Source organism: Veillonella sp. 3891, from assembly GCF_003992315.1.
Lineage (GTDB): Bacteria > Bacillota > Negativicutes > Veillonellales > Veillonellaceae > F0422.
Genome location: NZ_RQVE01000002.1, coordinates 1 through 57,671 on the forward strand (window position 1 = coordinate 1; position 57,671 = coordinate 57,671).

The window sequence follows — 57,671 nt, forward strand, 5'->3', positions numbered from 1 at the left end:
ATGAAAGTAGTCTCCCCACAAAAAAGAAACATAAGTGGGGCTACTTTGTGGTACCTAAAATTAGCTACATCCATTGTTCATCTTGCCTCTTATATTTTATATATTTATAGTTCCTAGATTTTGTCTACTTATCATTATACACCAGTATAGCCGTGTACCACATTCGGTTTCACGACAAATGTCGGCAATACAGCTTCTACTAACTGCCTCAATTTCTGTGAAAGCTCCGCTTTTGTATATTTCACACTATGCGGCACTTGTACGTCAAAGGCTATCTTTCTATTCTCCACATCGATGCGGATATCATACAAAGAAAAACTGTCATCATAGGCTTGGATAACTGACACTAACCGTTGTTGTAAGGCAACAGTTTGCTCATTCACAACGATTGGGTCCATGTGGATTGTGAGCTTTAACTGCAATTCTTTTAAAGCTTGTCGTTCTACACGGTCAACCATAGTATGGATGGTCATAGCATCTTGCTTGGCATCTACTTCTACGTGAATAGAGGCATACTCATGCCCTGGACCATAGTCATGAATCATTAAGTCATGAGTGCCTAAGATACCGGGCTTAGATTCTACAAAACTAATAATCTCTTGCACACGCTCTGCTGTAGGTTCAAATCCCAATAAACGGTCTGTCGCTTCTTTCAGCACCTCAAAACCAGCTTTTGCAATGATCAATGCTACAATTAATCCCAAATACCCGTCAACACTCAATTGAAATATGCCACCTAACAATAAGCCAATAGCAATTGCTGCGGTAGCCCATACATCAGATAAAGCTTCTTTCCCATTGGCACGCAAGATAGGGGAATCAATGCGATTACCAATGGAACGCAAGAAGAACGATAACCAAATCTTTAAAGCCATAGCGCCTAACATAACAGCTAGTGCAGACATGGAAAACTCCACTACCTCTGGGTTCATAATGTGTTCTACCGCTTCAATGCCTAATTGAGCAGCTACGACAAAGAGTAATATAGAAAAACCAATGGATAACAAATACTCCATTCGACCATGTCCATATGGATGTTCTGCATCTGCTTTACGTCCAGATAATTTAAAACTCAAAAAGGATACTAATGATCCTCCTGCATCTGCTACATTATGGATGGCATCACTAATCATGGCAATGGAGCCGATAAGAAAACCGATGACTAATTCGCCTAAACAAACTAACACATTTACCATAATACCTGTTATGCTTGCCATAATACCATATTGTTGGCGTACACTAGTATCTTTTACTTCATCTTTGTTCTTAACAAATAAACGGATTAAAACTTCTGTCATACATACTTCCTTCCTTTCTTTCTTTATTCTGTACTACTTATGATAAAGGTATATAACACAAGTATTGTATTACTCTGTGTAGCAAACCTTTTATTCTCAATTACTTTCTCATTATATACTTTTATTTTTCTTTTATCAACTATATTTTTAATTGAGAGCAATAGTTTTCAAAATTATCATATCCTATGTGTTACAGGAATAGCTCATTCCATTTTCATAGGATATAGGGTCATATTGTAAACTAATCATCCACATTAGCATTGCCACGAAGTAGTTTTACAAGTATCCTTAGTAGCCTCCCCCTTTATACTACTAGGGTACAATTATATACTTTACTATCTGTCATAGAACTAAAAAACTGTAGTGATAGCCTCCCCATCACTACAGTTTTTAAATTTATATATTATTAATAGATTACCATTTATGTTCGTAGAACACTTGTGTCCACATAGAAACCTCTGACAATGTTGGATGTGGAGCCATCGCCTCACCAATTGAGATAACCGATTGTGGATCCAAATACCGTGTCAATCCTTGTGCACGTAGTTCTTTTGTTGTGCTAGAACCGATGTCTTCATGAACCGGCACTAATTTCACTTCACCACTGTTCATCAAATGTACATATGGTTGGAACAAAATCGATGCTTGTGGTCCTACAATATGAGCCCCTAATAAACGATTCGTAGCTTTATCAACTACCACTTTGATGAATCCATCGTGTACATCACCTTTATCAATACCTAGGGCCATGCCTTTGGCAGAGTTAGAATAATGGTTGATACCAACTCCTACATCATAACCAGCTTCTTTTGCTTCCGTTTCTGTCATGCCAATACGACCGACTTCTGGATAGGTGAAAGTCACCATAGGAATCAAATCATAACGTGCCCAACGATAGTCTGTCGGAGACGTAGCACGATATAAGTTATGAGAGATAATATCCCCTTCATAGTTAGCGCGATGACGGAAGGCTGCATTACCATTTACATCACCTAAAGCATACACACCTTCTACCGATGTTTCTAAGAATTCATTGGTTTTAATCCAACCGCCTGGTAATTGTTCAATGTGCGTATTTTCTAAGTGCAAATCTTCTACAGACGGAGCAATACCAGTAGCCACCAAAATTTCATCTACACGGATTTCAGATACTTCACCAGTAGTACGATGTTTCACAGTGATTACTTTATCACCATTGTCCACTCGCACATTATCACATACAGTATCTGTTAATACATTTACACCGATAGCTTTCATTTCTTCTAAAATATGAGCAGAAATCGCTTCATCTTCTTTTGGCAACAAACGCACATTACGTTGAATCAATGTCACTTCTGTACCCGCTGCAGCAAACACACCAGCAAATTCTGTACCAATAGGACCACCACCAAATACAGCTAGGCGTTTATATGGTACCTTTGGATATTCATTGCCAAATAATTTCTCACTCGTAATATATCCCGCTTCTTCTAAGCCATCTACATGGTTCACTTTAGAATGACCACCTGTACCAATGATAATCGTAGGTGCTGTAATTTCTTCCGTTTTTGTACCATCTTGTAATGTGACATATAGTACTTTATCCCTTACAAAAGTGGCAGCTCCATGGTATACATCAGCATTATCAAAGCTTTCATAAAACTCTTTGACCCCTTTGCTTTTATTAATGGCTTTCCATACGCGTTCACTTACAACATCCCAATTTAATGTAGGAGTTGGCGCTTCTACACCGATTTTCTTCCAACCATGACTTTCATGTACCACATCAGCTGCAGTCACCATTACTTTTGTGGGAATACAACCACGTGTTAAGCAAGTGCCACCAAAGCCTGTTTTTTCAATAACAGCTACATGTTTGCCTGCATTCAATGCTGCGTCAGCCACTAAACTAGCACCACCAGTACCAATTACGATTACATCATATTGTTTCATTTACGTCATCCTTTCTAAACCAATGGATAATCTTTATTCTTTGTATATAGTATATCATACATCGACTATTTTAGATATGAGAATTTTTACTATTTTCCACTAGCAATAGAATCTAATAATTCAATATACGTTTCTTTGGTTAAAGGAGCTTCAAAGTTTTCTAGAATCTCCTCAGCTACCTGCGCCTCATCATATAATAAATCAACGATAGTCATAGCTAAGGCTTGAGCCGTTTTAATATAGGCTACATCTGGTACAGTAATATTATATTCCGCACTATGGAGCACTCCTTCAATACATCCCACCCAAGGATGGATGACAGGCATTAAATGGGATACATCTCCCATATCTGTGCTCGCTGTCATATGCACTCGCTGACGTACATTCTCTGTGCCGAATAGGGGTTCAGAATTGGAACGTAACAGCTGGTTCATATCTGGATTATCCCGCATCGGTAAATACCCTGGTAGATCATGAATGACACAAGTAGCACCCACTGCATCACCACCAGCTTTTAACGCACGATTCACTCGTTGATTCCCATCCACAATCGCTTGTACATTAGAGGCACGCACATAGCTTTCTACTTGCACATAATCAGGCACACAATTCACCAATGTCCCTCCTTGATTAATAATAGGATGGAATCGGAAATAATCGCTTTCTTTGAAAGTCTCCCGAATAGCATGCACTCCCATTACACCCATTAAAGCTGCATTTAATGCATTAATCCCTTCGTGAGGGGCTGCCGCCGCATGGGCAATTTTACCATGGTATTCAATCAGTTTCGCCACAAATCCATTGGAGGTACTGCCTAAGTTCATTTCTCCAGTCGGTGTGTCCGCTGTTTCCACATGCATTTGCATCGCCATATGGATATCATCAAAAGCTCCTTCATAAATCAGCTGTTGCTTACCGCCTAAATATTTAATTGTTCCTTTTTCACGCAATGTATTGCGATAATCCACTTCGATCATCTCTTCTGCTGGGACCGCAAATAAAACTACATCCCCACCGAGAGCTTCCATAACACCTTCTGCTTGCAAGCCCATAGCTACTGCAAATAGATTCGCAATTTGCACATTATGACCACAACAATGGGCTGCCCCTGTTAAAGGATCTGCCTTTGGATGTCGATGACATACAATGGCATCCAGTTCACCAATCATGGCTACTGTTTTTTTAGATTTGCCGCCTTGCAGACGTCCTTTCACACCTGTAATGGCATGCCCCGTTGTAAAAGGAATCCCTAATTCCGTAAACATATCTTGTACTTTTTGAGATGTCTTATGTTCTTTATATCCCAATTCTGGTTCATCCATAATGGCACTCGCCAACATACGCAAGCGATCTTGCCCTGCTACAATGGCATCGCATACACGTTGTTTCACTTCTTCTTTCGTTAACATAGTCTGTCTCCTTTTACATTGTATGAAAATACCTTCACTAAAAGGTATCTATATATGACTCTTACATCTTATTGTACCATGAAAACAAAGAGAGAGTTGATAAGAATTCATCAACTCTCTTTCATTAGGTTCAGCTATAACCTATATCATTGTATTTAAATTACACCTTGCATATGCAATACAAAATGTGCTACTGCTGAAGCACATACAAATGTACCAGCTGTTACCGCTAACGCTACTGGAATGATTCTCCAAGATAGACGACGGAATGCTCCCAAGTCTTTTCCTAGGGAAAGACCTGCGTAAGCCAATACAGGTGTAGTAGTGGCTAAGAATGTTACTTCTTTTGTTTGTGCAATAATCCATGCTTGCCCTGGCATGACTGGCAAGGAGGCAATGACACCTACTAAAGATACCCAGAATACCATAGGGAAACGGTTTGCTAATGGCAAATAAGAAATAATAGCACCAATAATAGCTAAGCCTGCAATAACAAACACACCTACAAGGCTTGGGCCCAATAGATGCTTACCATCAATGATGTTCCCCACGGCAGTCATAATCGCTGCAATGCATATGACAATGACAAATTGCGTAATTTTTTCACTCATAGTCATCTTATTGTCCCTCCTCTGCTAAATCTTGTTCACGTGTGCGGCCTGTAAAGAAATTATATGTTTTTTCCATCACAGGTAAGGATACGAAAATACCAAAATACACACCTAATACGGTAGTCAACAAATTAGCTGCCCCTGCTAAGGCTGCAATTTGAGCTTCATACTCTGGATACACCGCAATGATAGGAGCTGTAGAAGCAGCCATCATACTAGCGCTACCTACACCTGCACCCATAGCCAATGCCAATGGATGGAACCACCCCATTTGAGCAAAGAATCCTGCTAGTACAGAGGCCCACATAGCACCAATCAATACGCCACAGATATACATCCCCATCACGCCACGACCTTCCGGAGAGCTGAATCCAAATTTATCGATGATAATCGCCACATTAGGTTCCCGGTCTACAGAGTAACAAGCACCTACTGCTTCACGGCGCATTCCTACTAGCAATGCCACTGGTAAGCCGAATAAAATAGTACCAAAGAAATGACCTAACTCTTGTAACATAAGAGCTAATCCAGCCGTAGATAAGATTTCTAAGTTAGGACCAATTCCTAAGCCTACTTTCACCATTAATAGCATTACTGCAATCCCAAGGTAATCTGCTGATTTTTCCATGGTTTCCACTGTTAAAATTTTGAATGATGGAATGGATACAAACAAGCCCATAATCAACGCGTAAAGAAGCGGTAAGAATACGACTGCCCCAAAGCGTTGAATACCAATCATCTCTGCAATGATGGTAATCACAAGAGCCAATGCATGTAATTTCCAGTTTTGTAATACTTGCATACAATACCTCCTATACTAATAGCAATATGATTTCTTTATTATAGTAAAGTTTAACATACACGGTCAATGTGTGATTGATTCCGAATTAGCAAGAAGGTTGCAAAAATAAAATAAGAGGTGAATAGATATATCTATCCACCCCTTATGATTAAGAGCTAGTATATTTGTGTATCATATGCCGTATATTGGCTTATGCATTTACTAAAGCTTTTCCTAATGCTTCACATTGTTCTTTACCAGAATCATCAGGTTCACCCATTACTGGTAATTTGTCAACTACAACGCCATTAGCGCCTTCTACGCGGCCAGCCCAGTCATCTAACCAAGAGCCACCCCAACCATAGGAGCCGAACAATACTACTTTTTTGCCTGCCAATTTAGGTTCTAATGCTTCATAGAATGGTGCAAATTCGCCGTCTTCTAATTCTTCAGCACCCATATCAGCGCAACCTAATGCTAATTTTTCATAGCCAGCTGCTTCATCAGCAGTGATTTCAGAAACGGATTTTACTACCACTTCTTGACCAGCATCAGCGATGCCTTTACCTACAGCTTCTGCCATTGCAGCTGTGTTACCTGTTCCAGACCAATAAATTACAGCGATCATAATGTTACCTCCTAGCATGCCGTTACGGCAACCAAAGACTCTAAAGATTTTCCTTTATTCAACTGTGCGTGACAGTAGTCACGACACATTCGAAAACAATGAAATGCGTGCATAGCTGACGCTTGATTTCCATATACCTTCCAGTCGCCACAGACTTTATAGCCTGCCCCACGGAATTGGATAAACGCTTTTACATCTTCTAATGGATATCCTAAAAATACACCGATTTCATGAGGAAACACATCGCTCATTTCAATGCGTCCACGCAAATGCAATAGCCAATCAGCCAATGTTTCATAGGATTCATATCCATAATGATGTAAAAATGCTAGCACCTCAGGTTGTCTCAAATAGTCCTCAAGCATACGTTCACGAAATACGAGTAATAATTTTCGTTTTTCACAATGGCATAGTTCATAAAAGAACAGTCCTTTTTGATTGAATTTATCATTATACTCATGTGTTTTTTCTACCATTACAGCCCCTAAATGCTGAGGTAAGGCAACAAGATTTGCTACTTTAATACCTCGAATCGCGGGCGCACAATGATAACCGATAATCTGCTCGATGGATTCCATTTGTTGTACCTGCCTTTTTACGTAGTTTGGGGAGAACACTTGCTCTCACAGCAAATAGATAATCCGGATATATATCATCTCGAAAGATGAATTAAAATAATGAAAATTATTTCTATTATTATAATACAAATAATCCTATCATCTGTCAATAAGTATGAGAAGTTTTTTCATTTAAAAGCAAAAAGTTGCATTCTTTAAGATGTCACTATTTCAATGCCTTCTAGACCTATAGTCACTCTCAAAGTTTGCAACTTTTATTTTATAATAAATAATTCAGTTGTTTTCTCAGCATTTCATCTTTCACATGGGTCATGACATATCGTAACCGTGGTCCCCCTGTTCCATCTGTTAAGAATGCAATCTGCAGATACATAGGGTATTCCACTTGTTTGAACCATGTATTCACAATGATTTCACCTAAGTACACATTCTTTTTTACTTCTCGAAATGGTACAACCAACTTAAATAGTTCTGGATGATCCTTTACATAGGCTTCGTAGTCTTGAACCATAGATATTGCGTATTTTGTTCCAACCGATGTTCCTGTAGGGGACCAGGATTCTCTTTGTGGACCAAATCCATAGAGTAAAGTTCCTTCACCATAACGAGCATAATAATAATTATTCCCTCGCTTATCCAGTATCTGATAAGACGTACTCATATCAATACCGATTTCACGTAGCCCCTCTTCTAATGGCTTTCCTACCCCAGAAGAAATAATACTATTGCTTGAACCTTCTTGTACCAACATGGTGGACGGCCATTTGATAGAGACACTATCCGCCGCTTCTGCGGTAGTCATCATACTGGTCATGAACCACGCAAGAACTACAGCCCACGAAAGATATATTATATTTCTATTCATGGTATCCGCCTAACCTTGTTTCTTTTGTAGTTTAGCCCAAGTATCCCGCATACCTACGGTACGGTTCATTACAATATGGTCCGCTGTGCTATCTTTATCAGTTACAAAATAGCCGGTACGCAAGAAATGATAATGGTCTCCTGCTTGTGTAGTACGGAATGCAGCTTCCCCTTTAGCAGCTTTCACTTCTAAAGAGTTTGGATTTAACTGTTGTAAGAAATCCTTATCTGCTGTTTCCTCATCTTCAGTTTTTAATAGATAGTCATAAAGACGTACTTCCATATCCACTGCTGTAGATGCTTCTACCCAATGTAATATACCTTTTACTTTCTTTTGGCATCCTGTACCAGATTTTGTATCTGGATCGTAGGTACAATGGATTTCAGTAATATTGCCATTGTCATCTTTAACCACAGATTGACATTCAATGATATAGGCACCTTTTAAGCGTACTTCTTTACCTGGTGCTAGGCGGAAGAATTTTTTCACCGGCTCTTCCATGAAATCACCACGTTCGATGTATACTTCACGACCAAATGTCACTTCACGAGTGCCCATGGCTTCATTTTCTGTATTGTTTTCGATCACTAATGTTTCCGTTTGACCTTCTGGATAGTTAGTAATGACAACTTTTACAGGATCTAATACTGCCATATAGCGCGGTGCTTTCAATTTCAAATCTTCGCGGATACAGAACTCTAATAAACCCACTTCTACTAGGCTATCTGCTTTGGCTACACCAATGCGCTCACAGAAATCACGAATGGACTCTGGTGTATATCCACGACGGCGCAAACCAGAAATCGTCGGCATACGAGGATCATCCCAACCGCTCACAAGATTCAATTCAACCAATTGGCGTAATTTACGTTTACTCATGACCATATTTGTCACATTCAAGCGAGCAAATTCGATCTGTTTTGGTTTTTCCGTATCTTCCCAATCTTCTAATACCCAATTGTATAGTGGACGATGCACTTCAAACTCTAAGGTACATACAGAATGGGTAATGCGTTCTATCGCATCAGATACGGGATGTGCATAGTCATACATAGGATAAATATTCCATTCAGAACCTGTACGATGATGGTCAGCGTGCAAAATACGATACAATACAGGGTCACGCATCACGATATTAGGGTCCGCCATATCAATTTTGGCACGCAATACTTTTTCCCCATCTTTGTATTTACCTTCTTTCATTTCTTGAAAGAGTCGTAAATTTTCTTCTACACTGCGATCACGGTACGGGCTATTCGTACCAGGTGTTGTAAAATCACCACGATTAGCACGGATTTCTTCTGGTGTTTGATCATCTACATAAGCCTTACCTTTTTTAATCAACACTTGGGCATATTCATATAGTTTACCAAAATAGTCAGATGCATAGTGTACATCTCCATACCACTCAAAACCCAACCATTTTACATCTTCTTCAATAGACTCTACATATTCCACATCTTCTTTCACTGGGTTTGTATCATCAAAACGCAAGTTAGTTAGCCCTTGATACGATTTTCCAAGGCCAAAATTTAGGCAAATGGATTTTGCATGTCCAATATGTAAATACCCATTTGGCTCTGGTGGGAATCGTGTATGCACACGTTTTCCATAGGTATTTTCTTCATTATCTGTATTAATAATCGCTTCAATAAAGTTAATAGTTTGAGGCGTTGTTTCTTCCGTACTCATCATCGTCTCTTTCGATTCCATGTGATTCTTCCTCTCTTACATTGATTATACACAAGTGCACGTTCTGCACATTCTCTTTATTATACCACAGGACTAGCTATGTTTCATTGGTTTCTTATGAATCTCATCATTTCCTAGCGCCCCTATTAGAGCATCATAAACTATTCCTCACTGGACTTATAATTGACACTTTCATTAACACAAGTCAACAGTGGTTTACCATGCACACCAGCAATCAGATTATTTGCCGTTAACATCGCCATATCTTTTCGTGTACGATCTGTGAAAGACCCAATATGTGGCACCACTAAACATTTGCCTGTTTTAAGTAAAGGATGGTCTGCCCCAATTGGTTCTGGATCCACCACATCTAGAGCGGCATAGTCAATTTGTCCCGTTTCTAATGCCTTTACTAATGCATCGGTGTCCACAATTTTGCCACGACCTACATTCACAAGTAATGCCGTTTCCTTCATCATTTCAAAGGCCTCTGCATCGATTAAATGATAGGTTTCTTCTGTCAATGGAGCCATTACTAATATCACATCACTAGTAGTTAATAGCTTTCCTAAGGATACATAGGTGGTCATCAACAAGCTATCATCATTACGGCGATTACGATTGTGATATTGCACGGTCATTCCAAAAGCACGTGCTCGACGAGATACGGACACACCAATTTTACCCATGCCAATAATACCCAATGTCATACGACTTAAATCCTTCCCTTTTATATTAGAAGGACGTTCAGCCCATTTACCATCCTTAACAAATTGAGCATTCTCATAAATTCTACGGCTCGCAGCTGCCATTAATGTGAAAGCTAGCTCCGCCGTAGTTTCTGTCAATACGTCAGGCGTATTGCCATAAGGAATGTGACGCGCTGTTAAAGCATCCACATCAATATTATCATATCCTACAGAGGCTTGTGCAATTACTTTCAAATTAGGCGCATCTTTTACTAGATCCTCATCCACTGTAAAATGATTAATACTCCACAGACCATCTGCATCACGAAGCCATTCCTTTAACACTTCTTTAGGCATCTTTTCTTTTTCTGTCCACTGACGTACTGTCACATGCTCGCTCAAATAAGCCACTGCATCTTTGCGCACCAACCCTGGCACTACTACAACTGGTTTATCCATAGTTCAACCTCGCTTTCACTCGTCTTATCTATCTATATACTGTATGAATATATTCTATAAGATTCAATCCTACGCTACTGCAAATAGGTACGAACCTTCTTCAGTAAATTATATCATATATACTTGGACAATAAAAAAGACAGTCCTATTTTCATAGAACTGTGCTTTTCATTTTGTAGATACAGTAACTTGCACTCTCAAACGTACCCGAGAGCTTCTACGCTTTCTATACGATGATATGCTATTCCACAAACGTTCCTAGAATAACATGTTTATCCTACCAATTGGATTTTCCTTCATTGAACATTTCAAATGCATGTGCAATTTGGCGTCTCAATTTTAGTCGTTGTGAATCACTTAATACATATTCTACACCATTATGTGCAATTCGCCCATTTTTTACAATGCTACTCAAATCGTAAAGAATTTCCCTGGCCATGCTTGCATTGCCAGCTAATTCATCAATCGTTACATCATAATAATTAGCTAATCGCTTTAAGGTTTCCAAATCAGGCTCTCGATATCCTGTTTCGTAATTTGACAGGGCAGCATTACTAATACCAATATCACGAGCCACGTCTAGTTGACTCCGCCCAATCCGTTTACGGGCATGTCTTAAATTTTCACCTAATGCCATTGTATCACCCCTTATACTACGTGAATCTATAGTATAAATAACCTATCCCTATTATAGCATGAGATACAATAGATATGCTATAGAAAACCTCTATTTCACATCTCACGAATTGTGTATCTCTCTATGTTTTTTAGCATTTTTGAATTGTATTACACGAATTGAATTGTTTATCCCAACTGCGCATGCATATTTTTGATTGATTTTAATCAAAATCGATAGTTTTTATTCCATTTTAATCATTTTCACTCATAAACTATTTATATTATTCATGTGCATGTTCTGGTGGCGGTAATTGCTCAACCCGGAATACCTCCCCAATAGTTTGAATTTTTCCAGGAATATATTCAACAATTTGAGTCATCAGCACATATAACAATCTCGGATCAAAATTAGAATTGGCACTTTGATTAATACAATCCAAATATACACTATCATCGTCTTCTTCGATATAGTATTTAAAGCTTTTATACGTACTATTTTCACGATTGATAAATGCCAAAATATCTTGACGATTTTCTTTGGTCACAACACCTGCACCAATTAATAAACGAATTGTAGCATAAATGGTGTCATCTAATAATAAAAATACAGGAATATCTCCTAGTTCTGTTTGTACATAGGAGCGAAATACAACTGTATGATCTTCATCTCCCACTTCACGTTTCTCAAAGCATGTCAATTTCTCATCCACAAGAAATTGCTCAAATACTCTAGCCTTTTCATTCATAATTATCACCTCGTTAAAAAAAGGGCATTGTTTGTCACAATGCCCATATGAATCAATTCTTACTAGATCTTAACCTTTTTTGGATTTTGTGGTTTTACGTGGTTTACTTGCTTTTTTAGAAGCTTCTCCAGTCGTTTTTTCTGTTGCTACATCCTCAGAAGGAGATTCTACTTTCACGCTTTCCACAGCTGCAATAATACGTGTTAAATCTTTTTGTGTATGTGGATACAATACTTCAAAAATGGTATATGCTACCAATGCAGGATCGAATGTCTCTCCACTCAATACGCTTACATCTAGAAGAATTGCTTCATATCCATCTTCTTCCATCAAATAATGTTTGAAACATTTGAATTCGCTATTTAATTGATTCAACACATCTAATGTTGCTTTTCGTTGTTCTGGAGTAAAGCGACCACCTGCAATTTCTAAACGAACAAAACCAAATGGTGTGTCATCCAATACAACAAATAATGGAAACACAATATCATTATATTCCACAGTCGCATCGAATACTACTGTATTATATTGGTCATTTTCAATCTCACGAAGAGTAAAAAGATTTGTTAATTCATTTTCTTCAATAAACTGTTGAAATAATTCCGCTTTTTTATTCACTGTCTTATCTCCATATTCTTTACATTTAAATTAAAACTCATTACCATAATAATACCACAAAATTGTATTCCATTTCAATCATTATTACTTTTCATCTTCCACATAAATGCAACGGTCATTTTCAAAGCGCGCAATACGCACTAAGGAATGTACATCATAACCTGCTTTTTCTAAGCGTTCGCGGCCAGGTTGGAAAGATTTTTCAATGACAATAGCAATGCCTTCCACTGTATCCCCTGCACCTTCTACCAACTTTGCTAATCCCATAGCTGCTTCACCGCTGGCTAAGAAATCATCAATAATCAACACTTTTTCACCAGAAGGCAAGAATTTTTTAGAAATAGTTACATCATAATTTTCTTCTTTTGTGTAGGAGTAGACAACAGAATGATACACATCTTCTGTCATCAAGATAGATTTTTTCTTACGAGCAAATACCAAAGGAACATCCAACTCAATCGCTACTTGTAACGCAATAGCAATCCCAGAAGCTTCAATAGTAACAATACGTTCAATACCTCGTCCTTCAAATTGCTTAGCAATTTCTTTGCCAATTTGAACAAACAATTTAGGATCAATTTGATGATTTAAAAATCCATCTACTTTCAACACTCGATTGTTCAATACAATACCTTCTGCATCAATACGTTGTTTTAATAATTCCACGATGATCCTCCTTATTGTTTTCTGTTTTTCAATATATTTATAAATTGCGAAACGCCTTCTGTTAATGCATCCATTCTTGACCGCACCAATACAATACGTCGTTCAGGAATCTGCAGATTCGTTTTCAGCTCCACTAACGAACCTTGTTTCAATTTTTCTCTCGCTACCAATTCTGGCACCAAGGAAATGCCTAAATTAATCTCCACCAAATCCATGAGTACATCTAAACTGCCTAATTCAAAAGCTGGACTGGTGCAACGATTGTAAGTAACTGCATCAAAAAACGTTCGACTACTAGCCCCCATAGTGAGTAATAACAATGGCTCAGCCATAATCTCATCGATAGTCCATACCTTAGTATCATCTTTATATGTAGCGCCTCCCACAAATATATCTTGCATCGACTCCAATTCTATCACTTCAAGATGATTATTATCATACAAACCATCATAGGCATGCACCACGGCAATTTGCGCCTCTCCCGCTTCAATCATCCCTACGCATTCTCGGGATGGTCGATTGGTGACACGCAAACTAATGTCTAGCTTTTTTTCTTGCCAACTTTTGAAAGTAGGTAATAAAAAGTGTTTACTCAATGTATCTGTAGCCGCTAAGTGTAAACTTTTATACTCCCTCGATAAGCGTTCTTGCAATTTCACAATTCCATTGTCCAAGATAGAGAACGCTTCTACAGCAGTTTCAAATAGCTCACGACCAGCTTTGGTAAATGCTACTGATTTTGTTGTCCTTTCAAAGAGGGGAATCCCCAAATCTTTCTCTAATTGCTTAATACTTTGACTAATGGCTGATTGAGAAACGCCATTCGCTTTCGCCGCTTTCGAGAACGATAAATGTAATCCTACCCCTACAAAGGCACGCAGTAACTCTGCTGATACAGACATAATAACCCCAATCTACTACGAACATAACATACTTTCAATTTAATTTTTACTATTATATATGCTTATAAGTTTACCTATATTTATTACTATTGTCAAATTGCAAATAGAGTTTTATCTATGTATTTCTTATAAACCTATACAAAATAGTTGCGTTCTAGCTTATAAACTAGTAATATATATTTGATAAGAAAATCTGGGGCATAACAATCCCCCCGTATGTATGAAAGGAATTTAACTATGCATTGCGCACAAAAATTGACTGATCATATTTATTGGATTGGTAGCAACGATTGGAGTACAGAACGTTTTGAAAACCTATTTCCAATTCCAAATGGGGTAAGCTACAATTCCTATTTTATTGATGACGAAAAAACATGTATCGTAGACTCTGTCGATGACAGCATTCGCCAAGAATTCTTTGACAATGTAGAACATTTATTGAATGGTCGTGAGTTAGATTATTTAATCGTAAACCACATGGAACCAGACCATTGTGCAACATTAGTCGAATTACTAGACCGTTATCCAAATGTAAAAATGGTAGGTAACAAAACTACATTCCGTTTCTTTGAACAATTCTATGGGCGTCCAGCGCCTGAGAACTACTATGAAGTAAAAGAAGGCGACACCATCGATCTTGGTCACCATAAACTTCACAGCTATACTATGCCAATGGTTCACTGGCCAGAAGTAACTTGTACCTTTGAATCAACAACTGGTACATTGTTCTCTGCAGATGCATTTGGTACCTTCGGTACTATTAACGGCAACATCTTCGCTGATCAATTAGATTTCGATCATGTATATGAAGATGAAGCTCGTCGTTACTACACGAATATCGTAGGTAAATACGGTGCACAAGTACAAAATGCATTGAAAAAAGCATCTGCTTTAGATGTCAAAATCATTGCTCCACTTCATGGACCAATCTGGAGAACTCCTGAAACCATCTCTTACATTCTTAATAAATATATGCACTGGAGCACTTACAATGCTGAGAAAAAAGGCGTTGTCATCGCTTTCGGTTCTATGTACGGCAACACTGCTGAAATGGCACAACAATTGGCAAAATTATTGTCTTTACGCGGTGTAACAGATATCCGTATTTACGATGTATCTAAAACAAATCCATCCTACATCATCTCTGATGCATGGAAATATAGCCATTTAGTATGTATGGCGCCAACCTATAACTTAGGCTTGTACTTGACTATGGAAAACTTATTACATGAATTACATGCCTTAAACTTCCATAACCATAAAGTATCTATCGTCGGCAACCACTCTTGGGCATCCGGTGCTATGAAACGCATGGTTGAGTACTTCACAAACGAATTCAAAAACATGGAAATCGTTGGTACACCACTTGATATTAAAGGTGCATTACACGACGAACAATTACCATTGTTTGAAGAATTAGCTGATGCTATCGTTGCTTCCTTAGAAGAAACAGATATTAAAACTTTATAATCAACATAAGCGACTCTACTAAGTAGGGTCGCTTTTAGATTATGTATAAACCAAGTATATGTGGGGCTATAGGACAAAATAAGTTGGTTTTAATAGCGATGAGCCCAGTTAAATACTAGGCTCATTGAATTTTAAAGTTATTTTTAAAAGTTGATGTAAAACAAAATGAGCTGTTATGAAGGGGATTCCTCATCATGACAGCTCATCTTTATATATACCATATAGCTTATTATCTAGTCCGGAATGTAAGTCTCAATCAATTGTGCATATATATCACTACAGTAAAGATAGCTATATCTCAGAGATACTACTGTACTGCTATCGATTATGGCGGCGTAACATACGTACTCCTTTAGGTTTTTCTAAAATCATAGACCACACCATGCCATGCCTAGCAGCCAAACGCAAAGATTCCTGCCTAGAGGTACTAGGATAACTAGATTCTTCTTTCCGCACCGCTTCAACAGAGGATCTTGCAAAAGTTTTTCTTGTATCCTCTGTTCGTTCATGAACTTCAGTACATATTTCCTCTGTAGTATATCTTACTGAATCTACTGGTTTCTCATAGGTATCCACACCCATTGAATTGCTTGTATTCTCAGCCCTTTCAGAGGTAGTGCCCTTCATCACATCAGGATCCACTTTCACAGATTCATCTGAATCCCGTGACAGTGTAATCCCGTAGTATTCTTCCATTTCCTCCCAAGTCATATCCTTATTTGGAACTGGTTTTTGTGAAGGCTCTTCATTGGGCTTTCCTTTTTTTAATATAAAGGAACCTAAGATAATCAGAATGAGTATCCCTATTTCCATAATCGGATACCTCCTCTATTTTATTCATGTGTGCCTTTACCATCGATAGTAGACGCATAATCACCTTCAGAAATACTTTCACGCATTTTGGTGTCCGCCATAATATTATTCATAGAATAGTAATCCATAACCCCTAAATTTCCCTCACGTAACGCTTGAGATAAGGCTTTTGGCACTTCTGCTTGGGCTTCTACTACCTTTGCTTGCATTTCTTGTGTATGGGCACGCATTTCTTGTTCTTGGGCCACCGCCATAGCACGGCGTTTTTCCGCTTGGGCTTGAGCGATTTTTTTGTCAGCTTCTGCTTGATCTGTCATCAATTGGGCTCCAATATTACGTCCCACATCCACATCTGCAATATCAATGGATAAGATTTCAAAGGCTGTACCTGCATCTAATCCTTTATTCAATACAGTACGAGAAATATGGTCTGGATTTTCCAATACATCTGTATGCTCTTCAGAGGAACCTACGGTAGTAACGATCCCTTCTCCAACACGAGCAATGATTGTGGCTTCCCCTGCACCACCGACTAAACGATCAATATTAGCACGTACAGTAACACGAGCACGAACTTTTAGTTCAATACCATTTTTAGCCACTGCTGAAATAATTGGTGTTTCAATAACTTTTGGATTGACCGACATTTGCACCGCTTCTAATACATCACGACCTGCCAAATCGATAGCTGCTGAACGTTCAAAGGTCAATTCCATAGTAGCCCGTTCTGCTGCAATCAACGCATCTACTACACGGTCTACGTCGCCACCTGCTAAATAATGGGCCTCTAATTGGTCTACCGTTACATCTAAGCCCGCTTTATTAGCTTTCACCAAAGGAAGCACGATTTGAGACGGAGATACACGACGAAGGCGCATACCAATGAGGGTCATAATACTAACGTTCACACCTGCTGCCAAGGCAGACACCCAAAGTCCTAATGGGACAAAATGTAAAAATAGAGAAATACCGATGATGAGAATGATCGGAAAAATAATGAATCCCACAGTTCCAATAATTGTTTCCATAATGCCTCCTATCTGTCTGTAGCTCTCACTACAATACGACCACCTGTAACAGATACAATAGTCACCTCTGTATCAGGCTCATAAAATTCGCCATCAGTAACAGCATCAAGAAAGCTTCCTTCTACCACGATAGTTCCTGATGGTCGCAATACTGTTTTTGTATATCCATTTTTGCCCAACCAACGATTAGGGTCTGGATGCGTGGCATATCCTTTTTCCTTTGTCGATTGCAAACGCAATGTCAATCGTTCCCCTAACCATGTCTTAGGAAAGACGGAAATAATCCACCATAAGAATAGTACACCTAGCACTGAAAGTACTGTGACAGTGAATATTGCCATAGGGCCACCGCCCATCCAATCATAGACACCCCAGAGAAATAGCAATAAGCCTGCTAGACCAAAAATGCCAAACCCAGGTATCATCATTTCGATTAGGAGCAAAATAATACCACTCACTATAAGTCCTATCATAATCTCTCCTTTCTAGTTATATACTAACCTACCTGTATTATATCACAATCTTTTTATATAAAAGATGAAAAAGCTAGAATAGAATACATTCTATACTAGCTTTTACTTTTTTATCTGAAAAATGCGTATGTTTCGCAACCCAATGTGTAGTTGTATTAAATCCTCAATGTAATACAAAAAGAGGCCTTCTAAAGAAAGCCTCTTAGTGATTAATTAAACGTCTTCGCGGTAAGGAGCTTGACCGATTTCGTAGAAATCGTTTCCTTCGCTATCGATAACAACGATTGCAGGGAAATCTTCTACAGTCAATTCTGCCAATGCTTCTGGACCTAAGTCAGCATATGCAATAACATCATATTTTTTAATAGATTTAGCAATTAACGCTGCTGCACCACCAACGGCTGCAAAGTAAGTTACGCCGTTTTTCTTCATAGATTCGATAACTTCTGGTTTACGAGAACCTTTACCGATCATGCCTTTGATACCTTGATCAAGCATTGTAGGTGTGTAAGCATCCATACGACCAGATGTTGTAGGGCCAGCGGAACCGATTGGATCTCCTGGTTTAGCAGGGCTTGGTCCTAAATAGTAAACGATTTTATCATGCCAATCGATTGGCAATTCTTCGCCACGTGCTAATGCTTCAGTCATTACTTTATGAGCTGCGTCACGAGCACTATAGATTTTACCAGAGATAAGAACCATATCACCAGCTCTTAATTTACGGGATTGTTCTTCTGTTAAAGGTGTTTGAATACGAATTTGTTCTGCCATGGTTATTCCCCCTTTTAAACTTCACCGTGAGCATGACGGCTAGCATGACAGCAGATAGTAACTGCTACAGGAAGACCAGCGATATGTGTTGCTGCCCACTCGATATTAACGGAAACTGCTGTTGTTGTACCGCCTAATTGAGGTCCGATACCAGTTTTGTTAACCATTGCATTGATTTCTTCTTCTAATTTTGCATATTCAGGATGTGCATTGCGTACTTCTACAGAACGAAGAAGAGCTTTTTTGGAAAGGAATGCTGCATAGTCCATTGTACCACCGATACCAATACCTAGTACCATTGGAGGGCATGGGTTAGGGCCAGCTTTTTTAACGATTTCAAGAACTGCTTTTTTAACGCCTTCAACGCCATCAGCAGGAACCAACATTTTTACGCCAGATTTGTTTTCAGAACCAAAGCCTTTTAACTCTACATTAATGTCAACTTTGTCGCCTGGAACAATTTTAGTGTAAATAACTGCTGGAGTATTATTTTTAGTGTTTACACGGTTGAACAAAGGTTCAGCTACTACGGATTTACGAAGATATCCATCAACATATCCTTTTGCTACACCAGCTTGTACCGCTTCTTCAAGATCTCCACCTTCAAAATGAACATCTTGACCAACTTCTAAGAATACGATAGTAAGACCAGTATCTTGGCAGATTGGACGATCTTCAGCATCAGCGATTTCCGCATTTTTAATGATTTGATCTAGTACCCCTTTACCTACTGGAGATTTCTCACACTCATAGCCTTTTTTCAATGCATTATACATATCTTTTGGAAGATGATATGCTGCATTCATACATAATTCTGCTACCTTTTCTGTTACTTTCTCAACGTGAATGTTACGCAAAGTAATCCCTCCTCAACTTAAAACAGAGACCTTTCTCTTGTGTATTATTGTAACACCATGCCCTATCTTTTTCAATTCTTTAAGAATAGGTGCTATAACTGTTTATTATGATAGAATCTATTATCATTTATTAAAAAATGCATATAGTTCTCTATTTGTAAGGGTCTTACAAATCCTATGCAACATCCATCAGATGGACAAACATCCACCCTTTATAAACCATTTAAAATACACATATATTTAATCTTATCAATGCGTTATTTCCTACTAAACTCTATTATGTTTAAGCATAAAATATTGCACCTACAAATGAAAAACTCTCTCACTAAATTATAATGAAAGAGTTTTATCTATACTTTTTTATATGTTTTCTTTTAAAAATAATGTCAACTATGATTTATTGATATAGTAAACATCAGCAAACACTTAATAGGTGTAACATTTTTTATAGACAATCATGCTAATTATAGGTCCGCTGCTTCAATCCACTCTTGTAAATCTGCTTCTCCACCAATGATGTCTTCATCATAAGCGCCCGCTAATTCTGGGTAACGACATACTTCAATGGTATATAGTATAGCTTCATCTCGACCATTGCGGAATGTACCAATCCACACACCACGGATAGTTGACTCATACCACTCTACCGGTTGATCTGTATCTTTTAGATGTATCGTTACATCACCACGACCTAATGTTTCCAGCACTTCTACTTGTTCTTCCATCGTCAAACCTGTGTTTTCCACATAAATTGTATAGGTTTCACCAGTTTTACGTAAATGGTGCATCGCATTTTTTAATTCTTGAAATACCGCTTTTACACGGCCAAATTCATTTTGCATAGAAACTCCTTATCTAATCATTACAGTCTCATATTATGTAGCATCCTATGCCTTTTTTTCATTCACTGGGGTAGCTGTTACATGCCAATTAGATAAAACCCTCAGCACCCGTTCTTTCACTTCAGCTACCGCAGCTTGCGCATCATCACTCAAGGTAAGACCTAATTCTAAGCTTGAAGGTTCTACACCGATGACAACGGCATCCTCTAGAGGATCTTCTTGTAACGCACGGATACGTAAGATATCTTGCATCCCCACTTCATGCACAGAAATAGCTTCCGTGAAATAACTATTCATTTCCTCATGAGGAAACTCGTATACTGTGCCCGGTGCATCACCACCATTAATGGCATCAATGAGTAATAGTTTTGTCATTCCTCGCATATACGTCAGAAGCTCCATGCCCATGGTTCCCCCATCAATAATGGTAATAGGAGGATTAAATACATAATCCTCCCGTAATTGGTTCACCACATGGACACCGAATCCTTCATCAGTGAGTAAGATATTTCCTACCCCTAATACTACGATAGGATTACTTTTTAGTTGGTCCATATAAGTCCTCTATATCCTCTGGATCAGTAGGGTAAAATTTCATACCTGAAACCATACTGGATACTTCTCCAGATTCTTCCATAACATCCTCGCGGAATGCCAAATATACGTGCATAATTGTAAATAACAAGAATCCCCATGCAATATAATGGTGAATCATATGCACTTGATATTCTGTAAACAATAAATTCACTGGGTTAAAGATGTGTGCTATCCACGTATTAGGATATACTTGTGCAAACATAGCTAGGCCTGTGCAAATTTCTAAAAATAACATTACATAGACGCCTACGTAACTTGTACGAGCCAAAGAGTTACGCAAGAAACGATGCTCCCGTTGTTGTGGCAACATCATGTAATGTTTCATTGTATCCCAAATACCCACCCAATACACTTTTTTATGAAACCGCGGGAATAAACGATCTCCGCGATAACGGATGCCTCCATAAATACGGAATACCAAAGAGGCTATCAAGATAAAGGCTGCAATAAAATGAATCTTACGAATCATTTCCATGGAAAACCAACCACCTACTGCAAGAGTAGGTTCCACAGTACCTGGTGTAGCCTGAAATCCTGGATTACCAATGTATAGTCCAGTCCAAAATAAAGCAGTTACACATAGTACCATGGTCCAATGGAAAATACGGAGCCACAAGCTAAATACACGATACGGCTTTTTATTTAACGGTAACATAGATTAGCCTCCTCCCTATTTACATAGGGCATCTGTATTAACAGATACAATTTTTTCACCTTTTTTATTGTACAAATGTGTTGCGCATGCTAGGCAAGGGTCAAAGGAATGGATACCTTTTAAGATTTCCAAAGGTTTATCTGGCACTTTTACCTTTGTATCAATCATGTTAGATTCATAGGCACCATGTTCGCCAGCAATTGTTTTTGGACATGCATTCCATGTGGTAGGTACGATACATTGATAGTTATCAATGCGACCATCCTTGATGACACACCAATGACCTAGTCCACCACGAGGCGCATCTAACAAACCTACACCTTTCGCTTCTTTTGGCCAAGAGTTTGGATCAAATTTACGTGTATCTGCTACTACAGTATCACCAGTTTTGATATTTTCCACTAAACGATTGTAAAAATGTTGGCTTAAGTTTGCTGCTACTTGTGCATCTAGTCCACGAGCTGCTGTACGTCCCACTGTAGAACATAACCATACATGAGCCGGCACGCCCAATACTTTGGACACCGCATCAATTTGATCCACCATCATTTTTTCAGCCCATGTAGGGTCTTTAATGATACCTTGTTTTACTTTTACATACACAACGATGTATTTCGCTAATGGACCCACTTCACAAGCTTTACCTTTGAATGTAGGAGACTTAATCCAAGAATATTTTTTCTCTTCATCCAAGAACTCCCATTGTTTATTCGTTCCTGTTTTAGGTCCTGTGAAAGCTGGTTTTGTTACACCGTCTAATGGATGCAATGTAGTAGTTCCATTTGGATATTCGAACCAGGAGTGATTGATTTCTTCTGACAAGAAGTCTGGATTCATCAAGTCTTCTCCTTCTAATGCTGTAAATGTTGCTTTTTCCCAGCCAAGCTCAAAATTTTCTACTACACCATTGGCGCGAACTAAAGATTTTTTGAAGAAATCTCCATCTTTAATACCTGTGTATGCATCATCTGGATAACCACCGTATGCTAATACACGTTTTTTCGCTAAACCGCCACCATCAACCATGCCGGCTTTCACATAGATATGACCGATAGCCAATAAATCTGGCAAGTAGAAATAATTTACTAAGTCTTTGGCAAGGGCAATCGATTCATCTACTGCTGCCAAACGAGCTGCATTGACAGGGGCATTCATATCATCCATAGAAATGGAACAAGGCATACCGCCTACGATATAGTGAGGATGTGGGTTTTTACCACCAAAAATAACATGTGGTGTCACAATATCACGTTGACGATCCAAAATATTTAAATAGTGAGAAACCGCCATCAAATGCACTTCTGGAGGTAGTAATTGATAATCTGGATGATCCCACCATTGAGCGGAGAAAATACCTAATTGACCACTTTCTACAATTTTTTTCACTTTTGCTTGGACAGCTGCATAATACGTAGCGTTCCCTTTTGGAAATTCTTTAGGATATGCAGAGGTAGACGATGCTAACTCACTAGGTTGCAAGCCACTCACATTGTACGTTTCCAATACTTGTTGCTGTAATTCTGCCGTTTTTTTAGGATCAGCTTTCAACGCTTCTACCGGGCTTACCCAATCAAGAGCATGCAAATGATAGAAATGCACAAGATGGTCATGCGTATCTAAACAACTATGCATAATATTACGAATATAGTTTGCATTTTTAGGAATTTGGATTCCCAATGCATCTTCTACGGCACGAAGTGATGCCAAAGCATGCGTAGAAGTACATACGCCGCAAATACGTTGCACGAAAGCCCACACATCACGAGGATCACGATTTTTTGCTACTAATTCAATACCACGCCAAGCAGTACCACTGGAAAGGGCATCTTGGACTTGACCTGTAGATTCATCTACACTTACTTCTACACGCAAGTGACCTTCAATACGGGTCACTGGATCGACTACAACTCGTTTCATTATTGGTCACTACCTTTCTGTTCTCCACTTTGTTTTGCTTCTTGTTCTGCCAAATATTTTTTCTCTTCTTGAATAGAATCATATTTATGTTTAGCTAGTGTAATACCACCGTGAGCAATGACAGCCCCAAACGCACCGAATCCAGCAACCGTTCCTAATGTATCCACATCGGTGATAGTATTTGGCGTATGAATATGAGGTAACCGTTCATAGAAGTTGTCGTTATCCCAGAATCCTTTTTCAGAGCAGCCAATACAACCATGTCCAGATTGAATTGGATAGGACAAACCATTCCACCAGCGCAAATTGCCACAAGAGTTATATGTTTCTGGTCCACGGCAACCTACTTTATATAAGCACCAGCCAGCTTTAGATGCATCATCATCGAAGTGTTCCACGAACAATCCAGAATCAAAGAAAGGACGGCGGTAGCAAGTATCATGGATACGGTTACCATAGAATTGTTTTGGTCTACCTTCTGCATCCAATGGAGGTATTTGTCCAAATAAAGCATAATGCATGATGACACCCGTCATAACTTCCGGAATTGGAGGACATCCTGGTACTTTAATGATTTTTTTGCCTTTTACGATAGAAGACACAGATACTGTATTCGTTGGATTTGGTTTTGCTGCTTGAATACCGCCCCAGGCTGCACAAGAGCCATACTCAATGATGAAAGCAGCACCCTCAGCACACTCTTTCAACACATCTACAAATGGACGACCACTCACTTGGCAGTAGGACCCATTTTCATCCAATGGCACGCCACCCTCAACAGCCAATACATATTTACCTTTTTTCGTTTCTAGCAATTCATGTAAATGATGTTCAAATGGTGCACCAGACGCAGCAGCTAACGTGTCATCATATTCCAAAGCAATCATGTTTAAAATCACGTCAGATGCGAAAGGTGATGTGGACCGAATGAAAGATTCGTCACATCCTGTACATTCATGACCATGCAACCAAATCACCGTAGGTAATTCTTTTGTTTCTGCCGCTGCTACGACTTTATTTGTCAATGCTGGTGGCAACCCTAAGATAGCAGTTAAGGCTACACAGGATTTCATAAACGTACGTCGGCTTAATTTACGTTCTTGGAATAAATTCCATAAACTGTTCAATGTTTCTTTCACAGAAAAAGCCCCTTTCTTGCAATAACTTTATAGCAATTGTATACATTAGTGTATTTCATATAGTATAACACAAACATATAATATTTCTATGGAATATAAATCACTATTATATAAAAATATTTTTATATCCTCTATTTATAGCTTTAATAACTTACGCACGGAGGCTGCTTTTTTATAGCCACCGATACGATCTTTTTGTTTTCCTTTTTTATAACAAATAATCGTCGGTACCCCTTGTACATCTTCTTTTAAGACAATCTCTTTCGATTCGTCAATATCGATGGCAATCATGCGTGCTACACCTTGCAATTCATCATGCAATACATCTAACTCTTCTTTCATCAGCTTGCATGGCTCACACCATTCTGCGGTGAAACAAGCTAGTACGATTTCGTCATCGCCTTTGACAATGGATTTAAACTCTTCATAGGTTTTAATGGATTCTAATTTCATAACGATACCTCCTACAATAACAAAACCGCTCCGAAGAGCGGTTTTGCGCAAGCAATCAATAAGCCGAGTTCTGTCCTGCTTTCGCAGTGGCGATTATCTTTCTAGGCGCATAGTTGCCTATACGCTCAAGCGGCACAACCCGAAAGGTAGGCGGGCAACCCTTAACCCTTTCCTATTCGGCCTTGCTCCGGATGGGGTTTACCGAGCATACATGTTACCATGTACCTGGTGCGCTCTTACCGCGACCGTTCCACCCTTACCACCCGAAGGTGGCGGTTTACTTTTCTGTGGCACTATTCCCTATGGTCACCCACGCCGGCCGTTAGCCGGCATCCTGCCCTATGGAGCTCGGACTTTCCTCAAGTCATAAGACTTGCAATCGCCTTTCATACTTACTGTTTTAGTCTAGCATAGACCGCACCTACGGTCAATAGCTCTTCCTTTTATTATACCTCAAATGGCCTAGACTTCAAAGAAAAAATCTCTTTGTATCTTACTTTCTATGACTTCTACTTCTCCATTGGTATAAGTATTTTCTATTATTCGTTTCAACAAGGTTTGACTCATGTATTCTGTACCATAATGGCCCGCATCCACAACTGTGATGCCTAATTCTTTCGCCATTTGCATATCATGATATTTTACATCCCCTGTAATATAGACATCCGCTTTTTGTTTAGCAGCTACCTTGATGAACTCTGCTCCACTACCTGTGCACAAACCAATGCGCTGAACTTCTGCTTTCCTAGCCCCACCCCAACGCAATGCACTGTGGGGTAATACAGATTGTAATAATTCTTTGAACTTCTCTATCGATAGTGTTTGTGGTAGATTGCCAATACGACCAATATAGTGTGCATCATAGGCATTCTCTAAAGCTACTACATCATAAGCAATCTCTTCGTAGGGATGAACTTTTTCCATAGAAGATAGAACCTGACCTAATAGCTTTGCAGGCACTACCGTCTCCACTCGTTCTTCCTGTACAGTTTCCATTGTACCTGTATGACCGATAAAAGGATTCGTCCCTTCCAAGGGTAGAAATCTTCCTTCTCCAGAAATAGAAAAACTGCAATGACTATAGGCACCGATATGACCTGCCCCTGCATCACCCATAGCTTGGCGAAGTTGTTCACTATGTGTAACCGGCACATAGACAGCCACTTTATAAGCTACGTCTCGTCCTGTTTCTTCTAGCCCTTGTATATCTTGTAACCCCAGTCGTGTAGCGACTTCATCATTGAGACCACCCTCTGTGACATCTAAATTCGTATGCGCACTATACACATTAATACCATGGCATAGTAGATCTTTAATCATCTTTCCTTGCATCGTATCTGTGTTGATAGATTTGATCCCTTTGAAAATCATCGGATGATGTGTCACGATAGCATCTACTTGTCTCTCTATCGCTTCTGATACTACTTCTGGTGTTACATCGAGAGCTGTTAAAACTCGTTGCACTGCAGAACTCATAGTTCCCACTTGTAATCCACAATTATCCCAAGATTCTTGCAACTGCAATGACGCCTGGCACTCAATCGCTTGAGCAATATCTTTCATAGTTACCATATATACCTCCTATCCGCCATCTCAACGTATGATGCAAAATTTCATACTTATCAATAGCTAAACTTTTAATGCTGAAAGTTTCACCCGTATCTATCGTAAAATGTCTTGCAATCCTTGCAATTCCTGTTCCATCACCTGAGCCGCATCACTAGACTTCGCGGCGTCACGCATGTGTTGTAATATGGATTGCAACGTGGTAATTCTACGTTGTATGTGCTGCGTCCAAATTTCAGATTGCGCTTGTTGTAACAAGGCTCCATATTCCCATAACATCGATTCTTTAGACAACTCATCATACACGGAAGCAACGCCTTTCTGTACTAGCCACATATCATAATATTGATGGCCCTCTAGTAAGCATTCTTCTTGAACAATGCCATACCCTTGTTCTACTAAGAATTGTTTCAGCTCTCGCCGATGGCTTTGGGGTTGCAATACGTAGGTGTCCAATAGTTCTGGTCCTATGGAGATGATGTGTTGCATCAACTCTCCACCCATACCACAAATGACTGCACAATCTACTTCTCCTTGTTTTGTGGCTGCCAATCCATCTCCCAATCGACATTCAATAAATTGTTCTAGCTTTCGTTCCTTCACAAATCCTTTGGCAGACTCTAAGGGTCCTTGATTGACATCAATGGCAATGACCTTTTCAGCTACTCCTGCTTCTATACAAGCCACAGCTAAATACCCATGATCTGTACCCACATCTGCCACCGTTTGACACTGTGGAATCATATGTAATACTTGTTCTAATCGTTTTGAAAGTGCCATATTTACTCTCACATTTCTAATGTATCTTCACCGGCATATATTGATATGTATTCCTTACATATACGTTTCTTACACCATCAAAGATTGACAACTACTCTTATATACTTACTATTGATCGTTATCCCTTGTAAACTTCTCTTTCATTATACAATGAACCCCTATAGATAACAAAAAAACCATCTCACAATGTGAGATGGTTTCCTTATGGTGGGCCCACCTGGATTTGAACCAGGGACCGACCGGTTATGAGCCGGTTGCTCTACCCCTGAGCTATAGGCCCTCGTTTGGTGCGGATGATGGGACTTGAACCCATACGAGCGTACGCTCACCACCCCCTCAAGATGGCGTGTCTGCCATTCCACCACATCCGCATGAGGATATGTATATGGTGCCTCAGGGCAGAATCGAACTGCCGACACACGGATTTTCAGTCCGTTGCTCTACCGACTGAGCTACCGAGGCGAATATATAAATATATGAATGTACCTAAAAATAGGTAAAAAAAATGGCGACCCCGATCGGATTTGAACCGACGATCTTCGCCGTGACAGGGCGACATGTTAACCGCTACACCACGGGGCCGTGTACTGAGTACTCATATACTATACCATAGGTATTACATCTTGGCAATACCTATGGACAATTTTATATATTCCTAAAACGCATAGATATTCTTTTAATAGCAATTGGGTTTCCGATCCCGGAACACATTGATTTTAGACCGAATATCTTTCACTATATCTACATCGATAGTAATGGTTTGTATTTGCGGCATTTCATCACATTCTAGTAGCACTTCTCCCCACGGGTCTACTACCATCGAGTGACCTGCCATGGGTAACTTACCAATAGTGCCACAACCATTAACACTACAGAAATACATTTGATTTTCTATGGCTCTCGCTTGATTCAATATGCGCCAATGATGTAAGCGTAACATCGGCCATTGAGCTGGTAAAAAGAATAGCTCTATCCCTTGTAAGGCAGATTTACGAATTAACTCAGGAAAACGAATATCATAACAAGTGGCACTAGAGCAAAGCACACCCTCTAATTCAAATTGATGAATCCCATTGCCACCAGTAAAGAATTGATCTTCTTTGGCAGGGCTAAAGCCATGCATCTTATCATAGGTAGAGAGCAATTCGCCTTTTCGGTTGTACACATAGGTTCTATTGTAGATAGAGCCACCTTCTTTGACAGCCACCGATCCACCAAAGATATTCACATGTTCTGATTGTGCCAATTCCTGCAGCAAAGATTGTGACCGTTGACCACCTTCATCTGCTAATGCATGTAATTCTGGACCTGTCATGAATCCTGTATTCCAGGTTTCTGGCAATACGACTACATCCACACTTTGCTTTGCCAAGGCTCGTACCTTTTCTGCTAGGATATCAAAATTTCTATCCACTTGCCCAATCTCTGTAGCTAATTGAACAATGCCTAATCGCAACTCTTTCATAGTTCCTCCTAGATATGCCACGCCATATGATCTGTAAACTCGTTTGGTTCCAATGGCAATGCATGGCGCCGTGGTACATAGGACCCTTTGTCAAATCGATCTACCTTAGGACGCCGATAAATGATGTGATCTGGTTCCGTTTCAAAGATGATTACATTGCTAGGAACATCTCGTTTGATGACTAAGTTACAACCTATCTTTGAACCTGTTCCTACCGTTATATCCCCTAATACTTTGGTACCAGCACCAATGAGCACATCATCTTCTACCGTAGGATGGCGTTTTATCTTGCGTGAATCCATCCCCCCTAGGGTCACACCGTGAAAGAGGGTCACATTATCTCCAACGATAGCTGTTTCACCGATGACAACGCCCATCCCATGGTCAATGAACAAACCTTTCCCAATTTGCGCTCCTGGATGAATTTCTATCCCTGTTACCCGACGTGAGTGTAACGCCACTCTTCGTGCCAAGGTAAACCAACCTTTTCGGTACAGGCGATGCGCAAAAAAGTGCCAAAATAAGGCTGTTATATGAGGATATGTCCAAACTACCATGAACCAAGAGGTAGCCGCTGGATCAGATTGTAATACGCGCTGTATGTTATATCGAATGGAATTCCATACCTCTCTCATTAATACCTCCCTATACAGAGATAGCATGGCCTAGACCATGCTATCTTTCGTATCACAATCGATTAAGAATGAATCCAATCTACACTTTCAAATTGAATCATAGATAGATATTTTTCTACTCCATCTGGAGCTACCACGACAACGTCCACATCTGGGAATTTGCGACCGTATTGACGAGCCACCAAGATAGCCGCCGCAGAGGAAATACCGATACCAATACCAGTTTCTCGCATGAAGTTGCCTACTTCTTCGATAGCATCTTCATCAGTTACTGTTTGTACTTCGTCCATCAAAGAAGAGTCGAAGTTTTCTGGAATAAATCCAGCCCCAAGACCTTGGATTTTATGAACTCCGCCAGTACCGCGAGAAATTACTGGAGATCCTTCTGGCTCTACAGCCACCGCTTTAATGTACGGATGTTGCTCCTTCAAAGCTTTTGTAACACCAGTGAAAGTACCCCCTGTACCAATACCAGCTACGAAAATGCCTACATTCGGTACATCCCGTAAAATTTCTTTTGCCGTAGTTTCATAATGAGCTGTTGGATTGGCTGGGTTCACAAATTGACCTAGTGTCACCGCATTTGGATAATTATCAAGAATTTCTTGCGCTTTTCCAAGAGCACCTTTCATACCCAATTCTTTTGGAGTCAAAATTAATTGTGCACCGTACGCTTTGATTAATTCGCGACGTTCTTTACTCATACTTTCAGGCATAATGATGATTGTTTTAATGGATAACATAGCACCTAGCATAGCCAACGCAATCCCAGTGTTACCACTAGTAGCTTCTACGATAATCGTATCGTTTTTAATTAAGCCTTTTTCTTTCGCATCTTGTAACATACCAAGGACAGCACGGTCTTTTACACTGCCGCCTGCATTATACTTTTCTAATTTTACATATACATTAGTATCTGGAATTCGATACACTGGTGTGTTTCCAATTAAGTCAATTGCATTTTTTACAACAGCCATAATAATTCTCCTCTACTTAGACTTCATATATAAAACACTTAAATTTATTCCTATTGTATAGGTGGGATTTGATTTTGTCAACCAATTTTTTCTCAAAATTTCAATTATTTTGATTGAAAGCCACCATGACCCATACGAATACAATCTTCTTTTGTAATCCGCACATCTGCTAATAACCGTGGCGTAATCACATCAAAGGCACTGGGGTTATTATATAAAACACCACCCGGAACGCCTAGCACAGGGGTGTTGTCATCTAAATAAGCAATGCACACCATAGACCCCGGCAACACTGGCAATCCATAGGTCACCACTTCTTTTGCACGACGTGCAATGGCACCTGGCGTTAAGTCATCAGGATCTACACTCATGCCGCCAGTGCAGAATACAATCTCCGCCCCTTGAGCTTTTACTTTGTCCATAGCCTCTACAATTTGATCTGTATCATCTGGCACAATTTCATGGGCTACCAGTTCCACGCCATAGTCCGATACACGTTCTTGGATAACCGCGGTGAAAGCATCCTCAATACGACCAGCAAAGACTTCACTACCCGTAGTAACAATGCCCATTTTCTTACGCACAAATGGATGCACTTGTAAGATAGGTTCCTTGCCTTCACGTAGCCGCTTCGCTTCCTCTAACTGCCATGCTTCTAATAATAATGGAATACATCGCATGCCCGCTACCGCTTGACCTGCTTTCACAGGTGTACCGTGTAAGCGTGTAACGATCGTTAATTCTCCAATACTATTAATACCGTGTAATCCTTCCACATCCACAGTCAATACACCATCATGGTTCGCCAGCGCCTCAATCTTACCTTGTTGTACTGGCGTAGGGCTGATAGATGGATGTTCACAAAAACGATATAATTCTTCCGCCACTTGCTCCTCGTGAACTAAGTTATAATCGTTTTCTTCCATCACATAAATATGCTCTTTTCCTAATTGCAATAGTAAAGCCACATCTTCTTCTCGAATCACGTGCCCTCGCTTAAACGGCGTATCTTTTACCTCTCCAATAACGATGCGCACAATATCGTGGCAAAGTGCTTGCCCCACTGCATCTTTTACATGTATTTCTTTCATCGTATTATCCCCACATTCGTTTACCAATGGTGAAAGCCAGCCCACATAGGCCATATCCAACTAATACCTGTCCACCCATGTAAGATAGCATATACCACAAACCTTTTTCTTGTAGCATATACCCTTCAAAGATAAACGTAGAAAACGTTGTAAGCCCACCTAAAAAACCTGTAATAGATAACAGCTTAACCCAAGGTGATAGATTGGGTTGCCCTTCAATATATGCCATACCTAAGCCAATTAGCATGGACCCTATCATATTCACTAGTACTGTGCCCCAAGGATACAGCGCTCCTTTCGTGACCATGTACTGCCCGATGCCATATCTCGATAAGGCGCCAATCGCTCCACCAATAGCCACTGCTATATATACATTCATAATCAAACTCCTTTATGCCTTTATTATACACCACATTAAGTATGATTATATACTAAAGTGTGAGATTTTCTCTCTCGATTTATATATAAGATGTTATAGTTATACGCTATATTACAAGCACTCGATATATTTTTCACTATATGTTATGTCAATCTTATATATATTGCTTTTTTTACAGTTAGTAAGGTATGTATTGAAGAGTCCAATTTATACTATTCCAACCTTATATACGTTGCCTCTATCACAGAGTATAAGTTAATCCACATAGCAAACTCAAGCATACTTATGCTAGTATACCTTTTTACTTATTACAAAAAACTTTTTTATACAAGCCATACGCAAGTGCAACTACACAAACAACCTAGTTCATCCACTCTTATACAGGTTCTATCATACAGAAACTGGACAGATTAATGCTGTCCCCAAAATTTGACAAAGAGCTCTTATACATCAAAAAAAGAACTGCCTATGTCTAAGCAGTTCTTCTTGTTCATATTTAGTTACCAGGATGTTTTACTAAATCTTGACCCGCAATACCAGGGCGTGTCATTTCTTTTGGAGACAGGATATAATCCATCTCTTCTTTCGTTAACAATCCTTGTTCTAGAATAATTTCTTTTACACTACGATCAGTTTCTAAGGCTTCTTTCGCTAAGGCAGAGGCATTTTCATAACCGATATGTGGTAACAATGCTGTTACAATGCCAACAGAACGTTCTAACCAGTATTCGCATTGTTCTTTATCCACTTCAAGATCAATCAACAATTTATCTACAAATGTGTTCACCGCATTTTTTAAGTAGCACATGGAGTTGAACAAGTTATACGCAATGACTGGCTCCATTACGTTCAATTCAAACTGTCCATTTTCCACGCCAAGGGAAATTGTTAAATCATTACCGATGACTTGATAACAAGTTTGGTTCAATACTTCTGCGATAACTGGGTTTACTTTACCTGGCATGATAGAAGAGCCTGGTTGACGTGGAGGCAATTTTAACTCACCAATACCGCAACGAGGGCCCGATGCCATTAAACGGAAATCGTTAGCCATTTTAATCAATACTAGAGCTGTTACTTTCAATCCAGAGGAAATATCTGCAAACACGTCTGTATTATTGGTCGCATCAATTAAGTTATCCGCTGTAATGAACGGTTCACCTACAACACGAGATAACTCATCTACGACAGCTTTGATATACGTAGGTTCTGCATTTAAGCCAGTACCAACAGCAGTAGCACCCATATTAACTGTATGTGCTTCTAACATGGCGGATTTAATACGACGAATGCCACGACGCACGCCAGATGCATAAGCCCCCATTTCTTGACCTAATGTAATTGGCACCGCATCTTGCAAGTGAGTACGACCCATTTTTAAAATTTCTTTATATTCTTCTGCTTTTTTATCTAATTCATCTGCTAAGCGACGAAGGGCTGCCAATAGAGGTTTACTTTTCATGATGGCACATACTTTAATAGCCGTAGGGAACGTATCATTCGTAGATTGCGCCATATTCACATGGTTATTAGGGGATACGATATCGTATTGACCTTTTTCATAGCCTAAAATTTCCAAGGCACGGTTTGCTAATACTTCGTTCATATTCATATTGAAAGAAGTGCCTGCTCCACCTTGAATAGGATCCACTGGGAATTGATCATTGAAGTTACCACGTACTACCTCATCTGCAGCACGACTGATAGCTTGCCCAATTTTTTCATCTAAACGACCTGTACTCATATTTGCTAAGGCACACGCTTTTTTAACCATAGCCATAGCTTTTACAAAGTCTAAATCAATTTGCTTACCTGTAATAAAAAAGTTTTCAATACCACGTAATGTTTGCACACCATAGTACAACTCATCAGCTAATTCCAATTCACCTAGAAAATCATGTTCTTTTCTCATAGTATACCTCTTTTCATACAACATCAGATGCATAGGCACCTACTGTATAAGTTTTGTTTATATGATATACCTGTATTATATCATGTATCTTGTATACATAATAGAGATATACTTTCTAGTTACGAATAATGCTACCTTGTATATCCAACTAAATAACTAAAACTCATAGAGCTCATTATTTTTTATCATTTTATTATATTTCTATAGACTATATAGGAATATTACCTATTCAGCATATACTTGTATTAAAAATAACTACACAACTATGATAGCTGAATTTCATCTCCTCATATGAAAAAGTGGTTGCAACCGGGTAGCAACGATTTCAATTTATACCCTTTTAACTCCCTTTTAGAAAACAAGAAACCCAGTAACTAGGCTAGTTACTGGGTTTTCATTTTGTATTGAATTATTCTGCTGTGAATGGCAACAACGCGATTGCACGAGCACGTTTAATTGCAAGTGTTAATTTACGTTGATGTTTAGCACAAACACCAGAAATACGACGTGGAAGAATTTTGCCACGTTCAGTCGTAAAACGACGAAGTTTAGCAATATCTTTATAGTCGATTTGATCAGCATGGTCAACACAGAAGTTGCATACTTTTCTTCTTGGTTTTCTGCCTCTATCTCTTCTCATTGAGAAACCTCCTTTGATATAGTTGTGGAGTTCTTAGCTTAGAACGGAATTTCTTCACCTGCGCCTGCACCGGAACCTGCACCAAAATCATCAAAATTGGATGCACCACCGTCAAAGGCATCAAATGTTTGCGTATCCAAGGCTTGGCCCACGAAATTAGCAACCACTTCTGTTACATATCGTTTTGTGCCATCTTGTGCTTCGTAAGAGCGAGTCGCAATACGACCTTCTACAAAACAACGACTACCTTTGCGCAAATTTCCCGCAGCCTCTCCTAATTTTCCCCAAGCTACACAGTTTACAAACGCAGTTTGTTCCTTAGTTTCACCGTTTTGATCCACATAAGTATTGGATGCAGCCACTGTAAAAGTAGCAACAGCTCGACCAGTTTTTGTGTAACGCACCTCAGGGTCACGAGCTAAATTTCCTAAAAGTTGTACAGAATTCATATTCTTAACCTCCTTAGGCTATTATTGTTCGTGTTTTACAATCAGGTGTCTAAGAACGTTATCGTCGATTTTAAGTACGCGGTCGATTTCTTTGATTTCGCCAGGAGCTGCTTCAAAGTTAATCAATACGTATACGCCATCAGTATGTTTATTTACTGCATACGCTAAACGGCGTTTACCCCAAACGTCAACTTTCTCAACTGTACCGCCAACACGAGCAATTAAAGCTTCAATTTTATCAAAAGTAGCTTTGTTTGTCTCTTCATCAGCCGGTTTCACAATCACCATGACTTCGTATTTGTTCATACAAAATCACCTCCTCTTTCGGACTAACGCCCCTATCTCACATAGGGGTAGGAAGATGCTTACCATCAATAAGCTTTATTATTATACACCATTCCACCTAGAGTTGCAAGGAAAACATGAAAATAGACATAGCCCAAAGGAGCCATGTCTATCTCATTATAATAGGAATCGTATGTCTTAGATTACGCTTCTGCTTGTTTTGTTAGTTTAGCATAACTTTCCGCTTCTACTTCTTTTTGCGTTCTATAGTCTTGTGGTAACGTGGATAAACGAATCCAGCTACGAATAGCCTCTACTAATACAACAAGAATCATAATGAACATTGCCACAGAGAAGGCTACTAAAATCCATTTACCAGCTGGCACATAGTTATAGAATACGTTTTCATAGTCCGCCGCAACAGCCACTATCGCCATGAGTATGGTCGGCACTCCGGTTACCCATGCATATCGTTTTTTACCTAAACGCATGATAATTGTCGTACTTACAGCCAATGTCATGGTGCCTAATAGTTGGTTAGATACACCGAATAATGGCCAAATTGTTCCGATGTTACCTTGTAATACGAGGTAGCCCCACATGATACAAATCAATGCAGCACAACCATATACGCCAGGAGCCCAATGTTGATCATTGAATTTAGGCCAGTATAAGCCAAGCAATTCTTGTAATAAATAACGACCTACACGAGTACCTGCATCAATCAATGTCATGATGAATAAAGCTTCAAACATAATACAGAAGTGATACCAATATCCTAATAAGTGGTCCATATTAGGAAGACGAGAGAAGATATGTGCCATACCTACCGCTAAGGATACGGCGCCACCAGGACGATGCATCAAGTCTTCCCCTACTAACGCCGATAAGGCTGGTAATTCATGTACTTGAAGACCTAGTGCTCTGAAAGATTCCGCTGTAGAGTTAATCGCAAAATAATCATCTGGATGTAATGCGGTAGCCGCAATCATAGCCATCATGGAAATGAAAGATTCTGTTAACATACCACCATAACCAATCGGTAATACTTCTCTTTCATTCGTTAACATTTTAGGTGTAGTACCTGTAGCGATAACCGTATGGAAACCAGACAAAGCACCACACGCAATAGTAATGAAGATATATGGGAATACAGACCCTTTTAATACAGGACCGCCACCCCAAATATAATCTGTTACCGCTGGCATTTGAATTTCTGGCATTACAATGATAATACCCAATGCTAATGCGCCAATAGTACCGATTTTAAGGTATGTGGATAGATAATCACGAGGCGCTAATAACAACCAAACTGGTAACGCTGCTGCAAAGAAACCATACACAGCTAACATAATTTCGATAGTTTTCAAATCATAAATGAACCAAGATGCATATTCACTAGCTGCAATATTAGGTCCATAAATGATAGCCGCAAAGATAAGTGCCACCCCAATAATTGTAGCTTCTTGAATTTTTCCAGGACGCAACCATTGTAGATAAATACCGATAAAAATAGCAATAGGAATCGTTGCAAATACTGAGAAAAATGCCCAAGCTGAATTATGAAGTGCATTGGCTACTACGACCGCCATACCTGCTAAGGTAATAACAAGTAAGAACAATGTGGCTAACATAGCTCCTAAACCAGCAATTTTGCTAATCTCTTCACGTGTAATATCCGCAATCGATTTACCATCGTAACGGATAGACGCAAATAAAATTACCATATCATGGACTGCACCGGCAAATACGGAGCCGATTAAAATCCACAGAGTACCTGGTAAGTACCCGAACTGTGCTGCAATGACTGGGCCTACCAAAGGACCTGCCCCTGCAATCGCTGCAAAGTGATGACCGAATGTAACCCATTTGTTCGTAGGCACATAATCGTGTCCATCATTGTGTACCATAGCTGGCGTCATTCGATATTGATCAAGTGTCAACACTTTAGCCGCTATGAATGCCCCGTAAAAGCGATACCCTAACATCAAGATACAGGCTGAGGCAATAACTAAATAAATACCATTCATGACCATACATACACCCCCTAAATGTTAGATGAGTCACGCAAAAACATACCTATATATCACATGACATCATCCTATGATCTATGCAAAAAAGTAAATTGGTATTTCTAATTTAATTATAGTACACTTTTCATCATTGTCAATTTACTATTTCTCATAACAAGTGACATACTTACCTTGTACAACCTTGAATTTCCAAGGGTTTTCAAGGATATGAACGTTCTTTATTCTCAATATTACAACAATTCATGGCCACATATAATAGATAGAACCTATTATATTGTTCTTCTAGTATAGTCATCCAAGAATTGTTTGTACTCTTCTACTACAGAAATAAACGATTCTCGTCCCATTGCTACATTCAAAGCATTCCTCCAACGTGCCGCTTCTGGTAAACCTTTAATATAGAAACTAGCATGAGTCCGAATTTCTCGTGTAGCTAAATCCACACCTTTATAGTGGCATAGCGAATCATAATGACGTAAGAGCATAGCAATGCGTTCCACACCCGTTGGATATGGACGATAGTGTCCCGTTTCTAGATATTCTTTAATCTGTTGAAATAACCAAGGATTTCCTTGTGCTGCACGACCTATGAGCATTGCATCACAACCAGTATATTCTAGCAAGGCTTTTGCACTTTCAGGGGAATTGACGTCACCATTGCCAATGACAGGAATGGTTAACGCTGATTTTACCTCTTTAATGTAATCCCAATTGGCTTTACCGCTATACATCTGTTCACGGGTACGACCATGCACGGCTACAGCAGCGACCCCTACGGATTCCATGCGTTGTGCCATATCTACTACATTGATAGATGTGTCATCCCAGCCTAGGCGCAATTTGACCGTCACCGGAATTTGCACCGCCTTCACAGCTGATTCTGCCACCTTCATGGCTAACTCTGGAGTCTTCATCAATGCCGAGCCATCTCCAGAGGATACTACTTTCTTCACTGGGCAGCCCATATTAATATCTACTATCGGTGCCCCCGCTGCCTCTACCACTTTTGCACCAATGGCAATGGCTTCTGGGTCTGACCCAAAAATTTGCATAGACACAGGCTGTTCTACTGCTTCCATATAGAGTAATTCTTTTGTATGTTCATTATTATATTTAATCCCCATGGCACTGACCATTTCCGTACATACGAAAGAGGCCCCCATTTCTTTTGCTAATAAGCGATAGGACACATCGCTAAATCCAGCCATGGGCGCTAACCCAATACGGCCAGGAATTGTGACATGTCCTATGTGCCAGGATTCATTATTGATTTCTTTCATAAATAAGTCGTAATCCTTCTAATGTCATCATTGGATCAATGTGATCAATCACATCAGTTTCTGCACTAATGAGAGACGCTAAACCTCCAGTAGCCACTACTTTTGTGTCCTCTGGCATTTCTCGTTTCATACGGGCCACAATGCCTTCCACCTGTCCAACATACCCAAATAATACACCTGCCTGCATGGCACCAACTGTGTTGCGACCAATGACAGGACCAGGATTTTTAATTTCAATTCTTGGTAACTTAGCTGTGCGACCAAATAAGGCTTCTGCAGAGATGCCAATCCCCGGAGAAATGGCTCCGCCCAAGTACACACCACCATCTAATACAGCAGAATATGTCGTAGCTGTACCAAAATCAATGATAATTAAGTTGCCGCCATATTTTTCATAAGCAGCCACTGCGTCTACAATTAAATCCGCTCCTAGTTCACGTGGGTTTTCATATTTAATAGAAATACCAGTTTTAATGCCAGGCCCTACGAATAATGGCTTCTTATGAAAATAGCGCAAGCATACGCGCTCTAACGTAGGGTTCAAAGGAGGTACTACAGAGGAAATAATAACTGCTTCTACATCCTCTTTATTCACCTTTGGGTCATGAAGAAATAAATTGCTCAACAACATACCATATTCATCGGTAGTTCTTCCACGATCAGTAGAAATGCGCCAATGAGCCATAATTTCTTTTCCCTCATATACGCCTAATACGATATTCGTATTCCCTACGTCTACAACTAATAACATCTTAATATCCTCCTCCAGTGGAGCGTATAGACACATCCCCTGCTATGATACGTTCCTCACGTCCATCCTCTAATTGAACGATCAGATTTCCATCTCTATCTAAATCTTTAGCGTACCCTATGTAATCTTTGTCTGGCGCTTTTACCAACACCTCTTTATATAAAGTTACACTATACTGTTTCCATTCTTCTAAAGTAGAATCAAAACCTTCATTACATACCTTTTCATACTGTTCTTCTAAAGCTTTTAAAATCACAGCAAAGGCTTCTTTACGATTTACCTCTATACCTGCTATGGCAAAGGACATAACCTTATCCTTCAAATCCTCACTGACTTCTTCAATAGTCGTATGTGTGTTGATCCCAATCCCTAACACAATGTAGTTAATCTCTTCCATGGTACCATTCATTTCTGTTAAAATGCCCACCATTTTACGAGACCCTACCAATATATCGTTAGGCCATTTAATGCCCGCCTCTGAAAGACCCAACTCACGGAATGCTTTTACCAAGGCAACACCTGCCATCAATGTACACTTTGAAGCTTCCATAGGCAAAAATTTAGGCCTTAGAATTAAGCTAAACCAAAGCCCTTTTCCATATGGTGAATACCAACCTCTAGATAAGCGACCACGACCGGAAGATTGTTCTTCTGCACACACCACAGTTCCCTCTGGAACTCCATCCATGGCTAACGCCTTGGCAATGCTATTCGTAGATTCTAATCGTTCTTCGTACACATAATAGCGTCCAAAGGATTTTGTTTGCAGTACCCCTTCCATCTCTTCAGGGCTAATCAAATTTGGCTCCTCTAGTAATCGATATCCCTTCTTTGTAAAGGATTCGATGACATAGCCACGTTTGCGCAACACTTCTATATGCTTCCAAATCGCTGTGCGCGACACATGGCAAGCCTCTGACATAGCTTGTCCTGATACAAATTGATCTCTGTTTTCTTTTAAAAAGTCTAGTATTTCATCTCTCACGGCTTGTCGCCTCCTTACCTGTAGCGAGGTTTACAATACGATTGTACAGAGGTCCTACATAAAATGCAAGTCTTTTCTAAGTATTTCACCGCTCCTAGCTATGCGAATTTGGTACACCTAAATAAGATTCACTATACGCACAGCATTAAATTCTTCCTAACACGCACAAAAGGTATCTTCCCCGATGGGAAGATACCTTGGCTATAGCATCTCAGATTATTCTTTTGATGTATCAATTTTTTCTGGCATCACGATACCAGCTGCTTCTAGAGGAGTTTTCTTACTATTTTCTTCCTCCTCTACTTTTGCTTGTGCCTCTTCTGGACTTAATAAAGTGCCATAGCGATACAAGTTTTCCACTTGTTTAGCATCAATTGTTTCTTCTTCCAATAAAGCTTTCGCCATATTGTGTAAGAAATCAATATTTTCTGTTAACAAGTTCATCACATCTCCGTATGCTTCTGCTACGATACGATGCATTTCGTTATCAATTTTTTCAGCCACTGCTTCGCCATAATTGCGTTCAGAACCTAAGCTTTTACCTAAGAAGACTTGTTCTTGATGTTCACCAAATACCAATGGTCCTAACTCATCGCTCATACCTAAACGAGTAATCATTTCACGAGCAATGTTCGTCACCATTTGCAAGTCCCCAGAGGCACCACTACTGATTTCTTTCAGCACTATAGCCTCTGCACAACGGCCACCCAAAGCCACGCGAATTTGCGCCAACAATTGGGAACGAGTCATATAATTTTTCTCTTCTTGTGGAAGCATCATAGTGTAACCACCTGCGCTACCACGAGGAATGATTGTTACCTTATGCACTGGATCTGCATTTGGCCATAAATGAGCCACAATAGCATGACCAGATTCATGGTAGGCTGTCAATTCACGTTCTTTTTCACTTACCACATGACTTCTGCGCTCAGGGCCGTAGCTTACTTTTTCACTAGCCTCTTCTAAGTCATGCATGGAAATCGTTTTACGATCTTGACGAGCTGCCAATAAGGCTGCTTCATTTAATAAATTACTCAAATCAGCACCAGTAAAGCCAGGCACTTTTTTCGCAATAGTTTTTAAATCTACATCTGGATCCAACGGTTTATTACGAGCATGAACTTGTAAAATCGCTTCACGACCACGAAGATCTGGACGACCTACTGTCACTTGACGGTCAAAACGACCTGGGCGCAATAATGCTGGGTCTAAGATATCTGGGCGGTTCGTAGCAGCAATGGTAATAATGCCTTCGTTAGCACCGAAACCATCCATTTCTACCAATAATTGGTTCAAGGTTTGTTCACGTTCATCATGACCGCCACCTAGACCGGCGCCACGTTGACGACCTACCGCATCAATTTCATCGATGAAGATAATGCATGGTGCATTTTTCTTAGCTTGACTAAATAAGTCACGCACACGAGAGGCACCGACGCCGACGAACATTTCTACAAAGTCAGAACCACTGATCGTAAAGAATGGAACCCCTGCTTCTCCTGCTACGGCGCGAGCTAGTAAAGTTTTACCTGTACCTGGAGGGCCAAATAATAAGACCCCTTTCGGAATTTTAGCGCCAATCGCATTGAATTTGCCAGGATTACGCAAAAATTCAACGACTTCTTCTAATTCTTGTTTCGCCTCATCTGCGCCAGCCACATCTTTAAAGGTCACATTTACTTTACCTTCCCCTTGCATTTTAGCACGAGATTTACCAAAGTTCATAACACGACCAGATCCACCTTGCGTAGATTGCATCATAAAGAACCAGAATCCAATAATCAATACAATTGGTAAGGCAGATGTTAATAAACTAACCCACCAAGCTGGTTGCTCAGGAGGTTGCGCCGTCACATCTACACCACCTTCGGACAATTTTGCAAAAATACCTGCATCACTCGGTGCATAGGTTGCAAATTCTGTGCCGGATTTTAATTTACCTGTAATCGAATGATCCCCTGTAATTGTGACACTCTCTACATTTTTTCGTTGTACCTCTTGCAGGAACGATGTATATGTAATTTCTGATTTATTTTTAGTACCTTCAGAAAAAGAGTTAATTGCTGCCACTGCGGCCACAATTATCAACAAATAGAGGAGTACATTTTTTAAGCCTCGCTTCAAATTTTTCTCCTTTCTCATCTATAATCTAAATTGATACTTATTTATCATATCAAATTTCGTCGAATATATCAACGATTATTGATAGACTTCTTCTTTCAAAATGCCAATATAAGGCAATTGACGATATTTTTCATCGTAGTCTAAACCATAACCAATCACAAACTCATCAGGGATAATAAATCCTTCATAGTCTACATGGACATCTACTTTGCGACGATCTGGTTTATTCAATAAGGAACAAAGACGAACGCTTGCTGCCTTACGAGATTGTAAGTTTTCTAGTAGATAAGACAAAGTAGTCCCTGTATCTACAATATCTTCTACTACAATGACGTGTTTTCCTTCTACAGGACGGTCTAAATCCTTTAGAATGCGCACAACGCCACTGCTCACCGTGCTACTACCATAGCTAGAGCAAGAAATAAAATCCATTTTTACATCGCCTTCAATATGACGTGCTAAATCTGTAAAGAATACAATAGCCCCTTTTAATACGCCTACAAGGACAATTTCTTTACCTTTATAATCTTCTGTAATTTGACGGCCTAATTCCGCCACTCGTTTTTGAATTTGTTCTTCTGAAAGTAATAATTCTTTCACTTCTGGTATCATAGTAACTCCTTATTAGTTAGGTCTATTTCTTTTCTATGTCAGTACATAGAACAATCTTAATTGTATCATATGACGTCAAAACTTGCACCTGACGAAAGCTAAATTCTTTTCCTTTTGGCCCTTTTACCAGTGAAAGTAAGCTATCCATCACCGTTTGACTCAACTGTTCTGGTCGTACATAGGGACTTAATATTCGTTTCCACAACCGATTCACTAAAGCAGCATGCTCACCCATCAAACCTCGTTTATCCAACACTATGCTATCACCAGCATGACTGACATAGTCCATTTCTAACCGTGTCACTGCTTGCTCGAAATAGGCGGCATCACATTGTGCCAACGCTCCTAAGCGGCACAAAGCATGTACCGTTTGCGGATACCGCTCTGCACAAGTAGGTAGTAACACTTGGCGAATCCAATTTCTATCATAGGTCGTATCTAGATTTGTTGCATCTTCTCCATAAAAACAATGTAGCCACTTCGCATAGTCTTGTAATACTTGCTTGGGCACAGTTAAACAAGGTCGCCACACATCTTCCGTTATAGTCTTCATACCTTGCAAGCCCTCTAGTCCAGATCCACGCAATACATGGGCTAAAATGGTTTCCCCTTGATCGTCTAAGTGATGGGCTGTCACAATATATTCATACCCTTTGTCCTCTGCAATGTCTCGCAAATGTTCATACCGTAGTTGACGCCCCATCATTTCAAAAGATATCCCTGCTTCTTTGGCCTTTTCCATGACATCTTCTTTCACCGTATAGCACGGCATCCCAAATTGTAGAGCATACCATTCTACCAAGGTAACTTCTTCCGATGCTTCTGGTCTTAGACCATGGTCCATCGTAAATACACCTACATTGGTGAAACCTTCTAGATACAGATAATGTAACAAAGCAATGGAATCTACCCCACCAGAACAAGCGAGCAATACAGGTGTATCCTTTGTCATCACGTCACCCATAGCTTCTGTGACCGCTTGTCGCAACCGTAACAGAGTAGCCCACATATCTCCATACAACGTTTTTTCTTGACTACGATTCATCGTCCTAGTGCAGTGAAACATGCGGTGCCGATACGTATGATACTGATTGATACAATCTTCCCCATAGAATGTATTCAACACAGTGCGACTGTGGTCCACTTGATCTGCCAGTTCTTCCATCGTCAGCAAGGGCACTACCATCTCCACATGTTTCCGTGTTTCATTTGCTTTTTCCACTTCAATAACGGTGTGAAAGTCCCCTTGGCTTTCATAGGCATCTAATAAACTATCCACCAAGGTTGCCCAAAAATAATAGCTTTCTTTATCTTCCACCATATTGTGATTGCCACCCTTCTAAGCCATCGGCTTCACTAATCACAATCGACCCAATTTGATACGTATCCATCAGTGATGTAATAATCTCAGCCCCTGGCACAATGATATCTGCTCGACCTGGTTGTAAGCCTTTCACTTGTAATCGTTCCTCACGACTCATATAGCGAAGTTGTAATATCATAGCTTCAATAGTGCCACGATCCATGCGATACCCCTGTATTAGTTTTGGATCATACGTTTCCATTTGCAAATCGATAGCTGCCAACGATGTAGCGGTACCACCAATACCAATAAACTCACCAAAGGTGCCTTCAATAGGTAATTCATCCCACATACGTACCGTTTCTTCCCATATACGTTGTGGTCCCTCACTAGACATCTCTTGCATACGCACCGCTCCAGCAGGATAGGATTTCGTAAAATATACATGTTGTGCATTACCCAAGGCAATTTCCGTACTTCCTCCCCCTACATCAATCGTAGCATAGTGAAAGTCTGGATTTTCATAAACCGTAGCTCCCTTAAATCCATAAGTAGCTTCTTCATCACCGCTTAGCACACGGTATTCCATAGGACACGCTTCCTTGGCTTGTTCTAAAAAGTCCTGACCATTCTCTGATTCCCGAATGGCACTCGTAGCAAGGCCAATACGGATAGTTGCGCCATAAGCATCTAAGACCGCATAGATTTCTTTGAGTGCTTGTAGTCCACGTTCTATGGCTTCCTTAGTTAATAATCCATCACTGCTACGCTTACCTAATTGTGTAGTCCATATTTGCTTCGGTTCATTTTGCCACCCTGAGCCATCATAGGTTCCTAATAATACTCGAAATGAATTGGACCCTAAATCTACAATTCCTATCCGACTACCTTGTTGCACTGTATATTGTTTCATTTATATCACTCAACTTTCTATCCCTTGTGATTTACATCCATATTTACAGCCTATCCATAGAATACACAAAAAAAGTGATACCTTTGTATCACTTTCCCTTATCGAACATAGGGAACTTCCCCAGGTTTCACTAGGCCCAATTCTTCCCGTGCTACACCTTCGATATGTTTATCGTCTTCTAACAATTTCTTTTGCTCCGATAAACTTTCATTTTCTTGTTTTAGTTCCTGTAATTGTTGCTCCAACTGTTGTTTTTCTTGATGCAAGCTATAAATCGTATACACTTGCTGCACTAATACGATTGCAAACAAGACGAATACAGCGTAGCGTATCTTTTTCCATGTACCACTTGCTTTTGCCCTAACAGGACGTCTCGGCCTTCTATTACCGTTTTCCATGGTCTTCACTCCCAATTTCTATTGATTCGATGTTACCTGTGTTACCTATTTTGCCTATATCTTTTGTATAGGATAATGTATAGTTTTATATATAGTTGTATTATAGCATATCTCCACAGCTCCGTGTAAACTTCATTCACAATAATTAAGTCTCCCTACTACATGTTGCCGCTACTCATACAAGAGTAATCTCTGGATTATAAGCCAAAATGGTGTTATAGGAGAAAATGAGTTGTTAAACAAATTCCAATCTTTTGTCAAAGAGCCATAACTCCCAACATAATCACTATGTAATTACAATAAAAAGCGACCCCATAAAGAGGTCGCTTTTTATATGTGAATGTAAGGATTAACTATTCACCTTTGTAGTTCAATACTTTTTGAGTTACAGGTGTTGCATGTTTTTCGAAGTATTGAAGTGCTACTTCTGGGAACATAGCGTATGTTAATACGTCTTCTTCTGTTACACCAGTGAAGCCTTTAGCTTCAAGATCAGCACGCATTTTTTCCATTTCTGGAGCTACGTCATCAGCTGGACGATGAGTGATAGGAGTTTCATCACCAATGATTAATTCTTTGATTTCTGGTTTTACAGCTGCTGGAAGTTGACCGTATTTACCACGAACTAGGTCTTTTACTTCAGCTGGTGTAGTGTTGTAACGAGGCAATCCTTGGGATTGGAACAACACGTTCATCATAGCCATTGTACCAACGATTTGGGATGTTGGAGTTACCAATGGAGGGAAGCCAAGATCTTCACGAACGCGAGGCATTTCATCCATTACGTCGAAGAATTTATCAGCCATACCCATTTCTTTCAATTGGTTTTGAGTATTGGACAACATACCGCCAGGGATTTGGTAGTGACGAACTTCTGGCAATACTTCATGAGCTGGAGTCAAGCCGAATTCATCAGCGATTTCTTTACGAACGCCACGGAAGTATGTAGCTAATTCACGCATTTTAGCAAGATCTAAACCAGTATCGTATGGAGTGTTTTTGAAGATTTCAACGATAGATTCAGTAGCAGGTTGGCTAGTTGCATGACCGAATGGGCTCAATGCAGTGTCAATGATATCAACACCAGCTTCTACTGCTTTTAAATATGTAGCAGATGCTAAACCGCAAGTGAAATGGCTGTGTAAGTCGATATCGAATTTTTCGCCAAATTCTTTGCGTAAGTCTTTTACTAAGGATTCTGCATCGTATGGAGCTAACAAGCCGGACATATCTTTGATGCAAAGGGAATCGATACCCATTTCTTTCAATTCTTTAGCAACTTTTACGAAGCTTTCATTAGTGTGTACAGGGCTAATTGTATAAACCATAGTACCTTGTACATGAACGCCAGCTTTATTACCTGCTTCGATAGCAGCACGCATGTTGCGAGGATCGTTCAATGCGTCGAAAATACGGATGCGGTCCATACCGTTTTCTTTTGCTTTACGAACGAATGCTTCTACAACATCATCAGCATAATGTTTGTAACCCAATAAGTTTTGGCCACGAAGTAACATTTGCAATGGTGTGTTTTTTAAGTTTGCTTTTAATGTACGAAGACGTTCCCATGGGTTTTCGTCCAAGAAACGGATACAGCTATCGAATGTAGCACCACCCCAACATTCCAATGCATCATAACCAATTTCGTCCAATTGTTGTAATGCTGGAAGCATGTGTTTCATGCGCATACGTGTAGCCAAGATAGATTGATGACCATCACGAAGAACTGTTTCTACTAATCTTACTCTTTTTGCACTCATAATCCTTCTCCTTCACATTGACCCTTCCCTATCAAGACTCTACCACCTGATAGAAGGGGAATTATTAAATACATGAGTTACTGTTATCTCATGTACATTGTACATACCTATATTAGACTACTAAACGCTTTCTTTGTCAACCTAAACACATGCTTTTTAGTCATATGAATTTTATCGATGTAGTTCCATGTTTTTATACTAATATAGAGGGATTTTATTAGATACTTTTCGATATTTATTGTCAACCTGTTATCTTTATTTTACTTTTTTTGGTGCCGTTTCTAACAAGATATTGTTTCCATTTCGTTTGACTTGAATGGAGAAATCTTTTACATCTTCTTTAAAATAATCCATTTTTATTGCTAACAATAACTTGCCGATTTCTGTTTTTATCCGCTCCGTTAAAAACTCTTGGTAGAAATCATCTTCTGTTTTTTGATGAGATATTTTTGTTACTGGTTTGTTACCAGCTTTGGCATCATCTTTCAATACTGCAGTCTCAAACGTTTCCGTTTCAACAAAGCCTTTCATCATATCTGCATCACTTAATCCCTTTTGGATTTTAAATTTTGCCATTTTTTAATTTCTCCTTTCCCAATCTTCCATATTTTCGTTTCTATTATGACTAATTGTTATAGCTGTTTACGAAATATAGTGAATTTTGTTACTGAAAGTTATGAAATATTTCTATCTTTTTACTTCTTTTTCTCGGTAGAAGTACTATCTTTAGCAGATTCTTTATCTTTCAAAATAGAATCCACCGTGATTTCCGTTAATTCTGTTGGGTTATCATAGGTATAAATTTTATTAAATCCTACACCTAATTTTCCTTCATAAGCCTCTAAAGCACGATTTTTTTCATCTACTTTTACAATGTAAATCAATTGTCCTTGAGTCACACCAATTAAGCGGAATTTTCCTGGAGGATTGATGGCACGCCAGCCACCTTCCGTCCCATTGAACATGAATACATCGCCAGTACGTGCATTGTCATAGAAGAACCGATCTTCATTGTAGAACATACCAATACGTCCAATATCGGAGGCTTGCATATACACACGACGGGTATCATAGTTTGCATCCGTACGATACACACGGTATGCCCCATCGCCTACACGGACTTTCATATACACCACATTCGTTGCAGCAGAATATGCCACATCCGTAATCCGTGCCCCATTCGGTACAGAATTAATGGTAGTATCAATTTCATGATCTGGTGCTTCTGGATCAATGCGGGCTAAGACCACATCATTGTGTTTACCACCAAATAAACCAACGATGGCTAAGTTGCGATCTGACATCCATTCAAAATAAGATACTTCTCGTTCTTTTAAATCTAGCGTCACTGGTGCTTCTTTGCCAGCGGTGTAAATATCTACCCGATTCTGTTCCACCACTGCCATGTATTTATGGTCATGGGAATAATAGCGAGTCCCTTCTTTTACATCAGGAAAGTTTTTATCTACTTCTTCCCCATTGGTGACCTGAAAGTTCGTGGTAGGCGCTAAGTATACTTGGTCTAAATAATAATAGACCCCACCTTGTAATACTAAGCCCAGCAAAAAGGCTGTGGTTACTTTTCCAAAGGTATTCATAGACTCTCCTATTTTACGATAAATACAGTAGGAATCATACGTTCCCCTAACAAATCTGCAGGTTTATTCACAGTTTTACCATTATAATACAATGTTGTACTAGAACCTCCATCTAAATTGGCTGCTATCACAGCCCCTTCTTGGAATAGGATATCTTGCACATCACGCAAAGTAGCCCCAGCAGAATAGGCTTGACGACCATCGATGACTAAGAATAGGACCGTACCATCTTTCTTTTGCGCAATGGCAGTTCTAGGACCAATCCCCCAACCACCATCACCATCGGTGATCATCTTTTTGCCATTCACGATAAGAGGTGGTCCAAAGGTTAAGCCTTCTTTGGCACCCATTTCTTTTAATTCCCGTTTGTTATAGGTACCAGCAATTAAGTTACCAGATTTTGTAAATCCGATAAAGTCTACCTCTTCATCAGGCCCTACGTCTTTACCGATGACATATTCACCATCATGCAAAATGAATCCATAAGGAGAACGACCCGTACCCGTTCCATTTGGATCGTGGAAACCACCACCATTAATAGCAGCTACTGCTCCGTTGAGGCGCGCAATATTACTAGTGGTTTCCCCTTTTTCATTCAGCTGTGGCGCTGTAGCCACCTGAATGCGACGAGGATCTGGAATTTCCAATATAAACCCTGTATACCGTTTAGACTCAATTTTACGCAAATTCAAGGATGTATCTTCTTTCACATCGAATTTAAATAATTCTTGGTTTTCACCTGTACCTACAGTGCCTACAATTTTTTGCAATTCTTCAGGCGTATAGAGCCATGTAATATATTGCGGGTGACGAGATCGTAAAATAGCGCCCACTACGGTACGTTTAATGTTATCAAAAGGCCCGAATAGCACCACAATAGGTGATGTAATAGCCGTAAATATAAACATGAGAAGGATAAATTTTACCCATCCTTTTCTAAAAAAAGAACCCATATAGTATGCTCCTTATTGATTCATATCCTTTTGCAGAGAAACTGTTATTCCATTGTCAACAGCAGTCATTCATTGCATAGGGCATGTGTAAATGCTTTAAGATTCTAAGATTCTAATACTCGTAACGTGTCTAGGCGACTAGCAATAGAAACGCCTTCATAGTTGAACGTAGGATACACCTCTTGTAAGGGCTTCAACACAAATTGGCGTTCCCAAAAGTACGGATGCGGGACCTCTAACTTTTGGGTATGTACTTCAACACATTGACCCGCTTCATCTTCTATCCATACAATGTCTAAATCTAGCGTTCTAGGTCCCCAGTGAATGTCTCGCTGTCTACCTGCTAACCGTTCAATATGTAATATGGTTTCTAACATAATCAGCGGTTCTAGACTGGATTGGACTTTCAATATACCGTTTAAAAATGGACCTTGTTCCACAGGGCCCCATGGCGGTGTTTCTATCCAACTAGAGTGCTCTACATTAGCCACGCCCTGTACACTATATAATTGGTCTACTGCGAATGCTAAATACCCTTCTCGATCGCCGAGATTAGATCCGATGCCCATATAGTAGGTATACATTATAGTTGACCTCGTGTAATCACCACTTCTACATAGTCCAACACACCTGGGATAGGCGCCTCTGGTTTACGCACCGTCACTGAAAGTCCCACAATTCCCTTGTACGTATTCCACAAATCATCTGCAATGAGTGTTCCTACCCGTTCAATCAATCGTTGTGGAGGCCCTTCCACGATAGCTTTTGTCCGTTCATACACATCTGCATAATTAATAGAATCTTCAATGCTGTCAGACTGTCCTGGTTTCGTCAAATCTACACCAATAGAAATATCTACAAAAAAACGTTGACCTAATTCATTTTCACTAGCTAAATTACCATGGTATCCATAGAATGCCATATTTCGCAAGTTAATTTTGTCCATTACTCACCTCGTAATAGTACATCTGCCACTGTGACAGCTCGTTTATGCATTTCCACATTATGTACACGCACCATATCTACGCCTTGAATCATACCTGTAATGCAAGTCGCTACCGTGCCTTCATCACGCTCTTCCGCTGGTAATTCATTTAATATAGTACCGATAAAACGCTTACGACTAGGTGCTAATAACACAGGATATTCATAGACTGTAATTTCTCCTAAGCGTTGGATTACTTCTACATTTTGCGCATAATCTTTACCAAAACCAATACCTGGGTCGAGCCAAATATTCTGAGGTTTTACCCCTTCTTTTAACGCTAAATCTACGGAGGAGAAAAAGAATGCTTTCATATCATCGATGATATCATCATAATTCGTATGATTCTGATTGTGCATAATAATCACAGGTACATCGTACTTAGCCGCTACTGCTGCCATATCTTTGTCGTATTTTAAGCCCCAAATATCATTCAGAATATGAGCTCCATGGGATAAGGCAAACTCAGCCGTTTCTGCCCTGTATGTATCTACAGATACAGGCACCGTAGAGACCTCTAATACAGGCAGCAAAATTTCTTTCATCCGTTCGATTTCGTCAGCCACAGAAATTTGTGTATGCCCTGGACGGGTGGATTCTACGCCTACATCGATAATATCTGCACCATGCTCAATCATTTGTTTTGCATGAGCTACGGCTGTATCAGATGTATTGTAGCGCCCTCCATCTGAAAAGGAATCAGGAGTGCCATTTAAAATCCCCATAATTAATGTGCGATCTTTTAGTTCTAATTGTTTACCATCTTGCCAATTATACTTACGGTACTTAAACATGATCGTTACCTCCTAATAACACCAACGCTTCCTCTCTTAATACCCCCATAGGCTCTAATATACCTGTGGCTACTATAGTTTTCGCCACCGTTTCTTGTGCTACTTCGCCTTTCATGAGCATACATAAATGAGTGGCTTCTACCATCACCATAGCGCCCAACACATCACCATCTTCCACTAAAGATATAGCAATATCATGGGTGAATCGCTCTTGTAATTGCGGTCGTTTCGCAAAGACATCAACTAATGCTTTCATACGACCTAAGCCAAATACTTTACCATCCCGTGGTTGATACACAATGTGCACCTTTCCATAGAAGGGCATCAAATGATGTTCGCATATGGAATAGAACGGAATATGATTCACCGATACTAGACCCGTATGTTCCGTCGGGTATACATCGCCGAGCGCCTCTTTACCCGTGCTATCACGTCCAGAAAACAAGCTTTCAAATAACGTGGCCACACGCTTCGGCGTATCTGTCATTCCCTGCGCTTCAAGATCGATGCCCAAGCCCTCTAATAATTGGCGCACACCGTCTAGAGCTTGTTCTTTCATAATCATCTCCTAAATAATCTTTGTCGTCCAATCTTCAATAGTCCAAATATCAGTCACCCAAGATTCGTAAAATTCCGGTTCATGGCAGACGAGGACGATGGTCCCTTTGAAAGCCTGCAATGCCCGTGCCAATTCTGCCTTCGCATCCACATCTAAATGGTTCGTCGGTTCGTCTAAGACAAGAACATTATAGGACTCTTGCATCAATTTACAAAGACGAACTTTTGCATTTTCCCCACCCGACAAGACGCGCATTTGGCTCGTAATATGCTCATTGGTAAGCCCACATCGAGCAAGAGCTGCACGCACCTCTGAATTCGTCAAGGACGGGTAAGCATCCCAAATGTAATCCAACGCAGTTTTCGAATTATCTCGACTGTCTTCTTGAGCAAAGTAACCAATTTGTAAAAACTCTCCTTTTTCTATCTGTCCAGATAGGGCAGGAATCATACCTAATAAAGTTTTTAATAAAGTCGTTTTCCCTAAACCATTCACACCTTGGATGGCGATTTTCTTACCTCGTTCGATCACCACTTCTACAGGACGTGTCAATGGCTCATCATAGCCCAAAACAAGGTCTTTCGCATCCACGATGAAACGACTCGGGGTACGTCCTTCTTTAAACCCAAAGGATGGTTTTATCTTTTCTTGTGGTTTCTCTAAGATTTCCATTTTTTCTAGGCGCTTCGCTCTAGAATTCGCCATACCACGAGTAGCTACACGAGCTTTGTTGCGTTGAATGAAATCCTTCATATCTGCTACTTCTTGTTGTTGACGCTCGTAAGCACGTAAAGCTTGTTGCTTTTTTACTTCATAAGCCGCTAAGAATTGATAATAATCGCCAGTGTATCTTGTGAGCTGTGCTTGTTCGATATGATAAATCACATTGACAACAGAGTTTAAGAACTCCACATCATGAGAGATCAAGATAAAGGCATTTTCATAATTTTGCAAATAGTTTTGCAACCATTTAATATGATCCACGTCTAAATAGTTTGTCGGTTCGTCCAAGAGTAAAATCGTCGGTTGCTCCAGCAACAATTTTGTGAGCAATACCTTCGTCCGTTGACCACCGCTCAAATCCATGACATCACGGTCAAGACCGATGTCCATCAATCCCAGACCTTGCGCAGTCCGTTCAATGGTCGCATCGATTTCATAGAACCCACGTTGCTCTAACATCTCTTGCCATTCGCCGGTAAGCTCCATGAGCTCATTCATTCTGTCCTCAGAACAATCGCCCATTTCTAAATAGGCATCTTGCAATTGTTGCTCAATACCATAGAGAGAATCAAAGGCCCCTCGCAGTACATCGCGAATGGTCATTCCTTTCTCTAGAACGCTGTGCTGATCTAAATAGCCTACCGTCACTTGGTTGGACCATTCCACCTTACCTTCATCGGGCATCAAATGGCCTGTAATGATATTTAAAAAGGTGGACTTCCCTTCTCCGTTGGCGCCGATTAGGCCCACGTGTTCCCCTTTCAGCAAACGAAAGGATGCATCATCTAATATTTGTCTTGCCCCAAATCCATGGGTTACATTGGTTACAGTTAAAACACTCATATTCAATCTCCAAACTATTGTTATGTATCTCTTTATTATACGTTAACATGACAATAATTTCTAGTTTTTACATATCTGTCCTGATACTTTTATAATTTCTGTGTATTTACGTATGACACTGTAGAAGTGTATACTAAGAGCATTCTTAGAATATCCTTCTTCACATATAGTGCGCCTGTACAGGTTTTGTTTACTAGGTAACAAGCCCCAAGATGTTATCCACAACTATAAGAATGGGAAAACATATATTACAAGTATCATAGTGGTGCTGTTATGTGAAGGTATCTATTACAAACAAAAGGAGAGTGTCCTATGAATCACGTACCTACTATACTATCCATACAAGATATGAGTTCTGTCGGTCGTTGTTCACTCACTGTATTCATCCCTTTAGTGAGTGCCTTACGATGTCAACCCATCCCATTACCAACAGCGGTACTTTGTAATCATTTAGAATATCCTAACTTTGAATTGGTGGATATTACGGATCACCTTGAAAGTTTCTACAACTGTTGGAACAAAAACGATATCACTTTCGATGCCATTCAAAGTGGATTCCTCGCATCGCCAGAACAAATTCGTCTCGTAGAAGATGCCATCGAACGATTCGGCAAAAATAAACTCGTTGTGGTAGACCCTGCTATGGCAGATGACGGCAAGCTGTATTCCATCTACAATGATGAAATGGTGAAAAAAATGCGTAAGCTCATCACCAAAGCGTTCATCATTAAGCCAAACTACACAGAGGCTTGTTTCCTCTTAGACATGCCCTATGACCCTACACCACAATCGGAAGAAGTCATCTATGATATGTGCCGCCGTTTACAAGCCCAAGGCCCCGAATATGTGGTCCTATCTAGCTTGCCATCGGAAGACTCTGCCCTCATCGCCGTCTATCGTGGTAGCACCGATACTATCACATGGGTATCCAATCCATTAGTACAAGTGAAAGCACACGGAACAGGTGATACTTTCACAGCTATCTTGACGGCCCTCGTACTACGTGGCTATACCCCAGAAGAGGCGTCTCGCATTGCCGGACAATTTACTACAGAGGCAGTCAAGTTTACTCACAAGGAAATCGGTTCCTTGCGTGACGGCTTAGCCCTTGAATTGCTATTAGATCGTTTAATTTCTATTCCCAATCCATAATTAGGAGGTTTCATGAACACTTACAAAACAAATAATGATGTCACTCAAGCTACTAACACAGCAACATCTACTAGTTCAAGATCTACAACAAAAGATATCATCTATATTGGATTATTATCCGCTTTATGCATCGTATTTACGACTATTAAAGTACCTTTACCAACAGGCGCTATGGTGCACCTTGGTTCCGCCGCTCTATTCTCCATAGCATCCGTATTCGGCGGATTCTATGCGGGCCTCGCTGGAGCCATCGGATCTGGCATCTTTGACCTTATCATGGGGCATTCCCAATACACCCTATTCTCCATCGTGATTAAAGGATTAGCAGGCGTGATCGTGGGCTTATTAACAGTAGGTTGGAGACCTACCGTTCCTGCTCGTTCCATATCTACACCTCGTATCTTATTAGCTATGCTAGTAGGTGCTATTTGGACAGCGGCAGGGTACTTCGTAGCCTGGTGGGTCGTGCTCGACAGCTACCTCGCTGCCGTCACAAGACTACCAGCCTCCTTCCTAACTAGCGGCATCGGCATCTTAGTTGCTTTGCTACTAATCCCTATCTTGCGCCGCATCCCTCGCAAATAATTTGGCATACCGTTAAAAGTATGGTATGCTAGATATAACAAAAGAGAGCCAGTAACGTGTTGGAGGCGTTAGGCTCATCTCAGAATGCTATGAAATGAAATCGCCTAACGTGTTGAGGTGTGCAAGACCTCATTCGTTAGGCTTTTCGCTTACATATTTAAGTAAGGAATGCCGTTATGTGTAGTAGCCTGTGGCATTTCTTACTACCAAAATCATACGAATACAAGAAGAGCAGTGCGTGTTCCTGAACAAACATTATAAAATACCGTTTGTGAAGGAATATGCACTGCTCTTCCCTTTATATGATTCAATTACAAAAGCCACAGGCTACATAACTTAACCAGTGACGATTTTGGCCATGAACTTCTCATTATTAATAATAAACCGTTCATGTGTACCACGACCAATAACTTTTTCACCTTCTTTAGCCACTACCTCAAAAGTTACTTTTCTACCATCAACAGCTACTACCGTTGCCATTGCAGTTATCGTTGCGCCTAACGGGCTAGCTGCTTCATGGCTTGTTTCCATGCGAATCCCCACGGATCCTTCGCCGTCTCCTAAATCACCTTGAATCCCTGTATAGGCTGCTTTTTCCATCAATGCCACCATCGCAGGCGTCGCAAACACAGGTAACGTGCCACTACCCATGTACTCCGCTGTATTGTTAGCTTCCACTACTACCGTAGCCATACCAACTTGTCCAATCTCGATTGCCATAGAAACTCCTTTCTAATCTATCATTCATACAGAACATCATTTGCTTACATTCTAGCACTTTTGCGGGATATTTTCTATTTTATTTTCCCTGTAAACATTTTACACTAACTACATATATAGATTTTTCTTACTTCATTACTTTTAACCTCAAATTTCTTGACTTTTTTCGTCTCTATGTTTACAATGTAAACACCGGAAGTGAGGTGATTATCATGGCTGTTATATCTGTACGGTTTAATGAAGCAGAAGATAAAATTATTCGTCAATATATTGAAAGTAAAGGAGAAAATATCTCTCAATATATTAAAACTATGTTGTTAGAACGAATCGAAGATGAATACGATATATCTATCGTCAACGAATATTTACAAGAAAAAGATTCTATGGAGTTCCTAACATTTGAGGAGGCTGCTAAAGAATGGGATATCAAGTAATTATTCCTGTTAAATTACATAAAAAAATAAAAAAAATGGATTCTTCTACTCAAAAATTATTATACTCATATATTAAAAAAAATCTTTGTGGCACAGAGGATCCTCGCATACATGGGAAGTCTTTAAAAGGAAATCTTAAAGGTTTCTGGAGATATCGTATACTTAATTATCGATTAATAGTTGAAATTAAAGATGATAAGTTAGTTATTGTAGCAGTTGATTTTGACCATAGAAATAAAATTTACACATAAGCAAAGTGGGTACCACGTCGTTACGACGGGGTACCCACTTTTTGGTATGCATAGTTTAGTCTTAACTATTGTTATTCAGTTTTATGCCATACCCATGCGTTCCATAAGCATTTTAATTTGTGCTTTCATTTCTGCATTTTCTGCATCTTTTCTAGCATTTTCTGCTTTCAACGCTGTAATCTCATCTTGCATTACATAGATAGAGGATACTGGGCCACCTTTGTAA

The 57,671-nt window shown here is 39.8% G+C and carries 62 protein-coding genes, 4 tRNA genes and 1 other RNA gene (1 of these 67 running past the window's edge); 5 read left to right on the forward strand and 62 right to left on the reverse strand.

Features of this window, described 5'->3' with window-relative positions; translation table 11 throughout:
• Positions 1-134 precede the first annotated feature (134 nt).
• The 15 genes from EO118_RS01115 to EO118_RS01185 all read right to left on the reverse strand — a co-directional run bounded on the left by EO118_RS01115 (position 135) and on the right by EO118_RS01185 (position 14,492).
• Positions 135-1,298 carry a cation diffusion facilitator family transporter gene (locus EO118_RS01115; protein ID WP_240626903.1) on the reverse strand — a complete coding sequence of 388 codons (1,164 nt, stop codon included), beginning with the start codon at positions 1,296-1,298 and terminating at the stop codon, positions 135-137.
• A gap of 414 nt (positions 1,299-1,712) precedes the next feature.
• Positions 1,713-3,230 carry an NAD(P)/FAD-dependent oxidoreductase gene (locus tag EO118_RS01120; RefSeq protein WP_127068232.1) on the reverse strand — a complete coding sequence of 506 codons (1,518 nt, stop codon included), beginning with the start codon at positions 3,228-3,230 and terminating at the stop codon, positions 1,713-1,715.
• A gap of 89 nt (positions 3,231-3,319) precedes the next feature.
• The gene (locus EO118_RS01125) at positions 3,320-4,639 is read right to left on the reverse strand and encodes an amidohydrolase (RefSeq protein WP_127068233.1); all 1,320 of its coding nucleotides are present in this window, start codon (positions 4,637-4,639) and stop codon (positions 3,320-3,322) included.
• A gap of 155 nt (positions 4,640-4,794) precedes the next feature.
• Positions 4,795-5,256, reverse strand: coding sequence for a hypothetical protein (locus tag EO118_RS01130; RefSeq protein WP_127068234.1), 462 nt, complete (start codon positions 5,254-5,256; stop codon positions 4,795-4,797).
• Position 5,257: 1 nt separating this feature from the next.
• On the reverse strand, positions 5,258-6,052 hold the full coding sequence (locus tag EO118_RS01135; protein WP_009353070.1) for a DUF3100 domain-containing protein: 795 nt from the start codon (positions 6,050-6,052) through the stop codon (positions 5,258-5,260).
• 190 nt (positions 6,053-6,242) lie between these two features.
• Complete coding sequence (locus tag EO118_RS01140; RefSeq protein ID WP_127068235.1) at positions 6,243-6,659, reverse strand: flavodoxin domain-containing protein; 417 nt, start codon at positions 6,657-6,659, stop codon at positions 6,243-6,245.
• 11 nt (positions 6,660-6,670) lie between these two features.
• On the reverse strand, positions 6,671-7,237 hold the full coding sequence (locus EO118_RS01145; RefSeq protein ID WP_127068236.1) for a DUF3793 family protein: 567 nt from the start codon (positions 7,235-7,237) through the stop codon (positions 6,671-6,673).
• Between the two features lie 259 nt (positions 7,238-7,496).
• Positions 7,497-8,102 carry a hypothetical protein gene (locus EO118_RS01150; protein ID WP_127165059.1) on the reverse strand — a complete coding sequence of 202 codons (606 nt, stop codon included), beginning with the start codon at positions 8,100-8,102 and terminating at the stop codon, positions 7,497-7,499.
• 9 nt (positions 8,103-8,111) lie between these two features.
• Complete coding sequence (locus tag EO118_RS01155; RefSeq protein ID WP_127068238.1) at positions 8,112-9,815, reverse strand: glutamine--tRNA ligase/YqeY domain fusion protein; 1,704 nt, start codon at positions 9,813-9,815, stop codon at positions 8,112-8,114.
• A gap of 140 nt (positions 9,816-9,955) precedes the next feature.
• Entirely contained in the window at positions 9,956-10,942 is a 987-nt protein-coding gene (locus tag EO118_RS01160) for a D-glycerate dehydrogenase (protein ID WP_127068239.1), read from the reverse strand.
• Between the two features lie 277 nt (positions 10,943-11,219).
• On the reverse strand, positions 11,220-11,579 hold the full coding sequence (locus EO118_RS01165; protein WP_009353094.1) for a helix-turn-helix domain-containing protein: 360 nt from the start codon (positions 11,577-11,579) through the stop codon (positions 11,220-11,222).
• 262 nt (positions 11,580-11,841) lie between these two features.
• Positions 11,842-12,306: a hypothetical protein gene (locus EO118_RS01170; RefSeq protein ID WP_127068240.1), complete on the reverse strand. Its 465-nt coding sequence runs from the start codon at positions 12,304-12,306 to the stop codon at positions 11,842-11,844.
• Between the two features lie 69 nt (positions 12,307-12,375).
• Complete coding sequence (locus EO118_RS01175; protein WP_127068241.1) at positions 12,376-12,924, reverse strand: hypothetical protein; 549 nt, start codon at positions 12,922-12,924, stop codon at positions 12,376-12,378.
• An 84-nt stretch (positions 12,925-13,008) separates the two neighbouring features.
• Positions 13,009-13,590: a xanthine phosphoribosyltransferase gene (locus tag EO118_RS01180; protein ID WP_127068242.1), complete on the reverse strand. Its 582-nt coding sequence runs from the start codon at positions 13,588-13,590 to the stop codon at positions 13,009-13,011.
• A gap of 11 nt (positions 13,591-13,601) precedes the next feature.
• On the reverse strand, positions 13,602-14,492 hold the full coding sequence (locus EO118_RS01185) for a LysR family transcriptional regulator (RefSeq protein WP_127068243.1): 891 nt from the start codon (positions 14,490-14,492) through the stop codon (positions 13,602-13,604).
• A 237-nt stretch (positions 14,493-14,729) separates the two neighbouring features.
• On the opposite strand from EO118_RS01185, the gene EO118_RS01190 reads away from it, so the two are divergent.
• Positions 14,730-15,962 (forward strand): FprA family A-type flavoprotein, encoded by a 1,233-nt coding sequence (locus tag EO118_RS01190; RefSeq protein ID WP_127068244.1) that lies wholly within the window; start codon positions 14,730-14,732, stop codon positions 15,960-15,962.
• Positions 15,963-16,280: 318 nt separating this feature from the next.
• Here EO118_RS01190 and EO118_RS01195 read toward each other — a convergent pair whose 3' ends face one another.
• The 45 genes from EO118_RS01195 to EO118_RS01415 form a co-directional block, all read right to left on the reverse strand.
• On the reverse strand, positions 16,281-16,775 hold the full coding sequence (locus EO118_RS01195; RefSeq protein ID WP_127068245.1) for a hypothetical protein: 495 nt from the start codon (positions 16,773-16,775) through the stop codon (positions 16,281-16,283).
• A gap of 20 nt (positions 16,776-16,795) precedes the next feature.
• On the reverse strand, positions 16,796-17,803 hold the full coding sequence (gene floA / locus EO118_RS01200; protein ID WP_009353112.1) for a flotillin-like protein FloA: 1,008 nt from the start codon (positions 17,801-17,803) through the stop codon (positions 16,796-16,798).
• 8 nt (positions 17,804-17,811) lie between these two features.
• Positions 17,812-18,276 carry an NfeD family protein gene (locus EO118_RS01205; protein ID WP_127068246.1) on the reverse strand — a complete coding sequence of 155 codons (465 nt, stop codon included), beginning with the start codon at positions 18,274-18,276 and terminating at the stop codon, positions 17,812-17,814.
• A 213-nt stretch (positions 18,277-18,489) separates the two neighbouring features.
• On the reverse strand, positions 18,490-19,050 hold the full coding sequence (locus tag EO118_RS01210; protein ID WP_127068247.1) for a Fe-S-containing hydro-lyase: 561 nt from the start codon (positions 19,048-19,050) through the stop codon (positions 18,490-18,492).
• A 14-nt stretch (positions 19,051-19,064) separates the two neighbouring features.
• Complete coding sequence (locus EO118_RS01215) at positions 19,065-19,907, reverse strand: fumarate hydratase (protein ID WP_127068248.1); 843 nt, start codon at positions 19,905-19,907, stop codon at positions 19,065-19,067.
• Between the two features lie 464 nt (positions 19,908-20,371).
• Positions 20,372-20,749 (reverse strand): hydrogenase expression/formation C-terminal domain-containing protein, encoded by a 378-nt coding sequence (locus tag EO118_RS01220; RefSeq protein WP_127068249.1) that lies wholly within the window; start codon positions 20,747-20,749, stop codon positions 20,372-20,374.
• A gap of 45 nt (positions 20,750-20,794) precedes the next feature.
• Positions 20,795-21,304 carry a HyaD/HybD family hydrogenase maturation endopeptidase gene (locus EO118_RS01225; RefSeq protein WP_127068250.1) on the reverse strand — a complete coding sequence of 170 codons (510 nt, stop codon included), beginning with the start codon at positions 21,302-21,304 and terminating at the stop codon, positions 20,795-20,797.
• Complete coding sequence (cybH, locus tag EO118_RS01230) at positions 21,285-22,001, reverse strand: Ni/Fe-hydrogenase, b-type cytochrome subunit (protein ID WP_127068251.1); 717 nt, start codon at positions 21,999-22,001, stop codon at positions 21,285-21,287. Before cybH ends, EO118_RS01225 begins: the two co-directional genes overlap by 20 nt.
• 15 nt (positions 22,002-22,016) lie before the next feature.
• Positions 22,017-23,918 carry a nickel-dependent hydrogenase large subunit gene (locus EO118_RS01235; RefSeq protein WP_127068252.1) on the reverse strand — a complete coding sequence of 634 codons (1,902 nt, stop codon included), beginning with the start codon at positions 23,916-23,918 and terminating at the stop codon, positions 22,017-22,019.
• Positions 23,918-25,057: a hydrogenase small subunit gene (locus tag EO118_RS01240; RefSeq protein ID WP_127068253.1), complete on the reverse strand. Its 1,140-nt coding sequence runs from the start codon at positions 25,055-25,057 to the stop codon at positions 23,918-23,920. Before EO118_RS01240 ends, EO118_RS01235 begins: the two co-directional genes overlap by 1 nt.
• A 135-nt stretch (positions 25,058-25,192) precedes the next feature.
• On the reverse strand, positions 25,193-25,510 hold the full coding sequence (locus tag EO118_RS01245; RefSeq protein ID WP_127068254.1) for a co-chaperone YbbN: 318 nt from the start codon (positions 25,508-25,510) through the stop codon (positions 25,193-25,195).
• A 43-nt stretch (positions 25,511-25,553) separates the two neighbouring features.
• Positions 25,554-25,906, reverse strand: an RNA gene (rnpB, locus tag EO118_RS01250) — RNase P RNA component class A.
• Positions 25,907-25,972: 66 nt separating this feature from the next.
• Positions 25,973-27,082 (reverse strand): Nif3-like dinuclear metal center hexameric protein, encoded by a 1,110-nt coding sequence (locus EO118_RS01255; RefSeq protein ID WP_127068255.1) that lies wholly within the window; start codon positions 27,080-27,082, stop codon positions 25,973-25,975.
• Between the two features lie 90 nt (positions 27,083-27,172).
• On the reverse strand, positions 27,173-27,856 hold the full coding sequence (locus EO118_RS01260) for a class I SAM-dependent methyltransferase (RefSeq protein WP_127068256.1): 684 nt from the start codon (positions 27,854-27,856) through the stop codon (positions 27,173-27,175).
• A 205-nt stretch (positions 27,857-28,061) separates the two neighbouring features.
• A tRNA-Ile gene (locus tag EO118_RS01265) sits at positions 28,062-28,136 on the reverse strand.
• 5 nt (positions 28,137-28,141) lie between these two features.
• Positions 28,142-28,227: transfer RNA gene (locus tag EO118_RS01270), tRNA-Leu, on the reverse strand.
• Positions 28,228-28,242: 15 nt separating this feature from the next.
• Positions 28,243-28,318 (reverse strand) — tRNA-Phe (locus EO118_RS01275).
• Between the two features lie 44 nt (positions 28,319-28,362).
• Positions 28,363-28,438 (reverse strand) — tRNA-Asp (locus EO118_RS01280).
• Positions 28,439-28,532: 94 nt separating this feature from the next.
• Positions 28,533-29,321: a carbon-nitrogen family hydrolase gene (locus EO118_RS01285; protein WP_127068257.1), complete on the reverse strand. Its 789-nt coding sequence runs from the start codon at positions 29,319-29,321 to the stop codon at positions 28,533-28,535.
• 8 nt (positions 29,322-29,329) lie between these two features.
• Entirely contained in the window at positions 29,330-29,956 is a 627-nt protein-coding gene (gene epsC / locus EO118_RS01290) for a serine O-acetyltransferase EpsC (RefSeq protein WP_127068258.1), read from the reverse strand.
• Between the two features lie 62 nt (positions 29,957-30,018).
• Positions 30,019-30,933: a PLP-dependent cysteine synthase family protein gene (locus tag EO118_RS01295; RefSeq protein ID WP_127068259.1), complete on the reverse strand. Its 915-nt coding sequence runs from the start codon at positions 30,931-30,933 to the stop codon at positions 30,019-30,021.
• 104 nt (positions 30,934-31,037) lie between these two features.
• Positions 31,038-32,024: a molybdopterin-binding protein gene (locus EO118_RS01300; protein ID WP_127068260.1), complete on the reverse strand. Its 987-nt coding sequence runs from the start codon at positions 32,022-32,024 to the stop codon at positions 31,038-31,040.
• Positions 32,025-32,028: 4 nt separating this feature from the next.
• The gene (locus tag EO118_RS01305; RefSeq protein ID WP_127068261.1) at positions 32,029-32,403 is read right to left on the reverse strand and encodes a CrcB family protein; all 375 of its coding nucleotides are present in this window, start codon (positions 32,401-32,403) and stop codon (positions 32,029-32,031) included.
• A 496-nt stretch (positions 32,404-32,899) separates the two neighbouring features.
• Entirely contained in the window at positions 32,900-34,315 is a 1,416-nt protein-coding gene (locus EO118_RS01310; protein ID WP_127068262.1) for an aspartate ammonia-lyase, read from the reverse strand.
• 409 nt (positions 34,316-34,724) lie between these two features.
• Positions 34,725-34,955: a 30S ribosomal protein S18 gene (gene rpsR / locus EO118_RS01315; RefSeq protein WP_009353119.1), complete on the reverse strand. Its 231-nt coding sequence runs from the start codon at positions 34,953-34,955 to the stop codon at positions 34,725-34,727.
• Between the two features lie 38 nt (positions 34,956-34,993).
• A complete protein-coding gene (locus EO118_RS01320) occupies positions 34,994-35,404 on the reverse strand; it encodes a single-stranded DNA-binding protein (protein WP_127068263.1) in 411 nt (136 codons plus the stop codon).
• A 21-nt stretch (positions 35,405-35,425) separates the two neighbouring features.
• A complete protein-coding gene (gene rpsF / locus EO118_RS01325; protein ID WP_126938917.1) occupies positions 35,426-35,710 on the reverse strand; it encodes a 30S ribosomal protein S6 in 285 nt (94 codons plus the stop codon).
• A 182-nt stretch (positions 35,711-35,892) separates the two neighbouring features.
• A complete protein-coding gene (locus EO118_RS01330; RefSeq protein WP_127068264.1) occupies positions 35,893-37,725 on the reverse strand; it encodes a carbon starvation protein A in 1,833 nt (610 codons plus the stop codon).
• Between the two features lie 266 nt (positions 37,726-37,991).
• The gene (dusB, locus tag EO118_RS01335; protein ID WP_127068265.1) at positions 37,992-39,002 is read right to left on the reverse strand and encodes a tRNA dihydrouridine synthase DusB; all 1,011 of its coding nucleotides are present in this window, start codon (positions 39,000-39,002) and stop codon (positions 37,992-37,994) included.
• Positions 38,986-39,753: a type III pantothenate kinase gene (locus EO118_RS01340; RefSeq protein ID WP_127068266.1), complete on the reverse strand. Its 768-nt coding sequence runs from the start codon at positions 39,751-39,753 to the stop codon at positions 38,986-38,988. Before EO118_RS01340 ends, dusB begins: the two co-directional genes overlap by 17 nt.
• Position 39,754: 1 nt before the next feature.
• Positions 39,755-40,738, reverse strand: a complete 984-nt coding sequence (locus EO118_RS01345) for a biotin--[acetyl-CoA-carboxylase] ligase (RefSeq protein ID WP_127068267.1) — start codon at positions 40,736-40,738, stop codon at positions 39,755-39,757.
• A 216-nt stretch (positions 40,739-40,954) separates the two neighbouring features.
• On the reverse strand, positions 40,955-42,862 hold the full coding sequence (gene ftsH, locus EO118_RS01350; RefSeq protein WP_127068268.1) for an ATP-dependent zinc metalloprotease FtsH: 1,908 nt from the start codon (positions 42,860-42,862) through the stop codon (positions 40,955-40,957).
• Between the two features lie 75 nt (positions 42,863-42,937).
• Positions 42,938-43,474 (reverse strand): hypoxanthine phosphoribosyltransferase, encoded by a 537-nt coding sequence (gene hpt / locus EO118_RS01355; RefSeq protein ID WP_127068269.1) that lies wholly within the window; start codon positions 43,472-43,474, stop codon positions 42,938-42,940.
• Between the two features lie 22 nt (positions 43,475-43,496).
• Positions 43,497-44,795, reverse strand: a complete 1,299-nt coding sequence (tilS, locus tag EO118_RS01360) for a tRNA lysidine(34) synthetase TilS (protein WP_127068270.1) — start codon at positions 44,793-44,795, stop codon at positions 43,497-43,499.
• Positions 44,782-45,690: a phosphatase gene (locus EO118_RS01365; protein ID WP_127068271.1), complete on the reverse strand. Its 909-nt coding sequence runs from the start codon at positions 45,688-45,690 to the stop codon at positions 44,782-44,784. Before EO118_RS01365 ends, tilS begins: the two co-directional genes overlap by 14 nt.
• Before the next feature lie 98 nt (positions 45,691-45,788).
• Positions 45,789-46,088 (reverse strand): septum formation initiator family protein, encoded by a 300-nt coding sequence (locus EO118_RS01370; protein WP_127068272.1) that lies wholly within the window; start codon positions 46,086-46,088, stop codon positions 45,789-45,791.
• Positions 46,089-46,441: 353 nt separating this feature from the next.
• The gene (locus tag EO118_RS01375) at positions 46,442-47,848 is read right to left on the reverse strand and encodes a pyruvate carboxylase subunit B (protein ID WP_127068273.1); all 1,407 of its coding nucleotides are present in this window, start codon (positions 47,846-47,848) and stop codon (positions 46,442-46,444) included.
• 255 nt (positions 47,849-48,103) lie between these two features.
• Positions 48,104-48,424, reverse strand: coding sequence for a hypothetical protein (locus EO118_RS01380; protein ID WP_127068274.1), 321 nt, complete (start codon positions 48,422-48,424; stop codon positions 48,104-48,106).
• A 119-nt stretch (positions 48,425-48,543) separates the two neighbouring features.
• Positions 48,544-49,446: a hypothetical protein gene (locus EO118_RS01385; protein ID WP_127068275.1), complete on the reverse strand. Its 903-nt coding sequence runs from the start codon at positions 49,444-49,446 to the stop codon at positions 48,544-48,546.
• Between the two features lie 8 nt (positions 49,447-49,454).
• On the reverse strand, positions 49,455-50,399 hold the full coding sequence (locus EO118_RS01390; RefSeq protein ID WP_127068276.1) for a phosphodiester glycosidase family protein: 945 nt from the start codon (positions 50,397-50,399) through the stop codon (positions 49,455-49,457).
• Positions 50,400-50,503: 104 nt separating this feature from the next.
• The gene (gene folK / locus EO118_RS01395; RefSeq protein ID WP_127068277.1) at positions 50,504-50,983 is read right to left on the reverse strand and encodes a 2-amino-4-hydroxy-6-hydroxymethyldihydropteridine diphosphokinase; all 480 of its coding nucleotides are present in this window, start codon (positions 50,981-50,983) and stop codon (positions 50,504-50,506) included.
• Positions 50,983-51,345: a dihydroneopterin aldolase gene (gene folB / locus EO118_RS01400; RefSeq protein WP_127068278.1), complete on the reverse strand. Its 363-nt coding sequence runs from the start codon at positions 51,343-51,345 to the stop codon at positions 50,983-50,985. Before folB ends, folK begins: the two co-directional genes overlap by 1 nt.
• On the reverse strand, positions 51,345-52,178 hold the full coding sequence (gene folP / locus EO118_RS01405) for a dihydropteroate synthase (RefSeq protein ID WP_127068279.1): 834 nt from the start codon (positions 52,176-52,178) through the stop codon (positions 51,345-51,347). The genes folB and folP overlap by 1 nt, the downstream gene beginning before the upstream one ends.
• Positions 52,171-52,737, reverse strand: a complete 567-nt coding sequence (folE, locus tag EO118_RS01410) for a GTP cyclohydrolase I (protein WP_127068280.1) — start codon at positions 52,735-52,737, stop codon at positions 52,171-52,173. Before folE ends, folP begins: the two co-directional genes overlap by 8 nt.
• A gap of 9 nt (positions 52,738-52,746) precedes the next feature.
• Positions 52,747-54,303: an ABC-F family ATP-binding cassette domain-containing protein gene (locus tag EO118_RS01415; protein ID WP_127068281.1), complete on the reverse strand. Its 1,557-nt coding sequence runs from the start codon at positions 54,301-54,303 to the stop codon at positions 52,747-52,749.
• Between the two features lie 312 nt (positions 54,304-54,615).
• Between EO118_RS01415 and EO118_RS01420 the strand changes: the two genes are divergently transcribed.
• Positions 54,616-55,455 (forward strand): pyridoxamine kinase, encoded by an 840-nt coding sequence (locus EO118_RS01420; RefSeq protein ID WP_127068282.1) that lies wholly within the window; start codon positions 54,616-54,618, stop codon positions 55,453-55,455.
• A gap of 12 nt (positions 55,456-55,467) precedes the next feature.
• On the forward strand, positions 55,468-56,040 hold the full coding sequence (locus tag EO118_RS01425; protein ID WP_127068283.1) for an ECF transporter S component: 573 nt from the start codon (positions 55,468-55,470) through the stop codon (positions 56,038-56,040).
• 336 nt (positions 56,041-56,376) lie between these two features.
• Here EO118_RS01425 and EO118_RS01430 read toward each other — a convergent pair whose 3' ends face one another.
• Positions 56,377-56,760 (reverse strand): thioesterase family protein, encoded by a 384-nt coding sequence (locus EO118_RS01430; protein ID WP_127010183.1) that lies wholly within the window; start codon positions 56,758-56,760, stop codon positions 56,377-56,379.
• A gap of 212 nt (positions 56,761-56,972) precedes the next feature.
• On the opposite strand from EO118_RS01430, the gene relB reads away from it, so the two are divergent.
• Positions 56,973-57,194, forward strand: coding sequence for a type II toxin-antitoxin system RelB family antitoxin (gene relB / locus EO118_RS01435; RefSeq protein ID WP_127068284.1), 222 nt, complete (start codon positions 56,973-56,975; stop codon positions 57,192-57,194).
• Entirely contained in the window at positions 57,179-57,445 is a 267-nt protein-coding gene (locus EO118_RS01440) for a type II toxin-antitoxin system RelE/ParE family toxin (protein ID WP_127068285.1), read from the forward strand. The genes relB and EO118_RS01440 overlap by 16 nt, the downstream gene beginning before the upstream one ends.
• An 81-nt stretch (positions 57,446-57,526) precedes the next feature.
• On the opposite strand, the gene EO118_RS01445 is transcribed toward EO118_RS01440, so the two are convergent.
• A protein-coding gene (locus EO118_RS01445; protein WP_127068286.1) for a YadA-like family protein crosses the window boundary here: on the reverse strand, positions 57,527-57,671 show its 3' end. It continues 356 nt past the right edge of the window; only the last 145 of its 501 coding nucleotides appear in the window; the start codon falls outside the window, past its right edge; the stop codon is at positions 57,527-57,529.

What these genes read in the sequence shown, in the direction of transcription:
- hpt (WP_127068269.1), bottom strand. Translation starts at nt 43,474, where the DNA reads ATGATACCAGAAGTGAAAGAATTATTACTTTCAGAAGAACAAATTCAA.
- EO118_RS01440 (WP_127068285.1), top strand. Translation starts at nt 57,179, where the DNA reads ATGGGATATCAAGTAATTATTCCTGTTAAATTACATAAAAAAATAAAA.
- EO118_RS01195 (WP_127068245.1), bottom strand. Translation starts at nt 16,775, where the DNA reads ATGGAAATAGGGATACTCATTCTGATTATCTTAGGTTCCTTTATATTA.
- EO118_RS01340 (WP_127068266.1), bottom strand. Translation starts at nt 39,753, where the DNA reads ATGTTATTAGTTGTAGACGTAGGGAATACGAATATCGTATTAGGCGTA.
- EO118_RS01370 (WP_127068272.1), bottom strand. Translation starts at nt 46,088, where the DNA reads ATGGAAAACGGTAATAGAAGGCCGAGACGTCCTGTTAGGGCAAAAGCA.
- EO118_RS01145 (WP_127068236.1), bottom strand. Translation starts at nt 7,237, where the DNA reads ATGGAATCCATCGAGCAGATTATCGGTTATCATTGTGCGCCCGCGATT.
- folB (WP_127068278.1), bottom strand. Translation starts at nt 51,345, where the DNA reads ATGGACAAAATTAACTTGCGAAATATGGCATTCTATGGATACCATGGT.
- EO118_RS01420 (WP_127068282.1), top strand. Translation starts at nt 54,616, where the DNA reads ATGAATCACGTACCTACTATACTATCCATACAAGATATGAGTTCTGTC.
- EO118_RS01155 (WP_127068238.1), bottom strand. Translation starts at nt 9,815, where the DNA reads ATGGAATCGAAAGAGACGATGATGAGTACGGAAGAAACAACGCCTCAA.
- EO118_RS01260 (WP_127068256.1), bottom strand. Translation starts at nt 27,856, where the DNA reads ATGGCACTTTCAAAACGATTAGAACAAGTATTACATATGATTCCACAG.
- EO118_RS01365 (WP_127068271.1), bottom strand. Translation starts at nt 45,690, where the DNA reads ATGAAACAATATACAGTGCAACAAGGTAGTCGGATAGGAATTGTAGAT.
- EO118_RS01120 (WP_127068232.1), bottom strand. Translation starts at nt 3,230, where the DNA reads ATGAAACAATATGATGTAATCGTAATTGGTACTGGTGGTGCTAGTTTA.
- EO118_RS01385 (WP_127068275.1), bottom strand. Translation starts at nt 49,446, where the DNA reads ATGAATACCTTTGGAAAAGTAACCACAGCCTTTTTGCTGGGCTTAGTA.
- EO118_RS01285 (WP_127068257.1), bottom strand. Translation starts at nt 29,321, where the DNA reads ATGAAAGAGTTGCGATTAGGCATTGTTCAATTAGCTACAGAGATTGGG.
- EO118_RS01125 (WP_127068233.1), bottom strand. Translation starts at nt 4,639, where the DNA reads ATGTTAACGAAAGAAGAAGTGAAACAACGTGTATGCGATGCCATTGTA.
- EO118_RS01220 (WP_127068249.1), bottom strand. Translation starts at nt 20,749, where the DNA reads ATGCAAAATGAATTTGGCCGTGTAAAAGCGGTATTTCAAGAATTAAAA.
- floA (WP_009353112.1), bottom strand. Translation starts at nt 17,803, where the DNA reads ATGGAAACAATTATTGGAACTGTGGGATTCATTATTTTTCCGATCATT.
- EO118_RS01300 (WP_127068260.1), bottom strand. Translation starts at nt 32,024, where the DNA reads ATGAAAGAAATACATGTAAAAGATGCAGTGGGGCAAGCACTTTGCCAC.
- EO118_RS01150 (WP_127165059.1), bottom strand. Translation starts at nt 8,102, where the DNA reads ATGAATAGAAATATAATATATCTTTCGTGGGCTGTAGTTCTTGCGTGG.
- EO118_RS01205 (WP_127068246.1), bottom strand. Translation starts at nt 18,276, where the DNA reads ATGATAGGACTTATAGTGAGTGGTATTATTTTGCTCCTAATCGAAATG.
- EO118_RS01255 (WP_127068255.1), bottom strand. Translation starts at nt 27,082, where the DNA reads ATGGTAACTATGAAAGATATTGCTCAAGCGATTGAGTGCCAGGCGTCA.
- dusB (WP_127068265.1), bottom strand. Translation starts at nt 39,002, where the DNA reads ATGAAAGAAATCAATAATGAATCCTGGCACATAGGACATGTCACAATT.
- EO118_RS01430 (WP_127010183.1), bottom strand. Translation starts at nt 56,760, where the DNA reads ATGGCAATCGAGATTGGACAAGTTGGTATGGCTACGGTAGTAGTGGAA.
- EO118_RS01320 (WP_127068263.1), bottom strand. Translation starts at nt 35,404, where the DNA reads ATGAATTCTGTACAACTTTTAGGAAATTTAGCTCGTGACCCTGAGGTG.
- rpsF (WP_126938917.1), bottom strand. Translation starts at nt 35,710, where the DNA reads ATGAACAAATACGAAGTCATGGTGATTGTGAAACCGGCTGATGAAGAG.
- EO118_RS01185 (WP_127068243.1), bottom strand. Translation starts at nt 14,492, where the DNA reads ATGTCTGTATCAGCAGAGTTACTGCGTGCCTTTGTAGGGGTAGGATTA.
- EO118_RS01140 (WP_127068235.1), bottom strand. Translation starts at nt 6,659, where the DNA reads ATGATCGCTGTAATTTATTGGTCTGGAACAGGTAACACAGCTGCAATG.
- EO118_RS01295 (WP_127068259.1), bottom strand. Translation starts at nt 30,933, where the DNA reads ATGGCTGTTGTAAAAAATGCAATTGACTTAATTGGAAACACACCAGTG.
- EO118_RS01135 (WP_009353070.1), bottom strand. Translation starts at nt 6,052, where the DNA reads ATGCAAGTATTACAAAACTGGAAATTACATGCATTGGCTCTTGTGATT.
- EO118_RS01165 (WP_009353094.1), bottom strand. Translation starts at nt 11,579, where the DNA reads ATGGCATTAGGTGAAAATTTAAGACATGCCCGTAAACGGATTGGGCGG.
- folK (WP_127068277.1), bottom strand. Translation starts at nt 50,983, where the DNA reads ATGTATACCTACTATATGGGCATCGGATCTAATCTCGGCGATCGAGAA.
- folE (WP_127068280.1), bottom strand. Translation starts at nt 52,737, where the DNA reads ATGAAAGAACAAGCTCTAGACGGTGTGCGCCAATTATTAGAGGGCTTG.
- EO118_RS01235 (WP_127068252.1), bottom strand. Translation starts at nt 23,918, where the DNA reads ATGAAACGAGTTGTAGTCGATCCAGTGACCCGTATTGAAGGTCACTTG.
- EO118_RS01115 (WP_240626903.1), bottom strand. Translation starts at nt 1,298, where the DNA reads ATGACAGAAGTTTTAATCCGTTTATTTGTTAAGAACAAAGATGAAGTA.
- EO118_RS01225 (WP_127068250.1), bottom strand. Translation starts at nt 21,304, where the DNA reads ATGGACCAACTAAAAAGTAATCCTATCGTAGTATTAGGGGTAGGAAAT.
- folP (WP_127068279.1), bottom strand. Translation starts at nt 52,178, where the DNA reads ATGTTTAAGTACCGTAAGTATAATTGGCAAGATGGTAAACAATTAGAA.
- EO118_RS01160 (WP_127068239.1), bottom strand. Translation starts at nt 10,942, where the DNA reads ATGGATAAACCAGTTGTAGTAGTGCCAGGGTTGGTGCGCAAAGATGCA.
- EO118_RS01210 (WP_127068247.1), bottom strand. Translation starts at nt 19,050, where the DNA reads ATGGCAGAACAAATTCGTATTCAAACACCTTTAACAGAAGAACAATCC.
- EO118_RS01425 (WP_127068283.1), top strand. Translation starts at nt 55,468, where the DNA reads ATGAACACTTACAAAACAAATAATGATGTCACTCAAGCTACTAACACA.
- epsC (WP_127068258.1), bottom strand. Translation starts at nt 29,956, where the DNA reads ATGAGAGAGGTATGGAATTCCATTCGATATAACATACAGCGCGTATTA.
- EO118_RS01330 (WP_127068264.1), bottom strand. Translation starts at nt 37,725, where the DNA reads ATGGTCATGAATGGTATTTATTTAGTTATTGCCTCAGCCTGTATCTTG.
- rpsR (WP_009353119.1), bottom strand. Translation starts at nt 34,955, where the DNA reads ATGAGAAGAGATAGAGGCAGAAAACCAAGAAGAAAAGTATGCAACTTC.
- EO118_RS01415 (WP_127068281.1), bottom strand. Translation starts at nt 54,303, where the DNA reads ATGAGTGTTTTAACTGTAACCAATGTAACCCATGGATTTGGGGCAAGA.
- EO118_RS01310 (WP_127068262.1), bottom strand. Translation starts at nt 34,315, where the DNA reads ATGAGAAAAGAACATGATTTTCTAGGTGAATTGGAATTAGCTGATGAG.
- EO118_RS01375 (WP_127068273.1), bottom strand. Translation starts at nt 47,848, where the DNA reads ATGAGTGCAAAAAGAGTAAGATTAGTAGAAACAGTTCTTCGTGATGGT.
- relB (WP_127068284.1), top strand. Translation starts at nt 56,973, where the DNA reads ATGGCTGTTATATCTGTACGGTTTAATGAAGCAGAAGATAAAATTATT.
- tilS (WP_127068270.1), bottom strand. Translation starts at nt 44,795, where the DNA reads ATGGTGGAAGATAAAGAAAGCTATTATTTTTGGGCAACCTTGGTGGAT.
- EO118_RS01305 (WP_127068261.1), bottom strand. Translation starts at nt 32,403, where the DNA reads ATGAATGTATATATAGCAGTGGCTATTGGTGGAGCGATTGGCGCCTTA.
- EO118_RS01245 (WP_127068254.1), bottom strand. Translation starts at nt 25,510, where the DNA reads ATGAAATTAGAATCCATTAAAACCTATGAAGAGTTTAAATCCATTGTC.
- EO118_RS01390 (WP_127068276.1), bottom strand. Translation starts at nt 50,399, where the DNA reads ATGGGTTCTTTTTTTAGAAAAGGATGGGTAAAATTTATCCTTCTCATG.
- cybH (WP_127068251.1), bottom strand. Translation starts at nt 22,001, where the DNA reads ATGTTACCGTTAAATAAAAAGCCGTATCGTGTATTTAGCTTGTGGCTC.
- EO118_RS01130 (WP_127068234.1), bottom strand. Translation starts at nt 5,256, where the DNA reads ATGACTATGAGTGAAAAAATTACGCAATTTGTCATTGTCATATGCATT.
- EO118_RS01170 (WP_127068240.1), bottom strand. Translation starts at nt 12,306, where the DNA reads ATGAATGAAAAGGCTAGAGTATTTGAGCAATTTCTTGTGGATGAGAAA.
- EO118_RS01380 (WP_127068274.1), bottom strand. Translation starts at nt 48,424, where the DNA reads ATGGCAAAATTTAAAATCCAAAAGGGATTAAGTGATGCAGATATGATG.
- EO118_RS01190 (WP_127068244.1), top strand. Translation starts at nt 14,730, where the DNA reads ATGCATTGCGCACAAAAATTGACTGATCATATTTATTGGATTGGTAGC.